We start from the raw sequence: 40,498 nt of genomic DNA on the forward strand, positions 1-40,498 counted from the left end.
GATTCAGTTGTTAAAGAGCGGTTGGTTAAGATGTTTCGTCTCAACCGAGGCGCGCATTCTACAGCAGCCTCATTTGCTGTCAAGTGATTATTTTCAGAAGTTTTCGAAGAATTCTTCAACAACTTCAACCACTTGCGCTTCTGATCTCTCGTTAGCGGGAGGCGAATTCTACAGCGTTAAGCGCTGCTGTCAACACCTCTTTTTCTCCGCTTTCGACCGAGAGGATCGAACCGTTAAAAGAGCCACACATCACCGCTCTTTCAACTCCTTCCAGACTTCGATGACCTGAAGCAAGTCGCTGTCGAAAATCGCTTAACTCTTTGAATCTCAAGGAGTTTTCCGTTTCGACTGCGCCGGAAGTGGGGCGAATTATAGACCTCTGGAATCTGCCGTCAACCGTTAATTTCGCTTTTCATCGAAAAAGTAAAAAGCCGCTCTATATATAGACGCAGCGCCTTCCAATGCGCAGTATATTGCCCAACCTCACAGCGATAGCCTGCTTTCTGCCTTGGATGATGCCGCGTAATGAATGACCAGCCCCGCTCCCTTGCCTCCTTGCTGTTTCCGGTTGGCCTGCTGTTAATAGCCATGGCATCCATCCAGTCAGGTGCTTCTCTCGCCAAAAGCATGTTCCCGATCATCGGAGCACAAGGCACCACTACCCTTCGCCTGATCTTCGCCAGCCTGATCATGCTGATTTTGCTGCGTCCCTGGCGCGCGAAGCTGACCGCCAAGTCGCTACGTACCGTGATCGTCTACGGAATGGCCTTGGGCGGGATGAACTTCCTCTTTTATATGTCCTTGCAGACAGTACCGCTAGGCATTGCCGTTGCGCTTGAGTTTACCGGTCCTCTGGCCGTAGCTATATATGCCTCTCGACGGGCTGTCGACTTTCTGTGGATCGCCCTCGCCGCTGCCGGCCTGCTTCTGCTGATACCCACCGGCGCAACCACCTCAGGCATTGACCTGGTCGGTGCGGGCTACGCATTGGGCGCCGGCGTCTGCTGGGCGCTGTATATTCTGTTCGGGCAGAAAGCCGGCGCCGACAACGGAGTGACCACTGCAGCGTTAGGCGTGATGATCGCCGCATTGTTCGTGGCACCGATCGGCATCGTTCATGCCGGCGCTGCGCTGCTCACCCCTGCACTGATTCCGATCGCCATCGGTGTCGCCGTTCTGTCGACCGCCCTGCCCTACACCTTGGAAATGGTGGCCCTCACACGAATGCCCGCGCGCACCTTCGGTACGCTGATGAGCATTGAACCGGCGTTCGGCGCGCTTTCGGGTCTGCTTTTTCTGCAGGAATACCTTTCGTTGTCACAATGGCTGGCCATCTTGTGCATTATCCTGGCTTCAGTCGGTGCAACCATGACCATGGGCAGCGCAGCTCGCCCTGCTGTGGCTGCCGATTGAAACGCAATCAATGCGGGTCTGGTAATTGGCGCTCAATTAGGCCATGTTAAGCCTCGTAACCCATCGCCAGGCATGGATTTTTTCGCAAGGGACGGCACAACGCTGCAAACGCGAGCGAAGACAGGCAGACCCGAGCACAAGACTCGCGGCCGCTAATAAGGATGGTAATGAAACGAATTTTGCTACTGATCGCCCTGCTGGCGATCGCGAGTTGCGCAGCGACCTCTGAAACCCAGGTCAAGCGTGGCAAGAAGGGACTGCACATCAATTGCTCCGGGCTTTCGTCCTCATGGGACAAGTGCTATACCAGCGCCGCCAACTCATGTGCACCGAAAGGCTACAAGGTGATCGCCAAATCCGGAGATACCGTGGAAGAACCTGGCGATTATCCATTCGGCCTTAATCCCGCCGGTTATACCAGCCGCAGCATGATCGTCATTTGCAAGTGATCTACCCGGCTCGCGGCGCAGCGAGCTGACGCGTGATTTCCTCGCGACTCGAGCGCAACACCGTCTGTTGCACATCCGGCGTCGCCAGCATCCGCGCGACCACCAATGCACCGACACATTGCGCAAGCACCGACCAAGCCAGGCTTTCGCTTTCCAGCACCTGAGCCCAGCCTTGCTGAAGGCGGCAGATCCACTCTTCAGCCTGCTCACGCACCAACACATCGGAACGGGCGATCTCCGCGCCCAAGGTCGGCAGCGCACAGCCGGATTCGGGTTGTTCAACGTGGGCCATGCTCAGGTATTGCTTGAGACAGCGCTCCAGACGTTGCCGATCTGCGCCGCCCTGCCCACCCAGGCGTTCAAGGCTCTGACTCAGCTCACGCTCGACGATGGCCGCAAACAAAGCATCTTTCGAGGAAAAGTGACTGTAGAACGCAGCGCCGCTCAAACCAATGGCCTTCATCAGGCCATCCACGCCCACCGTAGAAAATCCAGATTTCTTCGCCGACAGCGCGCTGCTCTGCAGCAATCGCTCACGGGTCTCAGATTTGTGTCCGGCTGAATAACGCATGTCTTCTCCTGGCAACGGCTCGCCTTGACGCTGCCCGAATCCTAGCATAACGTTCGTTAACTAAACGATCGTTAACCAAAGGGATTCATCCATGAATAACAAGAAGGTCGTGTTGGTGGTGGGTGCGGGCGATGCCACGGGCGGCACAATTGCCAAGCGCTTTGCCCGTGAAGGTTTTATTGCCTGCGTGACCCGCCGTAGCGCTGACAAACTGCAGCCACTGGTTGACTCAATTGTTGCTGAAGGCGGTGAGGCGCACGGGTTTGCCTGCGATGCACGCAAGGAAGAAGACGTCATCGCACTGATTGACGACATCGAAACCCGTGTCGGCCCGATCGAAGCCTTTGTCTTCAACATCGGTGCCAACGTGCCGTGCAGCATTCTCGAAGAAACCGCGCGCAAGTATTTCAAGATCTGGGAGATGGCGTGCTTCTCCGGGTTTCTCAATGCCCGTGAAGTGGCCAAGCGCATGGTCACTCGTCAGCGCGGTACGATACTGTTCACGGGTGCCACAGCCGGATTACGCGGTGCTGCCGGATTTGCCGCATTCGCCGGGGCCAAGCACGGCATTCGCGCACTGGCACAAAGCATGGCAAGGGAGCTGGGGCCGCTGAACATTCACGTCGCCCACGTCGTCGTCGATGGCGCGATCGATACCGACTTCATCCGCAACAGTTTTCCCGAGAAGTACGCGACCAAGGACCAGGACGGCATTCTCAACCCTGAGCACATCGCCGAAAACTATTGGTATCTGCACAGTCAGCCACGGGATGCGTGGACGTTCGAGCTCGATCTGCGGCCCTGGAATGAACGTTGGTAAGTGCGTCCCTCGTTACAACAATAAGAGCGCAATTTGATCATGACCAAAATCGTGGAATTTTATTTCGACCTCGGCAGCCCCGCCACGTATCTGGCCTACACCCAGTTACCGAAGATTTGCGCCGACACTCGTAGCGAACTGATCTTCATCCCCATGTTGTTGGGCGGTGTATTCAAGGCCACTGGCAACGCCTCGCCAGCAATGATTCCCGCCAAGGGTCGCTACATGTTTCAAGACCTCGACCGTTTCGCCAGGCGCTACGGCGTCCAGCTCAGGTTCAATCCGCACTTTCCGATCAATACGCTGGTGTTGATGCGTGCCGTCACGGGCATCCAGTTGCATCAGCCGCAGCGTTTCCCGGAATTCATCGATTGCCTGTTCAAAGCGCTTTGGATGGAAGGTCGCAACCTCAATGAACCGCAGACCATTGCAGCCGTGCTGACTGAGCACGGGTTCGATCCGCAGCAAGTGCTGGCGTTGACCAACGACGAGTCAGTCAAAGCCGCACTCAAGGAAAACACCGAAACCGCCATCAAACGCGGCGTCTTCGGTGCTCCCAGCATGTTTATCGGCAACCAGCTGTTTTTCGGGCAGGACCGACTCGACTTTGTCGAAGAAACCCTGCGCCAAAACTGAAACCATGCCCCAAGGCAGCGCAAGCATTGCCTTGGGGCGGCCGATCAAATGGCAACCGTGCGTTCGTTCAGCCAGTGCAGCGCCGCACCATCCAGCAACGGGCTCAGCCGCTCACGTACTTCAAGGTGATAAGCGTTGAGCCATTGCTTTTCTTCTTGCGTCAGCAGATCTGCAATCAAGCAGCGAGTATCGATCGGGCACAGCGTCAGGGTTTCGAACTTGAGGAATTCGCCGAACTCGCTACTGCCGGCCTCGCGATTCATTGCCAGGTTCTCGATGCGCACCCCCCAACGGCCCGGGCGATAAGTACCCGGTTCGATCGAGGTGATCATCCCCGCCTGCATCGCGGTCTGCGGCGTCGGCGCAGCCTGATAGGCGATGACTTGCGGGCCTTCGTGAACGTTGAGGAAATAGCCCACGCCGTGACCGGTGCCGTGACCGTAGTCGACGTTTTCAGCCCAGATTGGCGCACGGGCAATGGCGTCGAGCAGCGGCGACAGGATGCCTTTCGGGAATCGTGCACGGGACAAGGCAATCACACCTTTCAACACCCGCGTGCAATCGTGCTTCTGCTCTTGCGTCGGCGTACCGACCGGGACCATGCGCGTGATGTCAGTGGTACCGCCAAGGTACTGGCCACCGGAATCGATGAGCAACAGACCATCACCTTCGATCACTGCATGCTCTTCTTCGGTGGCGTGATAGTGCGGCATCGCGCCGTTGGCGTTGAACGCCGCGATGGTATTGAAGCTGAGCGAGACATAATCGGGGCGACGTTCGCGGGCCGCAGTGAGTTTCTCGTCGATCGTCAGCTCGGTGATGCGCTCACGAACCCAGGCCGATTCCAGCCAGGCGAAGAATTCACACAATGCCGCACCGTCCTGCTCCATCGCTTGGCGAATGTGCTGCGCGTCGGCCTCGCTTTTCTGCGATTTGGCCAGCGTGGTCGGGTTCAGGCCTTCGACCAGTTTCACGCCACTGTCGAGGTTGCCCAGCAAGCCGGTGGTCACTCGAGCCGGATCGACCAGCAGGCTTGCACCACTCGGCACCGCCCGCAGTGCATCGGCCACGTCGCCATAGTCACGCAGTGTTACGCCATCCTGTTCGAGCACGGTGCGCAGCTGTGCATCAACCTTGCTCAGCGCGACAAACAACGTGGCCTGCTGCTGATTGATCAAGGCAAACGAAACGAACACCGGATTGAATGAAACATCGCCGCCGCGCAGGTTGAACAGCCAGGCGATGTCATCCAGGGTGGCGATGAAATGCCAATCGGCGCCGCGTTCGCTCAAGGTCTCACGCAATTTGGCGAGTTTCTCGCCACGGCTGACAGTCGCTTGCGGTGGCAGATGCTCATAGATCGGCGCATTGGGCAGGCTCGGGCGATCGCTCCAGACTTCCTGCAACAGGTCGATATCGGTGCGCAACTGCGCGCCGCGTGCTTCGAGCTTGCTGCTTAGCGTACGCGCCGAAGCCACCGCCATCACCGCACCATCAACCGCAACCACACCACCTTCAGGGGTTTGCTCGGCCAGCCAGTCCAGCGGGCTCGGCTGCCCCGGTTGCAGTTTGACCAGTTCGATGCCGCTGCCGCTCAGCTCTTTGCTCGCCTGTTCCCAGTAACGACTGTCGGCCCAGACGCCGGCGAAATCCGCGGTAACGATCAGCGTGCCCACCGAACCATGGAAACCCGATAGCCATTGCCGGCCCTGCCAGTAGCCCGGCAGATATTCAGACAGATGCGGGTCGGCGGACGGCACCAACAGCGCATGAATGCCTTCGCGGCGCATCAGTTCACGGGTATGCGCCAGGCGCTGGGGCACCGATCCTTCGGTCAAGGTGTGGGAACTCATCATGTCTCCTGCTAATCACGTCATCGTTATTGTTCGTAGTCTGCTCGGCCATGGAAAGCGCCGGCTGTTAAAGCCCTGTCGCCCAGAATGCCGGAGCACCGGCGCAGGCAGTCCTGATCAGTTCGACGGCCTTGTCGACATCTTCGACGGTGGTGAACCGACCGAGACTCAAGCGAATGGTGCGTCCCGCAAGTCGCGCATCATGCCCGAGCGCCAGCAGCACATGGGACGGCGCATTACTTGCGGAATTACACGCCGAGGTCGCGGAAAAGGCGATCGAATGGCTCAACGCCGCGCTGTTGAATTCGCCCTCGCTGAAGGTCAGGCTCAGGGTGTGCGGAATGCGTTGCGAAGTGCTGCCGTTGAGACGTACGCCGGGCAAATTCAAAAGTTGTTCGAGCAAGCGTTCGCGCAAAGCGACGATGGACTGTTTCTCTTCATCGAATGCCGCTGCTGCCAGGGCAAATGCCGCGCCCATGCCGGCAATCTGATGAGTCGCCAGGGTGCCGGAACGCAGGCCACCTTCGTGACCGCCGCCGTGAATCTGCGCCAGTAGCCGTTGGCGCGCCCGTAGGCCGACATACAGTGCGCCGATGCCCTTGGGGCCGTAGAGCTTGTGCGCGGAGAACGACATCAGATCCACCGGCCAGCGGCTCAGATCGATCGCGACCTTGCCAGCGCCCTGAGCGGCATCGACATGAAACAGCGCCTGGCGACTGCGTACCACCTCACCAATTGCCTCGACATCATTGACCGTGCCCAACTCATTGTTAACCAGCATCAGCGACACTAGGAACGTGTCATCACGCATGGCTTCGCTGACCGCCTGCGGGGTGATCAAGCCTTCGGCGTCCGGCACCAGCCAGGTCACGGCGATGCCTGAATCCTGCAATTGCCGGGCGGTGTCGAGAACGGCTTTGTGTTCAATCTGGCTGGTGATGATATGGCCGCCAGAGACACCACGCGCCTGGGCGACGCCTTTGAGGGCGAGGTTGTTGGATTCGGTGGCACCGGAGGTCCAGACGATCTGCTCCGGCTGCGCGCCTACCAGGTCGGCGACTTGCCTGCGAGCCTGCTCGACCGTTTGCCGGGCCTGCTGGCCGAAGGCGTGGGAGCTGGACGCCGGGTTACCGAAGTTACCGTGAAAACCCAGACATTCGGTCATCACCTGGATGACCCGCTCGTCCACCGGGGTGGTGGCGGCGTAATCGAAATACAACGGGCGTGTGTTCATAAAGGACTCGCAGAGCGTGTTCCGGGATCAGGAGGCTCGTGTCTGCAAACGACAATGCACAGCCTCATGAGCTGTGCATCGGTTCGAGAGCGTCATCAATACCTGATCGGATGCCGTTAAAGAAGTAGGGCTTCATTTAAAAGTGCGTAGGAACGCTCCTGAAACCGAGCTTAACAGGCATCGGGCCGGCGATTGAAGCAATGCGTCAGTTAAAGCTTTCCAGAAGTAACGGGTACAGCGAGATGACCAGCAACGCGGCCATGCCCCAGTTGAACACGCGCAACCAGCGCGGATCCTTGAGCACACTGCGCAGCAGCGTGCCACACGCGGCCCAAATGCCGACACTGGGCAGGTTGATGATGGCGAACACCGCGGCGATAACCACAACGTTGTAGAAATAGCCCTGCATCGGTGTGTAAGTGCTGATGGCGCCGATGGCCATGATCCACGCCTTCGGATTGACCCACTGAAACGCCGCAGCGCCCAGATAACTGATCGGTTTCGCCTCGCCTTGAGCGCTGTCGCCGACCGGGCCGGAGTGCGCGATCTTCCAGGCCAGATACAGCAGATACGCGGCGCCGACATAACGCAGCACCGTGTACAGAATCGGATAGGTCTGAAACACCGCACCGAGGCCGAACCCCACCGCCACCACCAATACGAAGAAGCCGCAGGTAATGCCGAGCATGTGCGGAATGGTGCGGTTGAAACCGAAATTCACCCCGGATGCCAGCAACATGGTGTTGTTCGGCCCCGGTGTAATCGAGGTGACAAGAGCAAACAGGGCAAAGCCCAACAGCAGATCGAGCGAGAGGTTCATCGAGGCAGTCCATCAAGGGTCATTCAGGTGTTGACCCTATCCCACAACAGCCCGCCAAACCCATGGACAGTTAGGGAAAACTTCAAGCAGTACAGTTTGCTTTCAGCTTGGACGGCCGTGCAGCTGTACGGCACGCTCGGCGCTCATTTCACCTTGCTGATCAAAGCCGAAGGTCTTCTGCGGCTGGCCAAGAAGCTGAGCTTTTTTCGCGTGGTATTCGTCGAACGACAAACCGCTGCGGTTCAGCGCTTCGAGTGCCAGTTCGCGGGATTCTTCAGCGGTGTAAGGGCGCAATTCCGGGGAAACATGGCTGGCGCAGCCGGCGAGTACGGAGACAGCGAGCATCAGGGAAACAGTCAGTAAGCGATTCATGGGAGCGTCCTGGCGAGCAATGTGGGGTCGATGGGCAAAGGCTACGCCCGGGCACGCTCGCGCAGAAATCAACGCTCTCAATAGTGGCTATCAGGTTTGCGCGAATACTCGCTAAGCCGGCAGACGGCAGTGCAGCGCGTCGTCGTGACTGCGGGCAATGCTGCTGTGCACCTGGAACGAATTGAAGGTCACGGTTTTCGCTCGATGAATGCGGATCAACTGCCAGAAATCCTGCTCCCCGCTCTCAAAGCTGCGAAACGCCGCCTCCCCCGCTTCGCGGCTTTGCCACTGCAAAAAGCTCAACACGCGGCGGCCGTCATCGCTGGCCTGCACACTGGCGCTGAGAAAACCGTCATGGCGCTGGGCCAGAAGCTCGGTCTGCACCGCCAACGCCGAGAGCAGCGCCGGTTGCTGACGGGGTTCGATTTCGAATTCGATCAATTGGGTAAAGCTGCGATTGCTCATGGAAAACCCCCACTCGTCTTGAAGCGAGCCTTGCGACCCGAAGAGCTGCAGGGTAAAACCTCTAGTTAAGTAAAGGTCAAGAGCAATTTCAGCATGATCAGCAAAGACAAGGTGCACAAGCCGCTCACCGTGGGCGAGGTCGCGGCGCGCAGTGGCGTGGCGGTCACGGCCCTGCACTTTTATGAAGCCAAAGGCCTGATCAAGAGTGAGCGCAATGCCGGCAATCAGCGCCGCTATCCGCGAGCGGTTCTGCGCCGGGTGGCGTTGATCAAAGTTGCGCAACGGCTGGGAATCCCGCTGGCCGAGATCGGCGAAGCACTGAAAATCCTTCCCCAGGATCGCGCGCCATCGGCAGCGGACTGGAAAATGCTGTCTGAACAATGGCAGCGCGAGCTCGACGAACGAATCAGGCAACTGACGCTCATGCGCGATCAGCTCACCGGGTGTATCGGCTGCGGCTGTCTGTCGATGGAGGCGTGTCCATTGCGCAATAAAGGTGACGTACTCGGTGACCGAGGCCCAGGCCCGCATTTTGGCGATGAGTGATGAGCGCTGCTCGTCGGCGCAAAATCTGCGCTGCGAGGACGGTTCTATAGTGATTGCTCCGGACATATCCGGAGTAACCCCATCTGTTGAAAACAAAAACAGGGAGAACGTCATGAGCGTCAAACCCATTCCTGAGGGGTATCACAGCATTACCCCGTACCTCGGCATCCAACAGGCCGCCGAGGCCATCGATTTCTACAAGAAAGCCTTCAATGCCAATGAAGTCATGCGCTTGACCATGCCCGACGGCGGTATCGGTCATGCCGAACTGCGCATCGGCGACAGTGCGATCATGCTGGGCACGCCTTGCGATCAAGGGCCGTTGAGCAATCCGCAGCAGGCGGTCTCGATCGGTCTGCATCTGTATGTGACCGATGTCGATCAGGCCTTTCAACAGGCACTGGATGCCGGGGCGCAAACCGTCTCGGAGGTCAAAGACCAGTTTTACGGTGATCGCACTGGCACGCTGAGGGATCCGTTCGGGCATCTATGGTTTCTGGCCACCCGTAAAGAAGACCTCAGCGAAGAGCAGATTCGCCAGCGGGCCATGGAAATGTTCAGCCAGGGCTGAAGGTTCGCGGCGTGAACACACCGACAAACACGCGCCGCAGATGTAATTGCGAAACATTTGCTTTCATATCTGCTTTCGGGATTTTCCTCCCTCATACGTCTTATAGGAATGCAGGCCGTTCGCGTAGGCAAAAGCCACGAGCGGCCTCCCGGGGACAGCCGTGCTGCGAAGCCCGTAGTCCGGCCCCTTCCACCGCTATCAAGACGCGCAATCATGTCGAAGAAATCCCGCTCCAAACTGTGGTTCCTGGTGCATAGCTGGCTGGCGTTACCGATCTGGTTCTTTGTGTTGATCGTCTGTGTCACCGGCACGCTGGCGGTGGTCAGCCAGGAAATCGTCTGGCTGGCCAACCCGCAAATGCGCGCCAGCCAGCCGTCGGACGATGCGCCGCGATTGAGCTACGACCAGATTCTCGCCGCGATCAAACACGCCGAGCCGCAAACCATCGTGCAAAGCATCAACCGCCCGGACGAGTCGCACTTCGCCCTCGATGTCGAAGTCAGCTACCCCGACGGACGTTCGCTCACGGTCTATGTCAATCCATACACCGGAGTCATTCAGGGCACCGCGCCCGCCTTTGATTTCAAGGCCTTCACCCGCGCCCTGCATGGCTGGTGGCTGGTGCCGTTTACCAATGGCTACAGCTGGGGCTGGTATCTGGTGTCATTGCTGGGCGTGCCGATGCTCGTTTCGCTGATCACCGGGCTGGTGGTCTACAAGCGTTTCTGGAAGGGCTTTCTGCGCCCGACCCTGCGTGTGCGCCATGGCGCGCGGATCTTCTGGGGCGATTTCCACCGCCTGTGCGGCATCTGGTCGATCTGGTTCATTGCGGTGATTTCCATCACCGGCATCTGGTTCCTGATCAAGGCGATCCTGTTCGATAACCAGATTTCGATTTCCAGCGAACCGATCATTCCGGCGATGTCCCGGGAAAGCGTGCCGATCTCGGCCGCTGGTACTCCCCCGCCACGCATTAGCCTGGATCGCGCCATCGAAATCGCCCAGCAGAAAATTCCGGGGCTGGAAGCCAGTTACGTCAACCTGCCGGGCAATGCTTACTCGCACATGAGCGTCAGCGGTCGTGGCTGGTATCCGTTGATGTACCAGACCGCGACACTCGACCCGTACAACGGCGAAGTGGCCGCATCACGACTGCTGTCCGATCGGTCATCGCTGGAATTCGTCACCGAGTCCATGCGTCCGCTGCACACCGGCGACTTCGGCGGCATCTGGATCAAGTTGATCTGGTTCTTCTTCGGTCTGCTGCTGAGCATGATGATCCTCAGCGGCCTGCTGATCTGGACCAAACGCACCGCCCTGGCCACTGCCAATGCACTGAAACGCGAGGGCAAGAAAAATCGCGTCGGCGCCCAACCGGCGCCGCGCCGTGAAACTACGGAGGCCAGCCTGTGAACAAAGCCATCTCGGTGACACCGCCCTCTCGCCTGTCGCGCTTCTGGCACAAGTGGCGGTTCCACATCAATGTCCTGCTGTTACTGATTCCGCTCGGGTTCATGCCGAAATACTTTGCCGATGCCTCATTGTTTCGCGGCGACAGCGGCCTGGGCCAACGGGAGGTCGGCACCGTTCAGGTTGGTCCGTGGAGCCTGCGCCTGGCCGAACTGCGCGAAGAGGCGCCCCATCTGAGCGGTCCGGCCGGGTACATGAAGGATTTCACTGCCGCCCTTTGTGACAGTTGCGTCGAACAGGTCAAGGCCACCTATTTGCGCATCGGCAAGCCGCGCAGCCTGCGCGCCGCCGGCACCATCTTCTTCGGCACCCCCTACCGCATGGGCACGCAAATGCCGATCCCGGTAAAGACCAGACCTGACGCCGAGCTGTGGATCACCATGGAAGGCTGGGACGGCAGCATGCATCAGGCGTCGATTCCCCTGAGCCAGGCCTCCCCAGCCACCATTGCCTGGCTGAACAAACAAGGAGCCAAACCATGACTCGCTCGCCACTCCATTCCCGTTTGCTGGCTAGCGCCGCGCTGCTGGCACTCAGCGCCGGCTTCAGTGCCGACGCTCTGGCGCACAACCCGATGTGCGAATGCAAAGCCATCGATGCCGAGCAGATCAAATGCACAGGCGGCTTTTCCGACGGCAGCGGCGCGCCGGGGGTGACCCTTGACGTGATCGGCTACGACGAAACCATTCTGGTGCCAGGCAAACTGGGCCCCGACTCGACGCTGACGTTCAAGAAGCCCGGCAGTGAGTTCTATGTGCTCTTCGACGCCGGCCCGGGCCACGTCGTGGAAATCGACCAGGCGGATATCGAAGCCCCATGAGTACCCCGACGACTCAAGTGGTACGCCCGGCAGGTGCCGGCCATGAAACCCTCAATGTGCTGCTGTTGTGCCTGCTGATCCTCACGGTCGCCGGCTCGGTGGTGGCTTGGCGCGGGGTTTCTCATGAACCGGAGCCCGTCGCGAGCAACCAGTACGATGCCCGTCGCGACCTCAGCGCCGCTGAGCAAGGCATCTATGCCGACCTGCGGGTGACCCTCGACGAAATCCGTCTGCTGCGTGAAGAGCAACAAGCCCTGCCGACGCCCCAGGTGCTTGCCGAGGAAGGTTTCGCGCCGTTCGCTCAGGACGCCAGCTCGGTCAGCCGTGGCGGTCATGCCTGGCGGATGCTCGCCGGCAGCGCCTATTTCGGCCGTAGCGCCACGCCTGATGTTGCCGGTTCATTTCTGATGCGTGTCGGCCCCGACGCCAACGCTGCGCCGGACATCTGGCTGCACCGCGGCGCTGGCCTCGAGCCTGCGAAGGATCTGTCCGACGCCGCGCTGTCCGCGGCCGGCTGGAAACAGATCGTCGCGCAATTCGATGCCGGGGTAACCCGCGAACATCGCCATTGACTCCTCGCCTTTATTCGAGAGAAGACTGCTTGCCCATGTCCATTTCATCTCCTCGTCGTCCCTTGTTACGCCTGTTTCTGCTTGGCCTGTGCGCCTGCCTGCTGAGCCCGCTGGCCAGCGCCGATCAAGGCAAACGCCTGCGCATCGGCATCACGCTGCATCCGTATTACAGCTATGTCGCGAACATCGTCGGCGACAAGGCCGAAGTGGTGCCGCTGATTCCCGCCGGCTTCAACCCGCATGCCTATGAGCCCCGCGCTGAAGACATCAAGCGCATCAGCGGGCTGGACGTGATCGTGCTCAACGGCGTCGGCCATGATGACTTCGCCGATCGGATGATCGCCGCCAGCGAAACGCCCAATGTCAAAACCATCGAAGCCAACGAAAACGTGCCGTTGCTGGCGGCTACAGGAGTCGCGGCCCGCGGCGCCGGCAAAGTGGTCAATCCGCATACGTTCCTGTCGATCAGCGCCTCGATTGCCCAGGTCAACAACATCGCCCGCGAGCTGGGCAAGCTCGACCCGGACAACGCCAAGACCTACACCCAGAACGCGCGCGCCTACGGCAAACGTCTGCGGCAGATGCGCGCCGACGCCCTGGCCAAACTGACCCAGGCGCCGAACGCCGAACTGCGCGTGGCCACGGTTCATGCGGCGTACGACTATCTGTTACGTGAGTTCGGTCTGGAAGTGACGGCCGTGGTCGAGCCGGCCCATGGCATCGAACCGAGTCCGAGTCAGTTGAAGAAAACCATCGATCAATTGCGCGAACTCGACGTGAAGGTGATCTTCTCGGAGATGGACTTCCCTTCCAGCTACGTTGACACCATCCAGCGTGAGTCCGGAGTAAAACTGTACCCGCTGTCACATATTTCCTACGGCGAATACACCGCCGACAAGTACGAAAAGGAAATGACCGGCAACCTCAACACCGTGGTTCGGGCGATTCAGGAGTCGGGGGCATGACGCTGAAAGAAACCCTGATGCCTGACACCACCGATAACCCTGTGGGAGCGAGCCTGCTCGCGAATGCTGCGGAACAATCCATAACTTCGGTGAACGAGAGACCCTCTTCGCGAGCAGGCTCGCTCCCACAGGGGAGAAATGGGCCGGCGCTGGAGTTTGCGCAAGTCAGCCTGACGCTCGGGCGCACGACGATTCTCGACAAGGTCAGCTTCCAGGTGCAGCCCGGCAGTGTTCACGCGTTGGTCGGCCCCAATGGCGGCGGCAAGAGTTCGCTGATCAAGACCCTGCTCGGGCAGATGCCGCATCAGGGCCAGCTCAGCCTGCACTGGCCCGGCGAGCCCGGCACCATCGGTTACGTCCCGCAAGCGCTGGAATTCGATCGCGGCCTGCCGATGACTGTCGACGATTTCATGGCCGCGATGTGCCAGCGTCGCCCGGCCTTTCTGGGTCTGAGCAGGCACTACGCCGCCGCTATTGGCGACGCGCTGCAGCGGGTCGGCATGCAGGACAAGCGCAAACGGCGCATGGGCGCGCTGTCCGGCGGTGAGCGTCAGCGGGTTCTGCTCGCCCAGGGCCTGATTCCGGCACCGCAACTGCTGGTGCTCGACGAACCGATGTCGGCCCTCGATGAAGCCGGGATTCAGGTGTTCGAATGCCTGCTCACTGACTGGCGCGCAGCGGGCATCACGGTGTTGTGGATCGAGCATGACCTCGAAGCGGTCGGGCGGCTGGCCGATCAGGTCACCGGCCTCAACCGCCGCGTGCTGTTCGATGCCACACCGCAACAGGCCCTCACTCCGGAACGTTTGCTGACGCTGTTTTCCACTCATCCACGGAGCGCTGTCTGATGAGTTACGAAGCCTTTCGTTTGATGGTGCAGGGCTGGGCGTCTTCCGGTTATCTGCCGGAAGCGCTGGCCTACGGTTTCGTGGTCAACGCCCTGCTCGCCGGCCTGCTGATCGGCCCGGTGCTCGGCGGTCTCGGCACGCTGGTGGTGGTCAAGCGCTTTGCGTTTTTCTCCGAAGCGGTCGGCCATGCGGCGCTCACCGGTGTGGCCATTGGCATTCTGCTCGGCGAACCCTACACCGGGCCGTATGGCAGTCTGTTCGGCTACTGCCTGCTGTTCGGCATTCTGCTCAATTACCTGCGCAACCGCACCGGTCTGGCACCGGATACGCTGATCGGCGTATTTCTCTCCGTGTCGCTGGCACTGGGCGCGAGCCTGCTGCTGATACTCGCCGGCAAGATCAACGTGCACATTCTGGAAAACGTGCTGTTCGGCTCGGTACTGACGGTCAACGGCAACGATCTGGCGGTATTGGCCATCGTCGGTTCGCTGGTCATGGCCCTCGCGTTGCCACTGTATAACCGCATCATGCTCGCCAGTTTCAACCCGCAACTGGCGGCGGTCCGTGGCGTGGCGGTCAAGACGCTGGATTACCTGTTCGTGATTCTGGTGACGTTGATCACCGTCGCGGCGGTGAAGGTGATTGGCGCAATTCTGGTCGGCGCCTTGCTGGTGATTCCGGCGGCGGCGGCGCGCTTGCTCAGCCAATCGCTCAAGGGCTTTTTCTGGTGTTCGGTGCTGATCGCCACCCTCAGCACGCTGTGCGGGATTCTTGCGCCGATCGTGTTCGACCTGCCGATTCCGTCCGGCGCCGCGATCATTCTGGTCGCCGGCATTGCCTTCGCCCTCGCCGCCATCGCGCGCGGCGTCGTCCCCAGCCTGAAAGGGAACCTTGGATAAAATGGCTTTTTCATTGCGTAACCTGACTCTGGCCATGGCCCTGTACGGCATGGTGTGCACCCCGTTGATCGCCGCTGAAAGCGCTAAACCCTTGCGCGTACTGGCCTCGTTGCCGATCACCTACGGATTGGGCGAAGCATTGCTCAATGGCACCGACGTAACGCTCGAACGCGCGGCGCCGGCCAATCTGCCGGGCAGCCGTCAGACCGCGTATTTCACCAGCCGTGGCGCCCCGGCGCTGAGCAAACTGGCCAACGATGCGGACGCGGTAATCGGTCTGCGTTCGCTGTGGCCCGATGACCCGCTGTACCCGATCGCCCGTCGCAACAATATCCGTATCGTCGAGGTTGACGCTGCCCGCCCGGTCGATGGCGCCCTGCCGGGAATTGCCGTGCAGCCGGGCCTTCAGGTTGACGGTTTGAACAGTCAGCCATGGCTGGCGAGCAACAACATGGGGCGCATGGCCGACGTGATGGCGGCGGATCTGGTGCGCCTGGCACCGAGCGCGAAGCCTGCGATCGAGGCCAATCTGGCGGCGTTGAAGCAACGTTTGCTGAAGCTTAGCGCCGACACCGAAGCGCGCCTGGCCGAGGCGGACAATCTGAGTGTGATGAGCCTGAGCGATCACTTCGGCTATCTGATTGGCAGCCTCAATCTCGAACTGGCCGGACAGGACGCGCGTCCCGATGCCGAGTGGACGCCTGAAGCACTGAAGAAGCTGACAGCAACCCTCAAGGACAACGACGTAGCGGTGGTGTTGCACCATCGCCAGCCAGCGGAGCCGGTGACAGCGGCGATTGCCGAATCCGGCAGTCGACTGGTGGTGTTGAGCACCGATGCGGCAGATCCGATGGCGGAGCTGGAGGGAAACGTGGATTTGTTGCTCAAGGGCTTGAGCGGGAAGTAATTTCAGGCAAGATCGCGTTATCGTTCTTCGCGCGCAGGCTCGCTCCCACATTGGCAATGCGGTACCTGCTTGCGAATTGGCCCGCACTGACAACTTCACTCTCCAGACATGAAAAAACCCGCTGACCATCACTGGCCCAGCGGGTTTGTTTTGCCCGGTCGCTTATTGCGCCGCGACTTGTGCATCCATCTTCTGGCGCAGGCTCAACGGTCGCATGTCGGTCCAGACCTCTTCGATATAGGCCAGGCATTCCTTTTTCAGACCGCTCTTGCCCACGGTGCGCCAGCCTTCGGGCACGGCCTTGTAGTCCGGCCAGATCGAGTACTGTTCTTCGTGGTTGACCACGACCTGAAAGAGGATGTCCTCGCGGTCGAATACTGACGTCATGCTGGTTCTCCATCGTTGTAAGGTCGGCCGCACGACGAATGCAGCCGGGGTATGTAGAAAGAACGTTCGCCGCGCGGAAAAATTTACAGCGCAGCGGTGGCAGCCACCAACGCGCGGCCGAAGATCTCGGCAACCCGATCGATTTCCGCTGCGGTGATCACCAGGGGCGGCAGGAAGCGCACGACCGCACCATGGCGGCCGCCCAGCTCCAGAATCAGTCCGCGCTTGAGGCATTCACGCTGGACCAGCGGCGCCAGGCGGGCAAATGCCGGTGGATGACCGAGGGCATCAGGCGCGCCGCTCGGGTCGACCAGTTCGACGCCGAGCATCAAGCCCCGACCACGGATGTCGCCCAAATGCGGGAAGTCACGCTGCAGGATGTGCAGGTGCTCACTGAGACGATCACCCATAGCCGCGGCGTGTTCGCAGACTTTGTGCTCGAGCAGATAACGCATTACCGCGGAACCTGCGGCCATGGCCATCTGATTGCCACGGAAGGTGCCGGCATGGGCGCCCGGTTGCCAGGTATCGAGCCAGTCACGGTAAACCACCACGGCCAGCGGCAGGCTGCCGCCGATGGCCTTGGACAGCACCACCACATCCGGAACGATGCCCGCGTGTTCGAAGGCAAACATTTTGCCGGTGCGAGCGAAACCGCTCTGGATCTCATCAACGATCAACGCTACACCGGCCTTTTCGGTGATCCGGCGCAAGCCGCGCAGCCATTCGATATCGGCCGGAATCACCCCGCCTTCACCCTGCACCGCTTCGACGATCACCGCCGCCGGCAATTGCACGCCAGCCTCGGGATCGTTGAGCAAGTTGTCCAGATAGCTCAGATTGGCTTTGACCCCCGCCGCGCCGCCGAGACCGAACGGGCATCGGTAGTCGTATGGAAATGGCATGAACTGCACGCCATTGCTGAGCAAGGCGCCCAACGGCTTTTTCGGCCCCAGGCTGCCCATGAGGCTCAAAGCACCCTGGCTCATGCCGTGATAACCGCCGGAAAATGACAGTACCGTGCTGCGTCCAGTGGCGGTGCGCACCAGTTTCAGTGCCGCTTCGACGGCGTCGGTGCCGGTCGGGCCGCAGAACTGGATTTTCGCTTGCGTCGCCAGTGCCGTCGGCAGCAAGCCGAACAGGTCCTGGACGAATTGATCTTTGACCGGCGTGGTCAGGTCGAGGGTGTGCAGCGGCAACTCATCCGCGAGAATCTGCCGGATCGCCTCGATCACTACTGGGTGGTTATGCCCCAGCGCCAGCGTGCCGGCGCCGGCGAGGCAGTCGATGAATGTGCGCCCCTCTACATCCTCGACATACAAGCCCTTGGCACGCTTGAGTGCCAGCGGAATGCGCCGCGGATAACTGCGCGCATTGGACTCCTGCCGACTCTGGCGCGCCAGCAACGGTGATTCGCTGAATTCGTACAACGTTTCCGCCGGCGCCGAGGCGACCCGGGCCGATGACGCTTCGATAAGGCTGGTGGCGACTGACATCTCTCGACCCCTCAATTGGCTATGGATTGTGACCAAAACAGCACACCCGATATGTGCGCGTCGCCGTCGCGGGGCGCACTTGCAGGTTTTCCTGTTCTGGAAACGCTTAAGCCCGGTGAGGATTTACACCCTTGATCGACTTGTCAGTCCGATGATGGCAATGGCTTGTGCAACGGCACGGCCTGCAAGCCTTTGAGGATCACCCGCGGCGCCGCCTGTCGATAGCCCAGATGTCGATAAAACGCCTCGGCAGTGGCGGTGCTGTTGAGATGAACATCCTGCACACCGCGCACCCGCAACCAGGCCTCGAGATCCTGCATCAGCGCCCGACCGGCTCCCCGGCGGAAGGCTTCGGGCTGGACGTAACACAGCGATACTTCCCCACTGACCTCAGCCATGCCGACGCCGACCGGTTTGTCTTCAAACAAAGCAATACACAGATAGAAGTGCGGGTCGGCGAGCCGGCCGCTGATGAAAGCGGCGCAGGACTGGCTCACCCAGTCGCTGACGAGCCGATGGTCGTTCCGGTGATCGAGTGCGCAGCCAACGCGGATCGAGCGCTCGACGATACGGTTGATGATGCCCGTGTCGGCCAGGGTGGCCGAGCGTATGCAAACGGATGCTTCCATGGCGCAGTTCCCTCAATCCATTGAGTCAAAGCTGGGTTGACCTTAGCGCCAACCCCGGCGGATAGCGAACGCCGAGAAGTTACATTTGATGTGCCGCAACACAGAGCCCTGTGTAGGAGCTGCCGAAGGCTGCGATCTTTTGATTTTGTTTCAAGATCAAGATCAAAAGATCGCAGCCTTCGGCAGCTCCTACACAAGGTCCTGGTGGATTCAGAGGGGTTGCAGCGGCATGGTCAGCTCGACCCGCAGGCCATCCGGGCGGCTGTCGAAATGCAGGGCGCAGTCGCAACGCTGGACGATCGCCTGCACAATCGCCAGACCCAGACCGCAGCCGGTGCTCTGCCCGTTGCGCCAGAAGCGCTGGGTCAGATGTTGCAGATCGTCCGGCGCGATGCCCGGGCCGTGATCGCGCACGACAAAACGCACGCGATTGCCGATGGTCTCCAGGTTTACCTCTACCGCACACTCTTCAGGCGTATGGCGCAAGGCGTTGTCCAGCAGATTGCGCAGCGCAGCAATAGCCAGCACGGCGGGCATCTGCAGCGGCGCGGCGGACAAATCTTCGGGCACATGCAGCTTGATCCGCAGCCGTTCGCCACCCGTGGCGTCCTGAATCGCCAGCCTGGCCACTTGTTCAGCGCTGCATTGCGAGCCGTCATCGAACGACAGGCTGCCTTCGACGCGGGCCAGCAACAGCAATTGCTCCAGGGTGCGATGCAGGCGATCGGCACCCTCTTCGGCCCGGGCCAGCGATTGATCGCGGGCACTGCCATCGGTCATGCGCGCCACTTGCAGGTGGGTCTTGATCGCCGTTAGCGGACTGCGCAATTCGTGCGCGGCGTCGCCGGTCAGCCGGCGTTCACGTTCGATGGTCTTGCCAATGCGCTGGAACAATTGGTTCTGCGTCTCCAGCAATGGCTTGAGTTCGCTGGGAAATGCCTGCAACTGCAACGGCTCAAGGGAGTCGGCGTTGCGCCGCATCAGCGCCTCGCGCAAACGATTGAGCGGCGCCAGGCCCTGACCGATGCCCAGCCACAACAGGCACAGGCAACCGAGCAAAGCCACGCCTACCGGCACCGAAGCGGCGAGCAGAATCGACATGTTCAAGGCTTCACGTTCGATCTGCCGATCTGCGGTGGTGATACGCACATCACCGCGCGCCAGGGTAAAACTGCGCCACGGCGCGCCGTCGATCATCTGATCGTGGAAGCCCATTTTCTCGGCTTCCAGCGCCTGTTCGGGATTGTTATGACTGCGGGCGAGAATTTCCCCACGCAACGAACTGACCTGACAGGCCATGCCGCCGGGAATATTCAGTTGCTCGGCACTGAAATGGGTGCCTTCGCCCTTGCTCGGGAGAGTCGGCAGTTGCTCGAGCAAGCCGGCGACCATGCGCGCCGAAGCGACCAGACGCTGGTCGAGGGAAAACATCATCTGATTGCGCAGATCGCTGAGCATCCACGCCGCCGCCAGCGCCCAGATCAAGGCGAACGCGGCGCCGAGCGTCAGGCTCAGGCGCAGACGCAGACTCATCACTTGCCTTGCCCTCCGCCGTCGGCAGGACCAAGGCGATAGCCCAGACCGCGCACGGTTTCGACGATGCCTTTACCGAGTTTGCTGCGCAGGTGATGGATGTGGACGTTCAGCGCGTTGCTTTCCAGCTCGTCATTGAAACCGTAGACACTGTCTTTCAACTGCTCGGTGGACAGCACCCGGCCGCGATTGTGCAGCAACGCCTGCAAGAGTGATTGCTCACGGCGCGACAAGTCTACCGGCCGCCCGGCCAGTCGGGTTTCTCGACTGCTCGGGTCGTAGGTGAGTGCGCCATGCTCGATCAGATTGACGCTGCGCCCCGCCACTCGACGCAACAGGGTTTGCAGGCGAGCGAACAGTTCGCGCAGATCGAAAGGCTTGAGCAGGTAATCGTCGGCACCGGCCTGCAAGCCATCGACACGGTCTGTCACTGAATCGCGGGCGGTCAGAATCAGCACCGGAATCTCCAGGCCGCCCTGACGCAATTGTTGCAGCAACTTCAGGCCATCTTCGTCGGGCAGGCCGAGGTCGAGCACCATCACGTCGAATTCGGCGACCTTGAGCATCGCCCGCGCTTTCGACGCCGTGTTGACGTGCTCGACAGTCAGGCCTTGAGCCGTCAGGCCGGCAACGATGCCGCTGGCGATCAGCTCATCGTCTTCGCAAACCAGTACGTGCATAGAGGCTCCGGGAAAAAAACGCGAGTCAAACAGGTGTGGATTAAGGGGCAATTATGGCCGTGCGCGGCGATATCGGAAAGGCGCACGCCAACAGCCCGGCTCAACATTACTGGAGGCAATAGCTTGAGATCCCGGCACCGGACGCATCTCCCACTCAGAATACCCATTCAGCAACAATTGACATCTTTGCCATAACAGCAACTTCACATAGTTTGTCCAGACAACTTCCGACTTCACCTTCAAACGGACTTGATAAACATGAAAGAATTAAAAAACTTTGTCGCTCTGGATTGGCGCTCCGGCCCTGATCGCATCTATTTTTTCTTCAAGGACACCGACACTTATTCGCGTTTTGATATTGGCGCTAACCGTGTTCCCGACAACTATCCTGTTTCCGCCGTCGGCAACTGGGATACATTCGATCCCTTTACCAAAGACCTGCGCTTTGGCTTGACCACCACTTCGTTCGGCTGGAATGCCGGAAGCGACGAAGATGTCGCGTGGCTGTTCTTCTACCAGGGAACCACCCCAATGGTGTGCAAATACAATCAGGATAAAGATAATGTTGCAGCCTTCTATAAGGTTGCCGACTCGATCTGGAAGCCGATTCTTCCGTATTTCGAAAGGATCATCGCCGGGACATGGTTTCAACTGACCGGTCATCCTTTCCTGTTCCGGTTCATTCTTGATGACGGGCACTACTTGTCGTTCAACTACAAGGCCAAGACCATCACTCGCAATCGCTTTGGCGAGTATCAACTAGGCGCGCTCAAACCGTATGCGAACCGGATAATAACGGCCGCGCAGAATGACCGGACGCTCGCCGACAGTTACTGGTATATCTTCCTGACCAAAAATCAGTACATAACCTACAACATTCAGTCCGATCGACTGGTTTCCGGCCCGAGAACCATCAATGACGGCAATTGGCCCGGCCTGCTGCGCGGCTGATTGGCCAATTCCGGAGGGGCTAGTAGGATACGGTTAATTATCGGTTAATCGCCGACGCCCATCCTGCCCCCCACTTGCACAGGGACAAGGCTCCTCCATGCGTCATTTCTTTCTTTTGTTTGCGTTGCTGATCTCCGGCCTGGCTCAGGCCGGGAATAATCCTTTTGATACCAAGCCGGAGTTTTTGCCGGTCGACAAAGCGTTCGTGCTTACTTCCGAGCGTCTGGACTCGGGTGAGACCCAGCTGTTCTGGCAAATCAGCGACGGCTATTACCTGTATCAAAAACGTCTGAAATTCGACGGACTGGTAGCCGGTCAGCAGCCGGTGTTGCCTGAAGGCGAATCCCATAGCGACGAGTTCTTTGGTGAGCAGCCGGTCTATCGCCAAGGCCTCGAAGTGAAGATCCCGGCGACGGCCAGCCGTCAGATCAAGGTCAGTTATCAGGGTTGCGCCGATGCCGGCCTGTGTTATCCGCCGCAAACCCGGGTGATTGATCTGGGTGGCAAAGCGGCTGCAACCACTGGCGGTGAAGCTCCGGATCAAGCCTTGGCCAGCGGCCTGCAGCAACGAGCGCTGGGCTGGAGCCTGTTGGTGTTCTTCGGCCTCGGCCTGCTGTTGGCGTTCACCCCCTGCTCACTGCCGATGCTGCCGATTCTGGCCGGCATGATTGTCGGCAGTGGTGCCACGCCGCGGCGCGGTTTTGCTCTGGCCAGCAGTTATGTCATTTGCATGGCACTGGTGTATGCGGCGATGGGCGTGATTGCCGCGCTGCTCGGTGCGAACCTGCAGGCCTGGTTGCAGAATCCTTGGCTGCTCGGCGCATTTGCGGCGGTTTTCGTGGTGCTGGCGCTGCCGATGTTCGGCTTCTTCGAGCTGCAACTGCCGGTGGCGCTGCGTGATCGCCTGGAACATGCCTCGCGCAGCCGTAGCGGTGGCAGCCTGATCGGCGCCGGTGTGCTGGGCGCGCTGTCGGGACTGTTGGTCGGGCCGTGCATGACCGCACCGCTGGCTGGCGCCCTGCTGTACATCGCACAAAGCGGTAACGCGTTGCACGGCGGTCTGATTCTGTTTGCACTGGGCATCGGCATTGGTGTGCCGCTGTTGCTGCTGGTGACCGTGGGCAATCGTTTCCTGCCCAAACCCGGCGCGTGGATGAATCTGCTCAAAGGCGTGTTTGGCTTCCTCTTTCTTGCCACCGCACTGTTGATGCTGCGTCCGGTACTGAATTCGTCGTTGTGGCTCGGCCTGTGTGGCGCGCTGTTGCTGATCGCCGCATACAGTGCCTGGAAACAATCCGAAGGTTTCGGCCGCGTCGCGCAGCTGTTTGGCGCCCTTTCGTTGTTGCTCGGTTTGTGGGGCAGTCTGTTGGTGATCGGTGCAGCCGGCGGTAGCGACGATCCGTATCAGCCGCTGCAGGTTTACAGCGCTGGCCGCGTGGTCGGCGCGGCGCCAAGCGCTCATGACGCTTTCACCACGATCAGTGAGCCGGCAGCTCTGCAGCGGGAACTCGACGCGGCCAAGGCTCAGGGCCAGTGGGTGCTGCTCGATTACTACGCCGACTGGTGTGTGTCGTGCAAGGTGATGGAGAAAAAGGTATTCGGCGAGGACAAGGTCATGCAGGCATTGAGGGACGTACGCCTGTTGCGTCTGGACGTGACTGCTGACAATGCCGCCAGCCGCGAACTGCTGAGCCGCTACAAAGTGCCGGGGCCGCCAACTTTTATCTGGATCGGCACTGACGGCGAAGAACGCCGCAGCCAGCGCATCACCGGTGAGGTGGATGCCGACACATTCCTGCAACGCTGGTTCACCACCCGAGACGCCAACTGATGCTGACCTTCACCCTCGGCACCTTTGCCATCGCGCTTAACCATTTGCTGCTGATCAGTGCCCTCGCGCTGGCGACGTTTGTCGGCTGGCGAGTGGCCAAGCGCGGCGGCGATAACCCCGAGTCAGCCTTGTTCAGTCTGTTCCTGCTGGGCATGCTCGCTGCACGCATCGCGTTTGTTGCGTTGTACTGGTCGCACTACCGCACAGATCCATGGCAAATCATTGATTTGCGCGACGGCGGTTTTCTCGCCTGGCCCGGAGTGATCGTGTTGCTGCTGGCCGCACTGTATCGCGGCAGGCGTCGTCCCGGCCTGCGTCGGCCATTGGGCTTCGGTGTGGTCAGCGGCGTCGCGTTCTGGCTGCTCGCCACCCTGTCACTGAATATCTACGAACAAGGCACGCGTCTGCCGGAGATTTCCCTGCGCAATGCTGCCGGGGAGACCGTCAGACTCAGTGACTATCAGGGCGGCCCGCTGGTGATCAACCTGTGGGCGACCTGGTGCCCGCCGTGTCGGCGAGAAATGCCGGTGCTGGAACACGCCCAGCAACAACGTCCGGATCTGACTTTCCTGTTCGTCAATCAGGCCGAAAGCATGCAAAGCGTGGCGACGTTCCTCGAAACCCAGGGCCTGAGTCTGAACAACGTTTTGTTCGACCGCAGCGGCCGACTCGGTCAGGCCGTGGGTTCCATGGCCCTGCCGACTACGCTGTTCTATAGCCCCGAGGGTCGCTTGCTGACCAGCCACCTCGGCGAACTGTCGAACGCCAGCCTCGCCCGCGCTCTCGAAACTTTCGACACCGCGCCTTCAATTCCGAATCAGGCCGTTGTACCGGCCAACTCTGCAAGGAAACTGCCATGCCCCGCCTCCGCCACCTGCTGACGCTGACCCTGGGCACTGCCCTGCTGCACCTGCCGTCGGTGCAGGCTGCTGAAGAACTGCCCGCCGCGATCAAAAAGATCGAAGCCAAGGGCGCGAAGATCGTCGGCCAATTCGACGCCCCCGATGGTCTGCGCGGTTACGCTGCGCAATACCAGAATCGCGGCATGGCGCTGTATCTGACCCCGGATGGCAAGCATGTCGTGGTGGGCAATCTGTACGACGCCGAGGGCAAGGATCTGAGCAGCGAACCGCTGCAAAAACTGGTTTATGCGCCGATGTCGAAGGAAGTCTGGGGCAAATTCGAGGCGAGCAACTGGATTCAGGACGGCAACAAGGATGCGCCCCGCACGGTGTACCTGTTCAGCGACCCGAACTGCCCGTACTGCAACATGTTCTGGGAACAGGCGCGGCCATGGGTCAAGGCTGGCAAAGTGCAGTTGCGCCACATCATGGTCGGCATCATCCGCGAAGACAGCCCCGGCAAATCAGCCGCGCTGCTGGCCGCAAAAGACCCGGCCAAGGCGCTGGAGGATCACGAAAAGGCCGGCAAGGGCAGCGCGCTCAAGGCCTTGAAAGACATTCCGGTCGCCGTGCAAACCAAACTCGCGGCGAACATGCAGTTGATGGAAGACCTGGAACTGCAGGCCACACCGGCAATTTTCTATCTGGATGACAAGGGCGAGTTGCAACAGCAACAGGGCGCGCCTTCGCCGGATAAATTGGTGAAGATTCTGGGGCCGAAATAGTTTTTCGTTGCCTGATCCGCCCCCTTCGCGAGCAGGCTCGCTCCCACAGTTGATCGCATTCCATTGTGGGAGCGAGCCTGCTCGCGAATGAAGCTCACTCGGTAAGTCAGTTGCGCTCGCTCAAGAAGCCAAGCAGCGCCTCAGTCACAAATTCAGGATTCTCCAGATTGGAGATATGCCCCGCCTCCGGCACCAGCACACACGGGCAACCAATCAACTCAGCCATTTCCCGGGCTTCCGACGGTGGTCGTGGCTTGTCCTGATCACCACACAGCACCAGAGTGGTCCCTGCGTTCAGCTCGCTCAAGCGCGGCAACAGATCGTCACGACCAAAGGTGATGCGCCCCATCGGTACGATGCTTTCACGCAGGCGCTCTGGCGAATAGCCCTGCAATTTTGCGCGGAACTCCTGATACAGCGCCGACTGCGGATCGATGCCCGGGCGGAAGAAGATTGGCACGACGATGTCCAGCAGTTGCTCGGAGATTGTGCCGCTGTCTTCGATCTGCTTGAACAGCGAGAAGTAATACTGCCGGGTCGGTTCCGGCTCGACGCCGACGTAGGTGTCCATCAGCACCAGGCCGTTGAGACGTTGCGGTGCGGACAGTGCCAGGCGCGCGCCCCACATGCCGCCGACCGACAGCCCGACCAGGGTGACGCGGTCGATGTCCAGGTGATCGAGCAAGGCCTGCGCCTGACGGGCGATGTCATCCAGCGACGTTGTGCCTTCAGGTAACTTGCCGGACTCGCCATGCCCCCACAGATCCAGGGCGATGACGCGATAGTGCGGGGTCAGCGCGGCGATCTGCGGCGCCCACATCGCCTGGTCCCAAAGGTAACTGCCAGCCAGCAGCACGGCCGGGCCGGTGCCTTGATCAATGTAGTGCAGCGCTTGTCCGTCAACCGTGAAAAAGGGCATCGACCACCTCCGGGAGAAAAAACAGAACCGGCAGACTGAGCTGCCGGTTGTTGATCGTCAAGGGTGGAAATGTACAGACGCCATTCGCGAGCAGGCTCGCTCCCACAGGGATTTTGTGAACGCCACAGATCCGGTGTAGGAGCGAGCCTGCTCGCGAAGAGGCCGACTCAGGCGCCGAAGAACTACAGCCCCTCCAGCTCCGCCATCAGATCATTCAAGCGATCGACTTTCTCCTCGGTGATGTCACTGGCCGCCAGCCCTTCGATGTATTCGGCCAGTTCCTCCACCGTGCTGCATTCGAACATCGCTCGCAGCGGCACGTTGCGTTGCAAGGCTTTCTGCACCCGCGAAGCAATTTGCGTGGCCAGCAGCGAATGCCCGCCCAGTTCGAAGAAGTTGTCGCGCACGCCAACCTTTTCCACCTTCAGCACCTCGGCCCAGATAGGGGCCAGGGTCTGCTCCAGTTCGTTACGCGGGGCAAGGTAATCCTCGCTGTGCAACTGACCTATCTCCAATGCCGGCAATGCCTTACGGTCGAGTTTGCCGTTGGCATTGAGCGGCAGTTGCGCCAGCCACAACCAGTGCAGCGGCACCATGTATTCCGGCAGCTCGGCGCGCAGACGCTGTTTGATTCGTTCCAGAACCTCGTTCGGATTGCACGATGAATCGGCCGCGACCAGATAACCCACCAGATGCTTGCCGTTGACGCCCTCCTGTACGGCAACCGCAGCGTCACGCACCTCCGGTTGTTCGTGCAGGCGCGCTTCGATTTCACCGAGCTCGATGCGGTAACCGCGGATCTTCACTTGATGATCGACCCGGCCGACATATTCCAGCACGCCGTCAGCGCGGCGTCGGGCCAGGTCGCCGGTTCGGTACAGGCGCTCGCCCGGCGCGCCGAACGGATTCGGCACAAACACCGGCGCAGTGCGCAGGGGATCACTGACGTAGCCGCGACCGACACCGCTGCCGGCCACGCACAACTCGCCCACCGCACCCAGCGGCACCAGTTCCAGCGCGCCATCGAGCAGGTACAACACGTTGTTATCGGTCGGCGTGCCGATCGGCAAATAACTGCCGCGCGTCGAGGCCAGATCAACGCGGAAGAACGCCACGTCATCCGAACATTCCGCCGGCCCGTAGGCGTTGACCAGACCGATGCCCGGGTAACGCAACAGCCATTGATGCGCCAGTTCCGGCGGCATTGCTTCACCGGTCGGCAGCATCCAGCGCAAGCTTTCGAGGCTCAGACGCTCGGAGGCGAGCATGCCCTGAATCAGCGACGGCACACTTTCCAGCACAGTGATGCCCTGTTCTTGCACATGCGCCAGCAGACCTTGCGGATCGTGGGCAATCGCGTTCGGCACGATGTCCACTCGCGCGCCGAACAACGGCGCGGCGAGGAACTGCCAGACGGAAATGTCGAAGCTTTGCGAAGCGGTCTGGGCGATCACATCGGTCTCGCTCAAATCGAGGTACGGACGTTTGCTCAATTGGTTGTTGAGCATGCCGCGCTGCTCGACCATCACGCCTTTTGGCAGCCCGGTCGAGCCCGAGGTGTAGATCACGTAAGCGAGGTTATCCGGGCCGCTGTGAATGCCGGGATTGTGCGTCGCTGTCGCCGCCACTTGCACCTCTTCCCACACCAGCAGGCGCGGACGGTTGGAACAGCCAAACTCTTCGAGCAAGGTCTGCGCCTGTTCGCGGCAGGCTGCGCTGCACACCAGCAACGGCGTGCGGCTCAGTTCGATGATGCGGCTCAGACGCTGGCTCGGCAGGCCCGGGTCCAGCGGCAGGTAACCGGCACCGGCCTTGAAGCTGCCGATGATCATGCCGAGCAAATCGAGATTGCGCTCGGCCAGCAAAGCCACCGGTTGATCCATCCGCACCCCGGCGGCGACCAGTGCATGGCCGAGGCGGTTAGCGGTGTGGTTGAGCTCGGCATAGCTCAATTGCCGGTCGAGGCAACTGGCGGCGATGCGGTGAGGATGCTGCTCGACCTGCGCTTCGAACAACGCCACGTAGCTTTGCTCCAGCGGGTAGTCGTGGCCACTCTGATTGCAACCGTGCAGCAGGAAATCGCGCTCTTCGTCGCCCAGCAACGGCAGGTCGGCCATGTCGCCACGAAAGCCGTCGACCAATGCCATCAGCAGGCGTTTGAACTCGCCAAGCATGCGCTCGACCGTCGATTCGTCGAAATAACGCTGGTCATACGACAGGTGCAGGCCAAGGTCATCGCCCGGGTAACACACCGCCGTCAGCGGGAAGTTGGTATGGGTGCGGCCCGAGTCCGACGTCGCATTCAGGCTCTGTGCACGGTCCAGCACCGAGACTTCCACCGGTGCGTTTTCAAAGACAAAGAGGCTGTCGAACAGCGGCTGGCCTTTGGGCAGTTCGCTCTGTTCCTGAATATTCACCAGCGGCAGGTATTCGTACTCGCGCAGGTGCATGTTGCTGTCGAGCAAGCCACTGAGCCACTCGCGCACGCTGCTGCGCTGATCGTCCTCAGGCATCTTCACCCGCAGGGCAATGCTGTTGATGAACAGGCCGACGGTGCGTTGCATTTCCGGCATGTCCACCGGGCGCCCGGCCACGGTCACGCCGAACAGCACGTCGCGATCACCGCTCAAGCGTCGCAACACCAAAGCCCACGCCGCTTGAGCGAAGGTGTTGACGGTCAGTTGATAGGCTTGTGCCAGTTCCCGCAGGCGTGCGCCGTCCTCGATATTCAGGCGGGTGTAGCGGTCGCCGACGATCATGCCGCCGCTGTCGCCCGCGTGTTCGCGCAGGAAAGGTCGGTCGCTGGGGATTGGCGTGGTGCGTTCGAAACCTTGCAGGTTCTGCCGCCACCACTGCCGCGCCTCGGCCAGGCTCTGACGTTGCAGCCAGCCGATGTAGTCGCGATAACGCGGCGGCACGCTCAACTGCGCTTCGCGACCTTCACCGAGGGCGGTGTAGAGCTCGAAGAAATCGTTCATCAGCAGCGAACGGCACCAGGCGTCGATGAGGATGTGGTGGTTGCTCATGATGAACCAGTAGCGCGCCGCGCCCACCTTGATCAGGCGCAGGTGGAACGGCGCCTGATTGAGCAGATCGAAGCCGGCCTCGCGCTCGCTTTTGAGCAGTGCTTGCAGCCTGGGCTCCTGCTCGACAGCGCTGATGGCACTCCAGTCCAGGTATTGGATCGGCGTGCGTCCCGGTGTGTGAATCACTTGCAGCATGTCTTCGCCGACGTTCCAGCAGAACGACGCACGCAACGCTTCATGGCGGGCCACCACCGCTTGCCAGGCCTGGGCGAAACGCTCGGGGTCGAGGTCGCTGTTGATGCGATAGCGATCCTGCATGTAGTACAGACCGGTGCCCGGTTCGAGCAGGGTGTGCAGGAGCATGCCCTCCTGCATCGGCGTCAGCGGATACACATCTTCGATGTGCGCGGCCGGCACCGGCAAGGCGTCGAGTTGTGCCTGGGTCAGTTTCGCCAGCGGGAAGTCCGACGGCGTCAGGCCGCCGGCTCCGTCTTGCAGGCAATGTTCGATCAGGCTGTGCAGTTCCCCGAGATAGGCAGCGGCCAGATCGTTGATCGTTTGCATTGAGTAACGCTCGGCGCTGAAGGTCCAGCGCAGAACCAATTCGCCCCCGTAGACCTGACTGTCGACGCTCAGCTCGTTCGGCAACGGCGCGTGTGGATCGTGGGCGGCGCCGGCCGGCTCATCGAGAGGACGGAACAGCGCATCACTGGCAAAGCTCTGGTCGAACTGGCCGAGGTAGTTGAAGGTGACCGGCGCCCGCGGCAGCGCGGCCATGCTCTGACGGCAGCCGTCATCGGCCAGATAACGCAGCACGCCATAACCGAGACCTTTGTGCGGCACGCCACGCAGTTGTTCTTTTATCGCCTTGATCGATGCGCCCTGCCCGGCGGCCTCGTCGACATCCTGCGGGGTCAGGCGCAGCGGATAAGCGCTGGTGAACCAACCGACCGTGCGGGTCAGGTCGATCTCGTCGAACAGGGTTTCGCGGCCGTGGCCTTCCAGTTGAATCAGCGCTGATGGCTCGCCGCTCCAGCGGCACAGGACACGGGCCAGTGCGGTCAGCAGCAAGTCGTTGACCTGAGTGCGGTAAGCACTCGGCGCCTGTTGCAGCAACTGCCGGGTGCGTGCGCCATCGAGGCGCACACTGACGGTCTGCGCATGGCGATTCTGCACGCCGCCCTGCGGGTTTTCGCAGGGCAGATCGAAGTCGGGGCCAGCCAGTTGCGCTTGCCACCAGGCCAGTTCTTCACGCAGGGATTCGCTGCCGGCGTAGGCCTGCAAACGTGCAGCCCAGTCTTTGAAAGCGCTGGTTTTGGCCGGCAGTTTCAGTGCTTGAGCGGCGTCGAGCTGGCGGTACGCGGTTTGCAGATCGTCCAGCAGCACGCGCCAGGACACACCGTCGACCACCAAGTGGTGGATGGCGATAAACAGGCGTTGCCGAGTATCGGCGAAATCGACCAGCACCGCGCGCAGCAACGGGCCGTTTTGCAGATGCAGGCTGCGTTGCGCATCGGCGAACAGGGCTTCGCACTGCTCTATCGAATCGACGCTGAACTGCCAGAGTACATCCTCATCCGTCAGCGCTTGATGCGTTGCTTGCCACGCCTCGTTGACTTCACTGAAACGCAAACGCAACGCATCGTGCTGTGCGATCACTGCCCGCAACGCCTGCTGCAAGCGTCGCGGCTCAAGCGCCACGGTCGGTTCCAGCAACAACGCCTGGTTCCAGTGCTGACGCTGAGGAATTTCAGTGTCGAAGAACCAATGCTGAATCGGCGTCAGACCCGACTCACCGACCAGCAGACCTTGCTCGGCGGTCACCTGTTGCGTGCGGCCGGCCACTGCAGCGAGGCTCTGTACGGTTTGATGCTGGAACAGATCGCGCGGGCTGAAGTGAATGCCTTGCTGGCGCGCCCGACTGACCACCTGAATCGACAGAATCGAGTCGCCGCCCAGTTCGAAGAAATTGTCGTTGAGACCGACCCGGGCAACATTGAGCACCTCGCACCAGATCTGCGCCAGGCTCTGCTCCAGCTCATTGCTCGGCGCGACGTAGTCCTGACGATTCAACTCGGGATCCGGCGCCGGCAAGGCGCGGCGATCGAGTTTGCCGTTGGCGGTCAGCGGCATGCCTGCCAGCAGTATCAGGTGGCTCGGCACCATGTAGTCCGGCAGTTGCGCCTTGAGGTGCGACTTGAGGGCATCACGCAGTTGGGCCTGTTGCGCTTCACTTTGATTGGCGATTTCAGTGACCAGATAGCCCACCAGCTGCTTGCCGCTCGGCGCATCCAGCGCCAGCACCACGGCTTCGCGGATCGAACCGTGCTCGAGCAGGCGCGTTTCGATTTCGCCCAGTTCGATGCGGAAGCCGCGGATTTTCACCTGATGGTCGATTCGCCCCAGGTACTCGACCAGACCATCGGCACGCTGGCGCACCAGATCACCGGTGCGGTACATGCGCCCGCCATCCGCGGCAAACGGATCAGCGACGAAACGCTCGGCGGTGATGCCCGGGCGATCGTGATAGGCCTGCGCCAGGCCGGCGCCACCGACGAACAACTCACCGGTCGCGCCTTGCGGCACCAAGGCCAGATCGGCGTCAAGAATGTAGGCGACCCGCGCACCGATCACGCTACCGATCGGCACACTGCCGGCGCCCTCCTCCAGCACCTGTGGCGCGAGACCGGCCAGCGGCATGACCACGGTTTCGGTCGGGCCATAGGCGTTGAAGAACTGCGCCGGTTGGAATGCCGCGCGGATGCGCTGCAGATGTTCGCCGGTCAGCGCTTCGCCGCCGGTGATGATCATCCGCACCGGCAGGACTTCGTTCTGTGTCGCGAGGAACTGCGCCAACTGGCTGCCGTAGCTGGGGGTGAAACCGAGCACGTTGATTTTATGCGTACGAATCAAGCCACAGATTTCTTCCGCGTCCCACTGTCCCTGCGCACGCAGCACTAGCTGCGCGCCACTGAGCAGCGGCACCAGCAGACGCTCGGTGGCGGCGTCAAAGTTGATCGAGTAGAAATGCAGTTCACAGTCGTCCGGGCGCATGCCGAAACGTTCGATCACCGCTTGGCAATGCATGGCGATTTCGCCGTGGGAGACCACCACGCCTTTTGGTTTGCCGGTCGAGCCCGAGGTGTAAATCAGGTAAGCCTGATGCTGCGCCAGGCTGATAAACGGCAGCGCGCTGGACGGGCAATCGGCCAACGCCGCACCGTCATCTTCCAGGCACCAGCGCGCCACGCTCGGCGGCAGATCGCCGAGGGCCTGGAACATCGCGCGATCACTGAGCAGCAGGCCGATACGGCTGTCTTCGATCATGTAATGCAGACGGTCAAGCGGATATTCCGGATCCAGCGGTACATAGGCGCCGCCAGCCTTGAGAATCGCCAGCAGGCCGATGACCATTTCCAGCGAACGCTCCAGCGCCAGACCGACCCGCACGTGCGGGCCGGCCCCGCGCTCACGCAGGGCCCAGGCCAGACGATTGGCGCGGGCGTCGAGTTCGGCGTAGCTCAGGGTCTGCCCGGCGAAGGTCAGCGCTGGTGCGTCTTTGCGCAGCAGCGCCTGTTCGGCAAACAGATGATGAATGCACTGATCGAGACGATGTTCGCCCGGCTCGATGCCGAGGCTGTCGAGCAGTTGCTGTTGCTCCGGTTGATCGAGCAGCGGCAGTTCACTGAGACGTTGCTGCGGATCGGCGATCAACGCTTCGAGCAGGTTGCGCCAGTGCCTGGCCATCCGCGCAATGGTCGGTTCGTCGAACAGATCGGTGCTGTAAGTCAGGCAGCAACCGAGGCGATGGTCGAGGTCGGTGACTTCCAGATTGAGGTCGAACTTGGTCGCCCGCGCATCGTTGGCCAGGTACTCGACGGTCATGCCGGCCAGCGTGCGGCTCTGCTGGAATTCCCAGCGCTGGACGTTGCACATCACCTGGAACAGCGGGTTGTAAGCGGCGCTGCGCGGCGGCTGCAAGGCTTCGACCAAATGATCGAACGGCAGATCCTGATGCGACTGGCCTTCGATCACCGTGTGGCGCACCTGCTCGAACAACTCGCCGACCGACATCTGCCCGTCGAGCTGGCAACGCAGCACTTGGGTGTTGAGGAACGCACCGATCAGCCCTTCGCTTTCCGGGCGGATGCGGTTGGCCACCGGCGCGCCGATGCGCAGGTCGGTCTGGCCGCTGTAGCGGTAGAGCAACGTAGCGAGTGCGGCAGTCATGGTCATGAACAGGGTCAGGCCGTTCTGCGCATTGAACGCTCGCACTCGCGCGGCAAGCTCATCATTCAGATCGAAGCGGAACAGCTCACCCTGATGGCTTTGCACCGGCGGACGCGGACGGTCGCCGGGCAGTTCCAGCAGCGGGTGTTCGCGGCCGAGTTGCGCGGTCCAGTAATCGAGCTGACGCTGACGCTCACCGGACTCCAGCCAGTTACGCTGCCAGACGCTGTAGTCGAGGTATTGCACCGGCAACGGTTGCAATGGCGAATCGCGCTCATCGACGAACGCCTCGTACAACGCGCTGAGCTCGCGGGCAAAAATGTCCATTGCCCAGCCTTCGGTGACGATGTGGTGCAGGGTCAGGACGAAGTAATGCTCGTGCTCGGCGGTCTTCACCAGACAGGCACGCAGCAGCGGACCGGTCTCCAGGTCGAACGGCTGGTGCGCTTCGGCATCGGCCAGTTGCTGGACGTGCTGCCCACGCACGTCGGCCGGCAGCCTGGAGAAATCCTTCCAGTCCATGCGCACACCTGTTTCGGCATGCACCTGCTGGCGGGCAACGCCGTCGACGCTGGGGAACGTGGTGCGCAGGGTTTCGTGACGCAGGATCAGCGCTTGCAACGCGACCTCGAAATGCTCGACATGCAGCACGCCGCGCAGGCGGGCCATGCCGCCGACGTTGTACGCCGGACTGTCCGGCTCCATCTGCCAGAGGAACCACATGCGCTGTTGCGAATAGGACAGGGGCACCGCGTGGCTGCGGTCGACTTTGCCGATCGGTAGCTGTTGGTTGCTGCGGCCGCTGGCCTGGATCAGGCGGATCTGTTCGGCGTAATCAGCCAGTTCGCTGTGCTCGAACAACGTGCGCAGCGGCAGCTCGACGTCACAGGCCTGACGCGTGCGCGAAATGATTTGCGTAGCCAACAGCGAGTGACCGCCGAGGGCGAAAAAATCGTCGCGCAGACCGATTTGAGTGAGGCCGAGCACTTCACGCCAGATCGCCGCGATCTGTTGTTGCAGTTCGCTGACCGGTTCAATGTGTTCGCGCACATGCCAATGCGGCTCGGGCAAGGCGCGACGGTCGAGTTTGCCGCTGGGGCTCAGCGGCATCGCGTCGAGGCGCAGCAGCTGCGCCGGAACCATGTACTCCGGCAGCTCAGCGGCCAGGGCAGCTTTCAGACGAGCGATCTGCTCGTCGGCATTTTCATTGGCATCGGTTGCCGTGAAGTAGCCGATCAGTTGCGCGCCGGCAGCGGTGTCGCGGACCGACACCACGGCTTGGGCGACGCCTCCCTGGGCGAGCAATCGCGCCTGGATTTCTTCCGGTTCAACGCGAAAGCCGCGCAGTTTGACCTGCTGATCGAGACGACCGAGGTATTCGATCACACCTTCAGCAGACCAGCGGGCACGGTCGCCAGTGCGGTACAGACGTGCGCCCTGCTCGCCCAATGGATCGGCGACAAACCGCTCGGCGGTCAGCGCAGGACGGCCGAGGTAACCACGGGCCAGACCGATGCCGCCGATGCACAGTTCACCGGGCACACCGGCAGGCAGCGGATTGAGATCGGCATCGAGGATTCGACAGATCACATTGCCCAGCGGCCGCCCAATCGGCGAGCGCTCGCCATCATCAGGGCTGCAATGCCAGTGGGTAACGTTGATCGCGGTTTCGGTCGGGCCGTAGCGGTTATGCAATTGCACCGTCGGCAGTTGCGCGAGTACGCGGTTGCGCAGTTCGGCCGGCAGCGCTTCACCGCCGGAGAATACCCGGCGCAGGCTGGTGCAGTCGGCACTCAGCGGTTCGTCGATGAACAGCGCCAGCAGTGGCGGGACGAAGTGCAGCGTGGTCACGCCGTAATCCTGAACCAGTTGCGCGATGCGATGCGGGTCGCGGTGCTCGCCCGGGGCGGCAATCAGCAGACGTGCACCGGTGATCAGCGGCCAGAAGCATTCCCACACCGACACGTCGAAACTGATCGGCGCTTTCTGCATCAGCACGTCAGTCTCGTCGAGACCATAGCTGGTTTGCATCCATTGCAGCCGTTCGGCAACCGCCGCGTGAGTGTTGCCGACGCCTTTCGGTTGGCCGGTCGAGCCCGAGGTGTAAATCACGTAGGCGAGGTTGTCGCCGTGCAGCTGCAGACCCGGTGCCTGGCTCGGCCATTTTTCCAGGTGCAACGCGTCCATGGCGATGATGCTGACGTCATTACTGGACGGCAAACGCTCGAGCAGACCGGTCTGCGTCAAGAGCAATTCGACGCCGCTATCGCTGAGCATGTACGCCAAGCGTTCCGCCGGGTAATCCGGGTCCAGCGGCACGTAGGCGCCGCCAGCCTTGATAATCGCCAGCAGGCCGATCAGCAATTGCGGCGAACGCTCGGCGGCGATCGCTACGCAGACGTCCGGGCCGACGCCCTTGTCGCGCAGGTAATGGGCAAGACGGTTGGATTGCGCGTGCAGCTCGGCGAAATCCAGGCTGCCACCGTCCCAGACCAGCGCAGTGCGTTGCGGGGTTTTGCGCAGCTGTTCGTTGAGCAGCTCTGGCAACCACTGGGGCGCCGGGGTGCATGGCGCGACGCTCCAGGCGCTCTGCTGTTGCTGCTCGCTGGCGGTCAACAGGCGCAGATCGCCGATGGGCTGCTGCGGCCGCTCGCAGATTTCGGCCAGAAGGTTATGGAAATGCTCAGCCAGGCGCTCGATGGTCGTGGCATTGAACAGTTCGCTGGCGTAGTCGAACGACAAGGTCAGCCGCCCATTGCGGTCTTCTTCGCTGTGCAGTTGCAGGTCGAACTTGGCTTCGCGGCTGTGCCATGGCAGTTCTTCAGCCAGCAGACCCGGTAGGCGCTTGAGCGCACTCAGGTCGCGCTGCTGATGGTTGAACATGACCTGGAACAGGCCTTGTTCGCGGGCCTGCGGGAAGGCTTCGAGCAGTTGTTCGAACGGCAGATCCTGATTGGCCTGGGCGTCGAGTGCGGCCTGGCGGGTCTGGCTCAACAGCTCGGCAAATGGCTGGCGCGCATCGATCTGTGCCCGCAGCACCTGGGTGTTGATGAAGAAGCCGATCAGGCCTTGGGTTTCCAGGCGCGGACGGTTGGCGTTGGGCACGCCGATGCGAATATCGCGCTGACCGCTGTAGCGGTGCAGCAGACTCTGAAACGCAGCGAGCAAGAGCATGAACGGCGTGGCTTCGTGGGCCTGAGCGGTGCGGCGGATCGCTGCGCTGAGTTGGCTGCTCAAGCGCACACTGTGGCGCGCGGCGCAGTGGGTTTGCCTGGCCGAGCGCGGGTGGTCGGTTGCCAGTTCCAGCGTCGGATGTTCTTCGCCCAACTGCGCTTTCCAGTAAGCCAGTTGTCGCTCGCCCTCGCCTTGCGCCAGCCATTGGCGTTGCCAACTGCCGTAGTCGGCGTACTGCACGCGCAGCGCCGCCAACGTGGCCGTCGCGCCTTGAGTGGCTGCGGCGTAGAGGCGCGAGAACTCGTCGAGGAGAATGTTCAGCGACCAGCCGTCGGCGATGATGTGGTGCATCGTCACCAGCAACTGATGTTCTTCGTCGTCGAGGCGCACCAGGGTCACCGACAACAACGGGCCTTTTTCCAGATCGAACCGAGTGCGCGCCTCCTCTTCGCAAATCTGCTGAGCGCGGACTTCACGTTCAGGCTCTGGCAAGTCGCTGATGTCGATCAGTTGCAGATCGAATTCGGCGGCGGCAAGCACTTGCTGCAATGCCACGCCATCGCGCTCGAAGAAACGTGTGCGCAGGGATTCGTGGCGCTGGATCAGTTGCTGGAAGCTGCTGCGCAAGGCGTCTTCGTCCAGTTCGCCACGCAGGCGCAGACCGCCGGGAATGTTGTAGGCGCTGCTGTGCGGGTCCAGCTGCCAGGTGATCCACAGGCGGTTTTGCGCCAGCGACTGCGGCATCGGCTCGCTGCGCGACAAGGTGCTGATTGCCCCCTGGGCACTGCCACCGTCCGCTTGCTGCTGCGCAACGGTGGCAGCGAAGGCAGACAGTGTCGGCGCTTCGAACAACAGGCGCAGACTCAGCTCTACACCGAGCACTTCACGGACCCGGGCAATCACTTGCGTGGCGGCGATCGAGTTGCCGCCGAGGAGAAAGAAATGATCCTCGGCGCCGACCTGTTCAACGTTGAGTTGCTCGGCCCAGATTTGACCGATCAACGCTTCAAGGTCTGAAGCGCCGCTGGTCGCCGTTGGAGTTTCGGCTATCGTCGATGGGAATATCGCGTAACTGTCGAGACTGTCATCGGCCAGACGATTACGGCATGCCGAGCGTTGCAGTTTGCCGCTGGAGGTTTTCGGCAGCGCGCCCGGATTGAGCAGCACCACCACGCTTGGCGCTTCTTGGCAGGCTTCGGCCACCGCTTGGCGAATGGCTTTGATCAGCGCATCGGGCGGGAGGATTTTCTGCACGCTGCGGCTGATTTCCGCTGCGATGCCGATGCCTTCCGCGCCGTTCCGATTGACCGCGAATGCCGCCACGCGGCCCTTGCGCACCACTTCGACTTCGCGTTCGACGGTCTGCTCGATGTCCTGCGGATAGAGGTTGTGGCCGCGGACGATGAGCATGTCTTTCAAACGCCCGGTGACGAACAGCTCGCCGTTACGGATGAAACCCAGGTCGCCGGTGCGCAGCCAGGTGCGGCCGGCGTGTTGAACGAAGGTCTTGGCGCTGGCTTCGGGGTTGCGCCAGTAACCGTGGGCGATGCTCGGGCCGGTGGCCCAGACTTCACCGACGGCGTTGTCGGCCAGTTCTTCCAGTGAGTTGGGGTCGACAATCAGTACCGCGTGTTCCGGCTGGCTGATGCCGCAGCTCATGATCGCGCTGCCGGCGCCCGGCTCGGCGCGGTTTTGTGCCAGTGCCTGATCGTCGACGCGCAGCACCGGGATGCCGGCGCCACGCGGCGTGCCGGCGACAAACAGGGTTGCCTCGGCCAGGCCGTACGACGCCATGAAACTGTCTTCGCGGAAGCCGCAGGCGGCAAATTTTTCGGCGAAGCGCTCGAGGGTGTCGAGGCGGATCGGTTCAGAACCGGAATAAGCCACGCGCCAACGGCTCAGGTCGAGCCGCTCCAGGGCTGAATCGCTGACCCGCTCGCTGCACAAACGGTAGGCGAAATCCGGCCCGCCGCTGATGGTGCCGCCGTATTCGGCAATCGCTTCGAGCCAGCGCAATGGCCGGCCGAGGAAGTACGCCGGCGACATCAGAATGCACGGCACGCCGCTGAAAATCGGCTGCAGCAGACCGCCGATCAAGCCCATGTCGTGATACAGCGGCAACCAGCTGACGATGACGTCGTCCGGGTTGACGTCGATGCCGAATCCGTGGCGGATCAGCAGTTCGTTGGCAACCAGATTGCCGTGGCTGACCTGCACGCCCTTGGGCAACGCAGTGGAGCCGGAGGTGTATTGCAGGAAGGCAATGTGCTCGGCCGGCAGGTTCGGTTCTACCCAACTGTCGGCCAGTGCGCTGTCGAGGGCGTCGACGCACAACAGCGGCGGCGCGCCGTCGATCTGCTGCAACGCCTCACGCAGGTCTGCACTGGTCAGCAACAGCCGTGGCTCGGCGTCGGCGATGATCGACAGCAGGCGCTCCTGATGATGACGTCGAGCGGATTCCGGCGGATAGGCCGGTACCGCGATCACACCGGCGTACAGGCAACCGAAGAATGCCGCGACGTAATCCGCCCCGCTGGGAAACAGCAGCACCGCACGCTCACCGAATCCTGCCTGAGCCTGCAACGCAGCGGCGATGGTGCGCGCGCGTTGATCCAGCTCGCGATAGCTGAGCACCACCGCCTGCTCTTCGTTTTCGGCGAGAAAACGCAAAGCCAGTCGATCCGGCGTCAGGGCCGCGCGACGCTTGAGGGCATGGACCAGGGTGCTGGGGAGTTCGAACGCGTCGGTCATGGGGTTTCCTGCCTGAATTCGGCTTGCAAGTGGAATCGGGTTGCGGCGTCACGCCCGTCGAGGGGCATGCAGGGCGCGGTCTGTGCCGACCGCGCAAGGCATCGGAATGCTGGGTGGCCGGGGCTCAATGCCCAGAGCCATTCACCAATGAGAACGGATGACGTCTGGAAATAATTAGTCGACAGGCGCGACGTCCAACGGGGCCAGGGTGCGGCGGCGTGTCGCAGTTCGCAAAACACATCGCCTTACAGCACTACTTCTCTTTCTCATTTGACAATCATTATCATTCAACATAATTTGTCGCTCGATGTGTAGGACGGCGCCGTCCCCCAGGCCCTCCCACTAACCTATTGGCAGCAAGGTGATTTCCATGACGGAACAAGTATCCACAAGCAGGTGCGATTCACCGCTACTTCAGGCATTCGTCGACAATCGACTGATTCTGGTCAAGATTGCAGCCCGCATTACCGGTTGCAGGTCTCGTGCCGAAGATGTGGTTCAGGATGCGTTTTTCCGACTGCAATCGGCGCCGCCGATCACGTCGTCGATCAAGGCTCAGCTGAGCTACCTGTTCCAGATCGTGCGCAACCTCGCCATCGATCACTACCGCAAACAGGCGCTGGAACAGAAATACTCAGGCCCCGAAGAGGAAGGCTTGAATGTGGTGATTCAGGGCGCTTCGCCGGAAACCTCGCACATCAATTTCTCGACCCTGGAACACATCGCCGATGCGTTGACCGAGCTCCCCAGCCGCACCCGCTATGCGTTCGAGATGTACCGTTTGCACGGCGTACCGCAGAAGGACATCGCCAAGGAACTGGGGGTGTCGCCGACCTTGGTCAACTTCATGATTCGTGATGCGCTGGTGCACTGTCGCAAGGTGTCGGGCAGTCGGCGGGATGGGGTAGTAGCGGGTCGTCGCTGAACCCGCGTCGCCTGATCAAAAAAGATCGTCCGATCGCGGCCCGAGCCTTCGGCAGCTCCTACATGAGAATGCATTCCTCTGTAGGAGCCGCCGAAGGCTCGGGCCGCG

General features: G+C 61.2%; 32 protein-coding genes. 19 read left to right on the top strand and 13 right to left on the bottom strand.

Going from position 1 to position 40,498, the window contains the following annotated elements; all coding sequences use genetic code 11:
- The first annotated feature begins 525 nt into the window (after positions 1–525).
- Together rhtA and VNV36_RS25515 are read left to right on the top strand one after the other, a co-directional pair.
- Entirely contained in the window at positions 526–1,413 is an 888-nt protein-coding gene (gene rhtA / locus VNV36_RS25510) for a threonine/homoserine exporter RhtA (protein ID WP_325721822.1), read from the top strand.
- A gap of 167 nt (positions 1,414–1,580) precedes the next feature.
- Positions 1,581–1,862, top strand: coding sequence for a hypothetical protein (locus VNV36_RS25515; RefSeq protein WP_016770791.1), 282 nt, complete (start codon positions 1,581–1,583; stop codon positions 1,860–1,862).
- 1 nt (position 1,863) lies between these two features.
- Here the strand turns inward: VNV36_RS25515 and VNV36_RS25520 are convergent, their stop codons facing one another.
- Positions 1,864–2,433 (bottom strand): TetR/AcrR family transcriptional regulator, encoded by a 570-nt coding sequence (locus tag VNV36_RS25520; RefSeq protein ID WP_325721825.1) that lies wholly within the window; start codon positions 2,431–2,433, stop codon positions 1,864–1,866.
- Positions 2,434–2,524: 91 nt separating this feature from the next.
- On the opposite strand from VNV36_RS25520, the gene VNV36_RS25525 reads away from it, so the two are divergent.
- Positions 2,525–3,253, top strand: coding sequence for an SDR family oxidoreductase (locus tag VNV36_RS25525; RefSeq protein WP_325721827.1), 729 nt, complete (start codon positions 2,525–2,527; stop codon positions 3,251–3,253).
- Positions 3,254–3,292: 39 nt separating this feature from the next.
- Positions 3,293–3,889, top strand: coding sequence for a 2-hydroxychromene-2-carboxylate isomerase (locus VNV36_RS25530; RefSeq protein ID WP_325721829.1), 597 nt, complete (start codon positions 3,293–3,295; stop codon positions 3,887–3,889).
- Between the two features lie 44 nt (positions 3,890–3,933).
- Here the strand turns inward: VNV36_RS25530 and VNV36_RS25535 are convergent, their stop codons facing one another.
- The 5 genes from VNV36_RS25535 to VNV36_RS25555 form a co-directional block, all read right to left on the bottom strand.
- The gene (locus tag VNV36_RS25535) at positions 3,934–5,742 is read right to left on the bottom strand and encodes an aminopeptidase P family protein (RefSeq protein WP_325721831.1); all 1,809 of its coding nucleotides are present in this window, start codon (positions 5,740–5,742) and stop codon (positions 3,934–3,936) included.
- 67 nt (positions 5,743–5,809) lie between these two features.
- Positions 5,810–6,976, bottom strand: coding sequence for an aminotransferase class V-fold PLP-dependent enzyme (locus VNV36_RS25540; protein WP_325721833.1), 1,167 nt, complete (start codon positions 6,974–6,976; stop codon positions 5,810–5,812).
- A 205-nt stretch (positions 6,977–7,181) separates the two neighbouring features.
- Entirely contained in the window at positions 7,182–7,796 is a 615-nt protein-coding gene (locus VNV36_RS25545) for a LysE family translocator (RefSeq protein ID WP_325721835.1), read from the bottom strand.
- A 102-nt stretch (positions 7,797–7,898) separates the two neighbouring features.
- Positions 7,899–8,168 (bottom strand): hypothetical protein, encoded by a 270-nt coding sequence (locus tag VNV36_RS25550; RefSeq protein WP_065616926.1) that lies wholly within the window; start codon positions 8,166–8,168, stop codon positions 7,899–7,901.
- Between the two features lie 111 nt (positions 8,169–8,279).
- The gene (locus tag VNV36_RS25555; RefSeq protein WP_325721839.1) at positions 8,280–8,633 is read right to left on the bottom strand and encodes an antibiotic biosynthesis monooxygenase; all 354 of its coding nucleotides are present in this window, start codon (positions 8,631–8,633) and stop codon (positions 8,280–8,282) included.
- A gap of 93 nt (positions 8,634–8,726) precedes the next feature.
- On the opposite strand from VNV36_RS25555, the gene soxR reads away from it, so the two are divergent.
- The 10 genes from soxR (at position 8,727) to VNV36_RS25605 (ending at position 16,231) form a co-directional block, all read left to right on the top strand.
- Complete coding sequence (gene soxR / locus VNV36_RS25560; RefSeq protein WP_325721841.1) at positions 8,727–9,179, top strand: redox-sensitive transcriptional activator SoxR; 453 nt, start codon at positions 8,727–8,729, stop codon at positions 9,177–9,179.
- A gap of 112 nt (positions 9,180–9,291) precedes the next feature.
- The gene (locus VNV36_RS25565; RefSeq protein ID WP_325721842.1) at positions 9,292–9,750 is read left to right on the top strand and encodes a VOC family protein; all 459 of its coding nucleotides are present in this window, start codon (positions 9,292–9,294) and stop codon (positions 9,748–9,750) included.
- 213 nt (positions 9,751–9,963) lie between these two features.
- Positions 9,964–11,163, top strand: coding sequence for a PepSY-associated TM helix domain-containing protein (locus VNV36_RS25570; RefSeq protein WP_325721844.1), 1,200 nt, complete (start codon positions 9,964–9,966; stop codon positions 11,161–11,163).
- The gene (locus VNV36_RS25575) at positions 11,160–11,702 is read left to right on the top strand and encodes a PA2404 family protein (RefSeq protein ID WP_325721846.1); all 543 of its coding nucleotides are present in this window, start codon (positions 11,160–11,162) and stop codon (positions 11,700–11,702) included. Before VNV36_RS25570 ends, VNV36_RS25575 begins: the two co-directional genes overlap by 4 nt.
- A complete protein-coding gene (locus VNV36_RS25580) occupies positions 11,699–12,040 on the top strand; it encodes a hypothetical protein (protein ID WP_325721848.1) in 342 nt (113 codons plus the stop codon). The genes VNV36_RS25575 and VNV36_RS25580 overlap by 4 nt, the downstream gene beginning before the upstream one ends.
- A complete protein-coding gene (locus tag VNV36_RS25585; protein ID WP_325721850.1) occupies positions 12,037–12,612 on the top strand; it encodes a DUF6162 family protein in 576 nt (191 codons plus the stop codon). Before VNV36_RS25580 ends, VNV36_RS25585 begins: the two co-directional genes overlap by 4 nt.
- A 35-nt stretch (positions 12,613–12,647) precedes the next feature.
- Positions 12,648–13,577 (top strand): metal ABC transporter substrate-binding protein, encoded by a 930-nt coding sequence (locus tag VNV36_RS25590; RefSeq protein ID WP_325721851.1) that lies wholly within the window; start codon positions 12,648–12,650, stop codon positions 13,575–13,577.
- On the top strand, positions 13,574–14,425 hold the full coding sequence (locus VNV36_RS25595) for a metal ABC transporter ATP-binding protein (protein ID WP_325721853.1): 852 nt from the start codon (positions 13,574–13,576) through the stop codon (positions 14,423–14,425). The genes VNV36_RS25590 and VNV36_RS25595 overlap by 4 nt, the downstream gene beginning before the upstream one ends.
- On the top strand, positions 14,425–15,324 hold the full coding sequence (locus VNV36_RS25600; RefSeq protein ID WP_325721855.1) for a metal ABC transporter permease: 900 nt from the start codon (positions 14,425–14,427) through the stop codon (positions 15,322–15,324). Before VNV36_RS25595 ends, VNV36_RS25600 begins: the two co-directional genes overlap by 1 nt.
- A gap of 1 nt (position 15,325) precedes the next feature.
- Complete coding sequence (locus VNV36_RS25605) at positions 15,326–16,231, top strand: metal ABC transporter substrate-binding protein (protein WP_325721857.1); 906 nt, start codon at positions 15,326–15,328, stop codon at positions 16,229–16,231.
- A 162-nt stretch (positions 16,232–16,393) separates the two neighbouring features.
- Here VNV36_RS25605 and VNV36_RS25610 read toward each other — a convergent pair whose 3' ends face one another.
- The 5 genes from VNV36_RS25610 to VNV36_RS25630 all read right to left on the bottom strand — a co-directional run bounded on the left by VNV36_RS25610 (position 16,394) and on the right by VNV36_RS25630 (position 20,956).
- The gene (locus tag VNV36_RS25610; protein ID WP_041478467.1) at positions 16,394–16,618 is read right to left on the bottom strand and encodes an MbtH family protein; all 225 of its coding nucleotides are present in this window, start codon (positions 16,616–16,618) and stop codon (positions 16,394–16,396) included.
- 83 nt (positions 16,619–16,701) lie between these two features.
- Positions 16,702–18,114: an aspartate aminotransferase family protein gene (locus VNV36_RS25615; protein WP_325721858.1), complete on the bottom strand. Its 1,413-nt coding sequence runs from the start codon at positions 18,112–18,114 to the stop codon at positions 16,702–16,704.
- Positions 18,115–18,257: 143 nt separating this feature from the next.
- Entirely contained in the window at positions 18,258–18,743 is a 486-nt protein-coding gene (locus tag VNV36_RS25620) for a GNAT family N-acetyltransferase (RefSeq protein ID WP_325721859.1), read from the bottom strand.
- 210 nt (positions 18,744–18,953) lie between these two features.
- The gene (locus VNV36_RS25625) at positions 18,954–20,276 is read right to left on the bottom strand and encodes an ATP-binding protein (protein ID WP_325721861.1); all 1,323 of its coding nucleotides are present in this window, start codon (positions 20,274–20,276) and stop codon (positions 18,954–18,956) included.
- Positions 20,276–20,956, bottom strand: a complete 681-nt coding sequence (locus tag VNV36_RS25630; RefSeq protein WP_325721863.1) for a response regulator — start codon at positions 20,954–20,956, stop codon at positions 20,276–20,278. Before VNV36_RS25630 ends, VNV36_RS25625 begins: the two co-directional genes overlap by 1 nt.
- Positions 20,957–21,214: 258 nt before the next feature.
- Here VNV36_RS25630 and VNV36_RS25635 point away from each other — a divergent pair, with 258 nt between their 5' ends.
- The 4 genes from VNV36_RS25635 to dsbG all read left to right on the top strand — a co-directional run bounded on the left by VNV36_RS25635 (position 21,215) and on the right by dsbG (position 25,365).
- A complete protein-coding gene (locus tag VNV36_RS25635) occupies positions 21,215–21,907 on the top strand; it encodes a hypothetical protein (RefSeq protein ID WP_325721865.1) in 693 nt (230 codons plus the stop codon).
- Between the two features lie 97 nt (positions 21,908–22,004).
- Positions 22,005–23,738: a protein-disulfide reductase DsbD gene (gene dsbD / locus VNV36_RS25640; RefSeq protein ID WP_325721867.1), complete on the top strand. Its 1,734-nt coding sequence runs from the start codon at positions 22,005–22,007 to the stop codon at positions 23,736–23,738.
- Positions 23,738–24,619 (top strand): prolipoprotein diacylglyceryl transferase family protein, encoded by an 882-nt coding sequence (locus tag VNV36_RS25645; protein WP_325721869.1) that lies wholly within the window; start codon positions 23,738–23,740, stop codon positions 24,617–24,619. Before dsbD ends, VNV36_RS25645 begins: the two co-directional genes overlap by 1 nt.
- Positions 24,595–25,365 carry a thiol:disulfide interchange protein DsbG gene (gene dsbG / locus VNV36_RS25650; protein ID WP_325721871.1) on the top strand — a complete coding sequence of 257 codons (771 nt, stop codon included), beginning with the start codon at positions 24,595–24,597 and terminating at the stop codon, positions 25,363–25,365. The genes VNV36_RS25645 and dsbG overlap by 25 nt, the downstream gene beginning before the upstream one ends.
- 106 nt (positions 25,366–25,471) lie before the next feature.
- On the opposite strand, the gene VNV36_RS25655 is transcribed toward dsbG, so the two are convergent.
- Positions 25,472–26,284, bottom strand: coding sequence for an alpha/beta fold hydrolase (locus VNV36_RS25655; protein ID WP_325721873.1), 813 nt, complete (start codon positions 26,282–26,284; stop codon positions 25,472–25,474).
- A 182-nt stretch (positions 26,285–26,466) separates the two neighbouring features.
- Positions 26,467–39,465, bottom strand: coding sequence for a non-ribosomal peptide synthetase (locus VNV36_RS25660; protein ID WP_325721874.1), 12,999 nt, complete (start codon positions 39,463–39,465; stop codon positions 26,467–26,469).
- 370 nt (positions 39,466–39,835) lie between these two features.
- On the opposite strand from VNV36_RS25660, the gene VNV36_RS25665 reads away from it, so the two are divergent.
- Entirely contained in the window at positions 39,836–40,390 is a 555-nt protein-coding gene (locus VNV36_RS25665; protein WP_325721876.1) for an RNA polymerase factor sigma-70, read from the top strand.
- Positions 40,391–40,498: the final 108 nt, after the last annotated feature.

This window comes from Pseudomonas sp., from assembly GCF_035554175.1.
Taxonomy (GTDB): Bacteria; Pseudomonadota; Gammaproteobacteria; order Pseudomonadales; family Pseudomonadaceae; genus Aquipseudomonas.

Bases quoted from the DNA above. Each gene is read 5' to 3' on its own strand.
- dsbD (WP_325721867.1), top strand. From the start codon at position 22,005: ATGCGTCATTTCTTTCTTTTGTTTGCGTTGCTGATCTCCGGCCTGGCT.
- VNV36_RS25620 (WP_325721859.1), bottom strand. From the start codon at position 18,743: ATGGAAGCATCCGTTTGCATACGCTCGGCCACCCTGGCCGACACGGGC.
- VNV36_RS25570 (WP_325721844.1), top strand. From the start codon at position 9,964: ATGTCGAAGAAATCCCGCTCCAAACTGTGGTTCCTGGTGCATAGCTGG.
- VNV36_RS25615 (WP_325721858.1), bottom strand. From the start codon at position 18,114: ATGTCAGTCGCCACCAGCCTTATCGAAGCGTCATCGGCCCGGGTCGCC.
- VNV36_RS25655 (WP_325721873.1), bottom strand. From the start codon at position 26,284: ATGCCCTTTTTCACGGTTGACGGACAAGCGCTGCACTACATTGATCAA.
- VNV36_RS25520 (WP_325721825.1), bottom strand. From the start codon at position 2,433: ATGCGTTATTCAGCCGGACACAAATCTGAGACCCGTGAGCGATTGCTG.
- VNV36_RS25610 (WP_041478467.1), bottom strand. From the start codon at position 16,618: ATGACGTCAGTATTCGACCGCGAGGACATCCTCTTTCAGGTCGTGGTC.
- VNV36_RS25515 (WP_016770791.1), top strand. From the start codon at position 1,581: ATGAAACGAATTTTGCTACTGATCGCCCTGCTGGCGATCGCGAGTTGC.
- VNV36_RS25580 (WP_325721848.1), top strand. From the start codon at position 11,699: ATGACTCGCTCGCCACTCCATTCCCGTTTGCTGGCTAGCGCCGCGCTG.
- dsbG (WP_325721871.1), top strand. From the start codon at position 24,595: ATGCCCCGCCTCCGCCACCTGCTGACGCTGACCCTGGGCACTGCCCTG.
- VNV36_RS25600 (WP_325721855.1), top strand. From the start codon at position 14,425: ATGAGTTACGAAGCCTTTCGTTTGATGGTGCAGGGCTGGGCGTCTTCC.
- VNV36_RS25540 (WP_325721833.1), bottom strand. From the start codon at position 6,976: ATGAACACACGCCCGTTGTATTTCGATTACGCCGCCACCACCCCGGTG.
- VNV36_RS25665 (WP_325721876.1), top strand. From the start codon at position 39,836: ATGACGGAACAAGTATCCACAAGCAGGTGCGATTCACCGCTACTTCAG.
- VNV36_RS25565 (WP_325721842.1), top strand. From the start codon at position 9,292: ATGAGCGTCAAACCCATTCCTGAGGGGTATCACAGCATTACCCCGTAC.
- VNV36_RS25595 (WP_325721853.1), top strand. From the start codon at position 13,574: ATGACGCTGAAAGAAACCCTGATGCCTGACACCACCGATAACCCTGTG.
- VNV36_RS25635 (WP_325721865.1), top strand. From the start codon at position 21,215: ATGAAAGAATTAAAAAACTTTGTCGCTCTGGATTGGCGCTCCGGCCCT.
- VNV36_RS25530 (WP_325721829.1), top strand. From the start codon at position 3,293: ATGACCAAAATCGTGGAATTTTATTTCGACCTCGGCAGCCCCGCCACG.
- rhtA (WP_325721822.1), top strand. From the start codon at position 526: ATGAATGACCAGCCCCGCTCCCTTGCCTCCTTGCTGTTTCCGGTTGGC.
- soxR (WP_325721841.1), top strand. From the start codon at position 8,727: ATGATCAGCAAAGACAAGGTGCACAAGCCGCTCACCGTGGGCGAGGTC.
- VNV36_RS25630 (WP_325721863.1), bottom strand. From the start codon at position 20,956: ATGCACGTACTGGTTTGCGAAGACGATGAGCTGATCGCCAGCGGCATC.
- VNV36_RS25525 (WP_325721827.1), top strand. From the start codon at position 2,525: ATGAATAACAAGAAGGTCGTGTTGGTGGTGGGTGCGGGCGATGCCACG.
- VNV36_RS25545 (WP_325721835.1), bottom strand. From the start codon at position 7,796: ATGAACCTCTCGCTCGATCTGCTGTTGGGCTTTGCCCTGTTTGCTCTT.
- VNV36_RS25660 (WP_325721874.1), bottom strand. From the start codon at position 39,465: ATGACCGACGCGTTCGAACTCCCCAGCACCCTGGTCCATGCCCTCAAG.
- VNV36_RS25625 (WP_325721861.1), bottom strand. From the start codon at position 20,276: ATGAGTCTGCGTCTGCGCCTGAGCCTGACGCTCGGCGCCGCGTTCGCC.
- VNV36_RS25605 (WP_325721857.1), top strand. From the start codon at position 15,326: ATGGCTTTTTCATTGCGTAACCTGACTCTGGCCATGGCCCTGTACGGC.
- VNV36_RS25585 (WP_325721850.1), top strand. From the start codon at position 12,037: ATGAGTACCCCGACGACTCAAGTGGTACGCCCGGCAGGTGCCGGCCAT.
- VNV36_RS25535 (WP_325721831.1), bottom strand. From the start codon at position 5,742: ATGAGTTCCCACACCTTGACCGAAGGATCGGTGCCCCAGCGCCTGGCG.
- VNV36_RS25550 (WP_065616926.1), bottom strand. From the start codon at position 8,168: ATGAATCGCTTACTGACTGTTTCCCTGATGCTCGCTGTCTCCGTACTC.
- VNV36_RS25555 (WP_325721839.1), bottom strand. From the start codon at position 8,633: ATGAGCAATCGCAGCTTTACCCAATTGATCGAATTCGAAATCGAACCC.
- VNV36_RS25645 (WP_325721869.1), top strand. From the start codon at position 23,738: ATGCTGACCTTCACCCTCGGCACCTTTGCCATCGCGCTTAACCATTTG.
- VNV36_RS25590 (WP_325721851.1), top strand. From the start codon at position 12,648: ATGTCCATTTCATCTCCTCGTCGTCCCTTGTTACGCCTGTTTCTGCTT.